56 protein-coding genes and 1 tRNA gene (1 of these 57 cut by a window edge) are annotated in these 56,152 nt (G+C 71.0%); 31 read left to right on the forward strand and 26 right to left on the reverse strand.

Annotated elements, in window-relative coordinates; genetic code table 11:
- Positions 1-178 precede the first annotated feature (178 nt).
- The 3 genes from OU416_RS16980 to OU416_RS16990 are packed head-to-tail and all read left to right on the forward strand — an operon-like array spanning position 179 to position 4,966.
- Positions 179-1,951 (forward strand): glycoside hydrolase family 3 protein, encoded by a 1,773-nt coding sequence (locus OU416_RS16980; RefSeq protein WP_270927957.1) that lies wholly within the window; start codon positions 179-181, stop codon positions 1,949-1,951.
- A gap of 36 nt (positions 1,952-1,987) precedes the next feature.
- Positions 1,988-3,217 (forward strand): exo-beta-N-acetylmuramidase NamZ family protein, encoded by a 1,230-nt coding sequence (locus OU416_RS16985; RefSeq protein ID WP_270928246.1) that lies wholly within the window; start codon positions 1,988-1,990, stop codon positions 3,215-3,217.
- Between the two features lie 12 nt (positions 3,218-3,229).
- On the forward strand, positions 3,230-4,966 hold the full coding sequence (locus tag OU416_RS16990) for a serine hydrolase domain-containing protein (protein ID WP_270927958.1): 1,737 nt from the start codon (positions 3,230-3,232) through the stop codon (positions 4,964-4,966).
- A gap of 8 nt (positions 4,967-4,974) precedes the next feature.
- Here the strand turns inward: OU416_RS16990 and OU416_RS16995 are convergent, their stop codons facing one another.
- Positions 4,975-5,826 carry an MBL fold metallo-hydrolase gene (locus OU416_RS16995; RefSeq protein WP_270927959.1) on the reverse strand — a complete coding sequence of 284 codons (852 nt, stop codon included), beginning with the start codon at positions 5,824-5,826 and terminating at the stop codon, positions 4,975-4,977.
- A gap of 63 nt (positions 5,827-5,889) precedes the next feature.
- Here OU416_RS16995 and OU416_RS17000 point away from each other — a divergent pair, with 63 nt between their 5' ends.
- The 5 genes from OU416_RS17000 (at position 5,890) to OU416_RS17020 (ending at position 9,428) form a co-directional block, all read left to right on the forward strand.
- Complete coding sequence (locus OU416_RS17000; protein ID WP_270927960.1) at positions 5,890-6,303, forward strand: MarR family winged helix-turn-helix transcriptional regulator; 414 nt, start codon at positions 5,890-5,892, stop codon at positions 6,301-6,303.
- 62 nt (positions 6,304-6,365) lie between these two features.
- Positions 6,366-6,761: a RidA family protein gene (locus OU416_RS17005; RefSeq protein ID WP_270927961.1), complete on the forward strand. Its 396-nt coding sequence runs from the start codon at positions 6,366-6,368 to the stop codon at positions 6,759-6,761.
- A 71-nt stretch (positions 6,762-6,832) separates the two neighbouring features.
- Complete coding sequence (locus OU416_RS17010) at positions 6,833-7,225, forward strand: PPOX class F420-dependent oxidoreductase (protein WP_270927962.1); 393 nt, start codon at positions 6,833-6,835, stop codon at positions 7,223-7,225.
- Positions 7,226-7,596: 371 nt separating this feature from the next.
- On the forward strand, positions 7,597-8,517 hold the full coding sequence (locus OU416_RS17015; RefSeq protein WP_270927963.1) for a MurR/RpiR family transcriptional regulator: 921 nt from the start codon (positions 7,597-7,599) through the stop codon (positions 8,515-8,517).
- The gene (locus OU416_RS17020) at positions 8,517-9,428 is read left to right on the forward strand and encodes an N-acetylmuramic acid 6-phosphate etherase (RefSeq protein WP_372907186.1); all 912 of its coding nucleotides are present in this window, start codon (positions 8,517-8,519) and stop codon (positions 9,426-9,428) included. The genes OU416_RS17015 and OU416_RS17020 overlap by 1 nt, the downstream gene beginning before the upstream one ends.
- On the opposite strand, the gene OU416_RS17025 is transcribed toward OU416_RS17020, so the two are convergent.
- The 4 genes from OU416_RS17025 to OU416_RS17040 form a co-directional block, all read right to left on the reverse strand.
- Positions 9,418-9,933, reverse strand: coding sequence for a cysteine dioxygenase family protein (locus tag OU416_RS17025; RefSeq protein WP_270927965.1), 516 nt, complete (start codon positions 9,931-9,933; stop codon positions 9,418-9,420). The two genes, OU416_RS17020 and OU416_RS17025, sit on opposite strands and share 11 nt — an antisense overlap.
- Before the next feature lie 78 nt (positions 9,934-10,011).
- Positions 10,012-10,917 carry a LysR family transcriptional regulator gene (locus OU416_RS17030; RefSeq protein ID WP_270927966.1) on the reverse strand — a complete coding sequence of 302 codons (906 nt, stop codon included), beginning with the start codon at positions 10,915-10,917 and terminating at the stop codon, positions 10,012-10,014.
- Between the two features lie 62 nt (positions 10,918-10,979).
- A complete protein-coding gene (locus tag OU416_RS17035; RefSeq protein WP_270927967.1) occupies positions 10,980-11,915 on the reverse strand; it encodes a nucleoside hydrolase in 936 nt (311 codons plus the stop codon).
- A gap of 34 nt (positions 11,916-11,949) precedes the next feature.
- A complete protein-coding gene (locus tag OU416_RS17040; RefSeq protein WP_270927968.1) occupies positions 11,950-12,696 on the reverse strand; it encodes a Fic family protein in 747 nt (248 codons plus the stop codon).
- Between the two features lie 216 nt (positions 12,697-12,912).
- Between OU416_RS17040 and acs the strand changes: the two genes are divergently transcribed.
- From acs to OU416_RS17055, 3 genes are all read left to right on the forward strand, one after another.
- Positions 12,913-14,895, forward strand: coding sequence for an acetate--CoA ligase (gene acs / locus OU416_RS17045; protein WP_270927969.1), 1,983 nt, complete (start codon positions 12,913-12,915; stop codon positions 14,893-14,895).
- A 237-nt stretch (positions 14,896-15,132) separates the two neighbouring features.
- On the forward strand, positions 15,133-16,359 hold the full coding sequence (gene nhaA / locus OU416_RS17050) for a Na+/H+ antiporter NhaA (protein ID WP_270927970.1): 1,227 nt from the start codon (positions 15,133-15,135) through the stop codon (positions 16,357-16,359).
- Positions 16,360-16,488: 129 nt separating this feature from the next.
- The gene (locus tag OU416_RS17055) at positions 16,489-16,992 is read left to right on the forward strand and encodes a phage holin family protein (protein ID WP_270927971.1); all 504 of its coding nucleotides are present in this window, start codon (positions 16,489-16,491) and stop codon (positions 16,990-16,992) included.
- A gap of 125 nt (positions 16,993-17,117) precedes the next feature.
- Here the strand turns inward: OU416_RS17055 and OU416_RS17060 are convergent, their stop codons facing one another.
- The 4 genes from OU416_RS17060 to nth all read right to left on the reverse strand — a co-directional run bounded on the left by OU416_RS17060 (position 17,118) and on the right by nth (position 20,724).
- Positions 17,118-18,302: a MarP family serine protease gene (locus OU416_RS17060; RefSeq protein WP_270927972.1), complete on the reverse strand. Its 1,185-nt coding sequence runs from the start codon at positions 18,300-18,302 to the stop codon at positions 17,118-17,120.
- 270 nt (positions 18,303-18,572) lie between these two features.
- Positions 18,573-19,274 carry an NUDIX hydrolase gene (locus tag OU416_RS17065; protein WP_270927973.1) on the reverse strand — a complete coding sequence of 234 codons (702 nt, stop codon included), beginning with the start codon at positions 19,272-19,274 and terminating at the stop codon, positions 18,573-18,575.
- Positions 19,271-19,906, reverse strand: coding sequence for a TlpA family protein disulfide reductase (locus OU416_RS17070; RefSeq protein WP_270927974.1), 636 nt, complete (start codon positions 19,904-19,906; stop codon positions 19,271-19,273). The genes OU416_RS17065 and OU416_RS17070 overlap by 4 nt, the downstream gene beginning before the upstream one ends.
- Complete coding sequence (gene nth, locus OU416_RS17075) at positions 19,903-20,724, reverse strand: endonuclease III (RefSeq protein WP_372907185.1); 822 nt, start codon at positions 20,722-20,724, stop codon at positions 19,903-19,905. The genes OU416_RS17070 and nth overlap by 4 nt, the downstream gene beginning before the upstream one ends.
- A gap of 116 nt (positions 20,725-20,840) precedes the next feature.
- Between nth and OU416_RS17080 the strand changes: the two genes are divergently transcribed.
- From OU416_RS17080 to OU416_RS17095, 4 genes are all read left to right on the forward strand, one after another.
- Entirely contained in the window at positions 20,841-21,095 is a 255-nt protein-coding gene (locus OU416_RS17080) for a hypothetical protein (RefSeq protein ID WP_093156579.1), read from the forward strand.
- A 93-nt stretch (positions 21,096-21,188) separates the two neighbouring features.
- Entirely contained in the window at positions 21,189-21,863 is a 675-nt protein-coding gene (locus OU416_RS17085; RefSeq protein ID WP_093156348.1) for a Crp/Fnr family transcriptional regulator, read from the forward strand.
- A gap of 169 nt (positions 21,864-22,032) precedes the next feature.
- Positions 22,033-22,314, forward strand: a complete 282-nt coding sequence (locus tag OU416_RS17090; RefSeq protein WP_270927975.1) for a hypothetical protein — start codon at positions 22,033-22,035, stop codon at positions 22,312-22,314.
- Positions 22,315-22,721: 407 nt separating this feature from the next.
- Positions 22,722-23,954, forward strand: coding sequence for an MFS transporter (locus OU416_RS17095; RefSeq protein ID WP_270927976.1), 1,233 nt, complete (start codon positions 22,722-22,724; stop codon positions 23,952-23,954).
- A 109-nt stretch (positions 23,955-24,063) separates the two neighbouring features.
- Here the strand turns inward: OU416_RS17095 and OU416_RS17100 are convergent, their stop codons facing one another.
- Both OU416_RS17100 and OU416_RS17105 read right to left on the reverse strand, forming a co-directional pair.
- Positions 24,064-24,852, reverse strand: coding sequence for an MBL fold metallo-hydrolase (locus tag OU416_RS17100; protein WP_270927977.1), 789 nt, complete (start codon positions 24,850-24,852; stop codon positions 24,064-24,066).
- Positions 24,849-25,679, reverse strand: coding sequence for an NUDIX hydrolase (locus tag OU416_RS17105; protein WP_372907184.1), 831 nt, complete (start codon positions 25,677-25,679; stop codon positions 24,849-24,851). Before OU416_RS17105 ends, OU416_RS17100 begins: the two co-directional genes overlap by 4 nt.
- Before the next feature lie 263 nt (positions 25,680-25,942).
- On the opposite strand from OU416_RS17105, the gene OU416_RS17110 reads away from it, so the two are divergent.
- The gene (locus tag OU416_RS17110; RefSeq protein WP_270927978.1) at positions 25,943-26,830 is read left to right on the forward strand and encodes a Gfo/Idh/MocA family protein; all 888 of its coding nucleotides are present in this window, start codon (positions 25,943-25,945) and stop codon (positions 26,828-26,830) included.
- 88 nt (positions 26,831-26,918) lie between these two features.
- On the opposite strand, the gene OU416_RS17115 is transcribed toward OU416_RS17110, so the two are convergent.
- From OU416_RS17115 to OU416_RS17135, 5 genes are all read right to left on the reverse strand, one after another.
- A complete protein-coding gene (locus OU416_RS17115; RefSeq protein ID WP_270927979.1) occupies positions 26,919-28,055 on the reverse strand; it encodes a hypothetical protein in 1,137 nt (378 codons plus the stop codon).
- A gap of 28 nt (positions 28,056-28,083) precedes the next feature.
- Positions 28,084-28,662, reverse strand: coding sequence for a hypothetical protein (locus OU416_RS17120; protein ID WP_270927980.1), 579 nt, complete (start codon positions 28,660-28,662; stop codon positions 28,084-28,086).
- Positions 28,663-29,023: 361 nt separating this feature from the next.
- Positions 29,024-29,482 (reverse strand): RidA family protein, encoded by a 459-nt coding sequence (locus tag OU416_RS17125; RefSeq protein ID WP_270927981.1) that lies wholly within the window; start codon positions 29,480-29,482, stop codon positions 29,024-29,026.
- A 1-nt stretch (position 29,483) separates the two neighbouring features.
- On the reverse strand, positions 29,484-29,642 hold the full coding sequence (locus OU416_RS17130) for a DUF4177 domain-containing protein (RefSeq protein WP_093157991.1): 159 nt from the start codon (positions 29,640-29,642) through the stop codon (positions 29,484-29,486).
- 99 nt (positions 29,643-29,741) lie between these two features.
- Positions 29,742-30,068, reverse strand: a complete 327-nt coding sequence (locus OU416_RS17135; RefSeq protein ID WP_270927982.1) for a rhodanese-like domain-containing protein — start codon at positions 30,066-30,068, stop codon at positions 29,742-29,744.
- An 88-nt stretch (positions 30,069-30,156) separates the two neighbouring features.
- Between OU416_RS17135 and OU416_RS17140 the strand changes: the two genes are divergently transcribed.
- The 3 genes from OU416_RS17140 to OU416_RS17150 all read left to right on the forward strand — a co-directional run bounded on the left by OU416_RS17140 (position 30,157) and on the right by OU416_RS17150 (position 32,946).
- Positions 30,157-30,744: a TetR/AcrR family transcriptional regulator gene (locus OU416_RS17140; RefSeq protein ID WP_270927983.1), complete on the forward strand. Its 588-nt coding sequence runs from the start codon at positions 30,157-30,159 to the stop codon at positions 30,742-30,744.
- A gap of 64 nt (positions 30,745-30,808) precedes the next feature.
- Positions 30,809-31,810: an ArsA-related P-loop ATPase gene (locus OU416_RS17145; protein ID WP_270927984.1), complete on the forward strand. Its 1,002-nt coding sequence runs from the start codon at positions 30,809-30,811 to the stop codon at positions 31,808-31,810.
- Positions 31,807-32,946 (forward strand): ArsA family ATPase, encoded by a 1,140-nt coding sequence (locus OU416_RS17150; protein ID WP_270927985.1) that lies wholly within the window; start codon positions 31,807-31,809, stop codon positions 32,944-32,946. The genes OU416_RS17145 and OU416_RS17150 overlap by 4 nt, the downstream gene beginning before the upstream one ends.
- Before the next feature lie 57 nt (positions 32,947-33,003).
- Here OU416_RS17150 and OU416_RS17155 read toward each other — a convergent pair whose 3' ends face one another.
- Entirely contained in the window at positions 33,004-33,303 is a 300-nt protein-coding gene (locus tag OU416_RS17155; RefSeq protein WP_093157998.1) for a WhiB family transcriptional regulator, read from the reverse strand.
- A gap of 244 nt (positions 33,304-33,547) precedes the next feature.
- Between OU416_RS17155 and OU416_RS17160 the strand changes: the two genes are divergently transcribed.
- Positions 33,548-35,953, forward strand: a complete 2,406-nt coding sequence (locus tag OU416_RS17160) for a transglycosylase domain-containing protein (RefSeq protein WP_270927986.1) — start codon at positions 33,548-33,550, stop codon at positions 35,951-35,953.
- A gap of 182 nt (positions 35,954-36,135) precedes the next feature.
- Positions 36,136-36,921, forward strand: a complete 786-nt coding sequence (locus OU416_RS17165; protein ID WP_270927987.1) for a siderophore-interacting protein — start codon at positions 36,136-36,138, stop codon at positions 36,919-36,921.
- 59 nt (positions 36,922-36,980) lie between these two features.
- Here the strand turns inward: OU416_RS17165 and OU416_RS17170 are convergent, their stop codons facing one another.
- The gene (locus OU416_RS17170; RefSeq protein WP_270927988.1) at positions 36,981-37,451 is read right to left on the reverse strand and encodes a GatB/YqeY domain-containing protein; all 471 of its coding nucleotides are present in this window, start codon (positions 37,449-37,451) and stop codon (positions 36,981-36,983) included.
- Between the two features lie 69 nt (positions 37,452-37,520).
- Between OU416_RS17170 and OU416_RS17175 the strand changes: the two genes are divergently transcribed.
- Both OU416_RS17175 and OU416_RS17180 read left to right on the forward strand, forming a co-directional pair.
- A complete protein-coding gene (locus OU416_RS17175) occupies positions 37,521-38,483 on the forward strand; it encodes a metallophosphoesterase (RefSeq protein WP_270927989.1) in 963 nt (320 codons plus the stop codon).
- A 52-nt stretch (positions 38,484-38,535) separates the two neighbouring features.
- A tRNA-Pro gene (locus tag OU416_RS17180) sits at positions 38,536-38,609 on the forward strand.
- A 210-nt stretch (positions 38,610-38,819) separates the two neighbouring features.
- On the opposite strand, the gene OU416_RS17185 is transcribed toward OU416_RS17180, so the two are convergent.
- Positions 38,820-39,701, reverse strand: a complete 882-nt coding sequence (locus OU416_RS17185) for a LysR family transcriptional regulator (RefSeq protein ID WP_270927990.1) — start codon at positions 39,699-39,701, stop codon at positions 38,820-38,822.
- A gap of 120 nt (positions 39,702-39,821) precedes the next feature.
- On the opposite strand from OU416_RS17185, the gene OU416_RS17190 reads away from it, so the two are divergent.
- From OU416_RS17190 to OU416_RS17210, 5 genes are all read left to right on the forward strand, one after another.
- Positions 39,822-40,949: an epoxide hydrolase family protein gene (locus OU416_RS17190; protein WP_270927991.1), complete on the forward strand. Its 1,128-nt coding sequence runs from the start codon at positions 39,822-39,824 to the stop codon at positions 40,947-40,949.
- Between the two features lie 165 nt (positions 40,950-41,114).
- Complete coding sequence (locus tag OU416_RS17195) at positions 41,115-41,540, forward strand: VOC family protein (RefSeq protein ID WP_270927992.1); 426 nt, start codon at positions 41,115-41,117, stop codon at positions 41,538-41,540.
- Positions 41,541-41,550: 10 nt separating this feature from the next.
- A complete protein-coding gene (locus OU416_RS17200; protein WP_270927993.1) occupies positions 41,551-42,117 on the forward strand; it encodes a TetR/AcrR family transcriptional regulator in 567 nt (188 codons plus the stop codon).
- A 155-nt stretch (positions 42,118-42,272) separates the two neighbouring features.
- On the forward strand, positions 42,273-42,584 hold the full coding sequence (locus OU416_RS17205; RefSeq protein WP_270927994.1) for an ArsR/SmtB family transcription factor: 312 nt from the start codon (positions 42,273-42,275) through the stop codon (positions 42,582-42,584).
- Between the two features lie 72 nt (positions 42,585-42,656).
- Positions 42,657-43,841, forward strand: coding sequence for an MFS transporter (locus OU416_RS17210; RefSeq protein ID WP_270927995.1), 1,185 nt, complete (start codon positions 42,657-42,659; stop codon positions 43,839-43,841).
- Positions 43,842-43,874: 33 nt separating this feature from the next.
- Here OU416_RS17210 and OU416_RS17215 read toward each other — a convergent pair whose 3' ends face one another.
- Positions 43,875-44,753 (reverse strand): hypothetical protein, encoded by an 879-nt coding sequence (locus tag OU416_RS17215; protein WP_270927996.1) that lies wholly within the window; start codon positions 44,751-44,753, stop codon positions 43,875-43,877.
- An 81-nt stretch (positions 44,754-44,834) separates the two neighbouring features.
- On the opposite strand from OU416_RS17215, the gene OU416_RS17220 reads away from it, so the two are divergent.
- Together OU416_RS17220 and OU416_RS17225 are read left to right on the forward strand one after the other, a co-directional pair.
- Positions 44,835-45,452 carry a TetR/AcrR family transcriptional regulator gene (locus tag OU416_RS17220; protein WP_270927997.1) on the forward strand — a complete coding sequence of 206 codons (618 nt, stop codon included), beginning with the start codon at positions 44,835-44,837 and terminating at the stop codon, positions 45,450-45,452.
- A 49-nt stretch (positions 45,453-45,501) separates the two neighbouring features.
- Complete coding sequence (locus tag OU416_RS17225) at positions 45,502-45,984, forward strand: DUF1203 domain-containing protein (protein WP_270927998.1); 483 nt, start codon at positions 45,502-45,504, stop codon at positions 45,982-45,984.
- Between the two features lie 4 nt (positions 45,985-45,988).
- On the opposite strand, the gene OU416_RS17230 is transcribed toward OU416_RS17225, so the two are convergent.
- The 5 genes from OU416_RS17230 to OU416_RS17250 form a co-directional block, all read right to left on the reverse strand.
- On the reverse strand, positions 45,989-46,978 hold the full coding sequence (locus OU416_RS17230; protein ID WP_270927999.1) for an acetylxylan esterase: 990 nt from the start codon (positions 46,976-46,978) through the stop codon (positions 45,989-45,991).
- A gap of 37 nt (positions 46,979-47,015) precedes the next feature.
- Positions 47,016-49,871, reverse strand: coding sequence for a polysaccharide lyase family 8 super-sandwich domain-containing protein (locus OU416_RS17235; protein ID WP_270928000.1), 2,856 nt, complete (start codon positions 49,869-49,871; stop codon positions 47,016-47,018).
- Between the two features lie 97 nt (positions 49,872-49,968).
- Positions 49,969-51,270, reverse strand: coding sequence for an extracellular solute-binding protein (locus tag OU416_RS17240; RefSeq protein ID WP_270928001.1), 1,302 nt, complete (start codon positions 51,268-51,270; stop codon positions 49,969-49,971).
- 57 nt (positions 51,271-51,327) lie between these two features.
- Positions 51,328-52,221 carry a carbohydrate ABC transporter permease gene (locus OU416_RS17245; RefSeq protein ID WP_270928002.1) on the reverse strand — a complete coding sequence of 298 codons (894 nt, stop codon included), beginning with the start codon at positions 52,219-52,221 and terminating at the stop codon, positions 51,328-51,330.
- Complete coding sequence (locus tag OU416_RS17250; protein ID WP_270928003.1) at positions 52,218-53,147, reverse strand: carbohydrate ABC transporter permease; 930 nt, start codon at positions 53,145-53,147, stop codon at positions 52,218-52,220. The genes OU416_RS17245 and OU416_RS17250 overlap by 4 nt, the downstream gene beginning before the upstream one ends.
- Positions 53,148-53,457: 310 nt before the next feature.
- On the opposite strand from OU416_RS17250, the gene OU416_RS17255 reads away from it, so the two are divergent.
- Complete coding sequence (locus OU416_RS17255) at positions 53,458-55,758, forward strand: FAD-dependent oxidoreductase (RefSeq protein WP_270928004.1); 2,301 nt, start codon at positions 53,458-53,460, stop codon at positions 55,756-55,758.
- Positions 55,759-55,774: 16 nt separating this feature from the next.
- Here OU416_RS17255 and OU416_RS17260 read toward each other — a convergent pair whose 3' ends face one another.
- A protein-coding gene (locus OU416_RS17260) for an IclR family transcriptional regulator (RefSeq protein ID WP_270928005.1) crosses the window boundary here: on the reverse strand, positions 55,775-56,152 show its 3' portion. The gene runs 411 nt beyond the window's last position; the window shows 378 of its 789 coding nt (coding positions 412-789); the start codon falls outside the window, past its right edge; its stop codon occupies positions 55,775-55,777.

The raw sequence follows: 56,152 nt of genomic DNA on the forward strand, positions 1-56,152 counted from the left end.
CGGCGCCGCACGTCCGCCCCCGGTTCCGCCGCGCGGAGCAGTCTCCGCGGTGGCATCTTTCGCCCACGCCGACCGGCAGCGTTGACCGGCCGTGGTGGTGTGAGTAACTTCCGAAATCGTCCGATTTCGTGGTGAACTCTTACCGCCTGGCGAAGATCTGCCCCGCAGGGAGGCGACTGTGTCCCCGAAGCCCCGAACGCGCCGAGCCGCGATCGCGCTCAGCGCCCTGGCCGCAGGAGCGGTGGCGCTCACCGCCACCGGCGGCGCCAGCACGCCGCAGCGCCCCGCCGAGCTCCTCCAGGAGATGACGCTGGAGGAGAAGGTCGGGCAGCTCTTCGTCACCTACGCCTACGGCCGCACCGCCGACACCCCGCACCCCAAGAACAAGGAGGAGTTCGGCGTCGACACCCCGGCCCAGGTGGTGCAGAAGTACCACCTCGGCGGCGTCATCCACTTCGCGTGGACCGACAGCCTCTACGACCCGAAGCAGATCGCCGAGCTGTCCAACGGGCTGCAGAACGCCGCGGTCAACTCCGGTTCCAAGGTGCCGCTGCTGATCTCCACCGACCAGGAGCAGGGCCAGGTCACCCGCATCCACGAGCCCGCCACCCAGTTCCCCGGGAACATGGCGCTCGGCTCCGGCCGCAGCCCCGAGGACGCCGAGCGCGCCGCCGCGATCACCGGGCGGGAACTGCGCGCGATGGGGCTGAACCAGAACTTCGCGCCCAGCGGTGACGTCAACGTCAACCCGGCGAACCCGGTGATCGGGGTGCGCTCCTTCTCCTCCGACCCGGCGCTGGCCGCGCAGCTCACCGCGGCGCAGATCCGCGGCTACGAGGACTCCGCCGGTCCCGGCGAGACGGTGTCGGCCTCGGTCAAGCACTTCCCCGGGCACGGCGACACCAACCAGGACAGCCACACCGCGCTGCCGGTGATCGAGCACGACCGCCAGCAGTGGGAGCAGCTCGACGCGCCGCCGTTCAAGGAGGCCATCGCCACCGGGACCGACGCGGTGATGAGCGCCCACATCGTGGTGCCGAAGCTGGACGACTCCGGCGAGCCCTCGACGCTGTCGCCGAAGGTGCTCACCGGGATGCTCCGCGAGGAGCTCGGGTTCAAGGGCGTGATCATCACCGACTCGCTGCAGATGGACGGCGTGCGGGAGAAGCACCCGAACGCCGAGATCCCGGTGCTGGCGCTCAAGGCGGGTGCCGACATGCTGCTCATGCCGAACGACCTGCAGGTCGCCATCGACGGCGTGCTCAACGCGGTGCGCAGCGGCGAGCTCAGCGAGCAGCGGATCGACCAGAGCGTGGAGCGCGTGCTGGCGCTGAAGTCCGGTCGCGGTGTGCTGGAGAACCCGTTCGTCGACGTGTCCAAAGTGGACCAGATCGTTGGTAGCAAGGAGCACCTGGCCGAGGCGCAGGCCATCACCGACCGCACCACCACGCTGCTGCGCAACGACGGCGTCCTGCCGCTCAAGCCGCCGGCCAAGATGTTCGTGACCGGCGCGGGCGACGACGCGACCGCGGCGCTGGCCGAGCAGATCGGGGCGCGCGGGCCGCAGACCTCGGCGCTGGCCACGGGCCTGAAGCCGACGAAGGAGCAGATCGACCAGGCCGTCGAGCAGGCTCGGCAGAACGACGTCACCGTCGTGCTCACCAACGCCGCCTGGAGCGAGGCCAACGCCGGGCAGCTCGACCTGGTCCGCGCCCTGCAGCAGACCGGGAAGCCGGTCATCGCGGTCGCCGCCCGCGACCCCTACGACGCGGCGCGCGCCGACGCACCCGCCTGGCTCGCCACCTACTCGGACAAGCCGGTGGCGATGGAGTCGCTGACCAAGGTGCTCTTCGGCGAGATCGCTCCGGTCGGCAAGCTCCCGGTTCCGGTGCCGGACCCGAACAAGCCCGGCACCGACGCGTACCCGTACGGCCACGGATTGGGCTGGTGACGACAGGTGGCTGAGTTCCAGTTCTCCCGGCGCGGCATGCTGACCGCGGCTGCGCTGGCCGTGCCCGCGGTCGGGATCGCGGCGAGCTCCGCCTGCGCCGCGCCGCAGCAGTCCACCGACCTCGGGTTCGTGGTCCGCACCGGGGCGGACGTGCTCGCCGGGCGGAACTGGGACGACGTCAAGGGCCGCCGGATCGGGGTGGTGACCAACCCGACCGGCGTGCTCTCGTCGCTGGAGCACCTCGTCGACGCCGTGCACGCCAGCGGTTCGGTCGACATCGCCGCGGTCTTCGGGCCCGAGCACGGATTCCGCGGCACGTCCCAGGCGGGCGGGTCCGAGGGCGACTACCGCGACCCGCGCACCGGGCTGCCGGTGTACGACGCGTACGGGGCCGACGCGGCGAAGCTGGCCGGGATGTTCCGCAAGGCGGGCGTCGAGCAGGTGGTCTTCGACATCGCCGACGTGGGCGCCCGCTTCTACACCTACATCTGGACGATGTACACCGCGATGCAGGCCGCGCAGCAGGTCGGGGCGTCGTTCCTGGTGCTGGACCGGCCGAACCCGCTCGGCGGCCAGGTCGCCGGGCCGCAGCTGGACCCGCGGTTCGCCTCCGGCGTCGGGTTGCTGCCGATCGTGCAGCAGCACGGGATGACCGTCGGCGAGCTGGCCCGGATGTTCAACCGCGTCCACCTCCCCGAACCGCTGCCGCAGCTCGAGGTGGTGCGGGTCGAGGGCTGGAAGGGGCGCGCCGCGGACACCGGGCTGCCGTGGGTGCCGCCCAGCCCGAACATGCCGACTCCGGACACCGCCGCGCTGTACCCCGGCACCGGGTTGTTCGAGGGCACCGTGCTCTCCGAAGGCCGGGGCACCACCAGGCCGTTCGAGATCATCGGGGCGCCGGGCATCGACTGGCGGTGGGCGGAGGAGCTCAACACCGCCGGGCTGCCCGGAGTCCGGTTCCGCGAGACCTACTTCGTGCCGACCTTCTCCAAGCACGCCGAGGTCACCTGCGGCGGTGTGCAGGTGCACCGGCTCGGCGAGGTCGACGCGATCCGGACCGCGGTGACCATGCTCGTCACGGCGCGGCGCCTGTACCCGCAGGTGTTCGGCTGGCGACCGGACAACATGATCGACAAGCTGTCCGGCTCCGACCGGCTGCGCACGATGGTCGACCGCGGCGCCGGCACCGACGAGATCGTCGATTCCTGGCAGGACGAGGTCGAGGACTTCCGACGACAACGCGAACCGGATCTGCTTTACCGCTGAGGGGGAAACGCGATGGGCAGGACGATCTTGGCTGCGGTGGCTCTGCTGTCGGTCACCGCGCTGGCCGGCTCGGCGACGGCATCACCGGGCAACGCCAACGGCCACTTCGACCGCCCGCAACGGGGATTCGCTCCCAGCGAGACCGTGCTGCGCGACGGTTCTCCGGCCGATGTCGGGCTGGATCCCGCCCCGATCGACGCTGCGCTGCAGCAGATCGCGGCGTGGACGGAGAAGACGCCGGGCCGCGAGCACCCGATGTACGCGGGCGCCGTGAGCCTGCTGGTGCACGACGGGGTGGTGGTGCGGCGCGATGCCGTCGGGCACGAGGTGCGCTACTCCGACGGCGAGGGCACCGAGTTACCCGCCGACCAGCAGGAACCGATGCGGGCCGACACGATCTTCGACGTCGCCTCGATCAGCAAGCTGTTCACCTCGATCGCGGCGCTGCAGCTCGTCGACGACGGCGCGGTGCGGCTGGACGCGCCGGTCGCGGAGTACCTGCCGGAGTTCGGCGTCAACGGCAAGCAGGCGATCACCGTCGAGCAGCTGCTCACCCACACCTCCGGGTTGCAGGCCGAGGCGCAGCTGTGGAAGCTGCCCCCGGAGCAGCGGATCCCGTCGATCATGCAGCTCACGCCGGAGCACCCGCCCGGCACCAACTACACCTACTCCGACCCGAACATGATCACGCTCGGCGTGCTCGTCCAGCGCATCACCGGTGAACCGCTGGACCGGGTGGTGGCCGAGCGGATCACCGGGCCGCTGGGCATGCGGGACACCGGCTACAACCCGCCCGCGGCCGAGCTGCACCGAGTGGCGGCCACGGAGTTCCAGGCCGATCCGCCGCGCGGCATGGTGCGCGGCAAGGTGCACGACGAGAACGCCTGGTCGCTGGGCGGCGTCGCGGGCCAGGCCGGCGTCTTCTCCACCGCCGACGACCTGGCGACGCTGGGGCAGGCACTGCTCAACGGCGGCACCTACGCGGGCAACCGCATCCTCTCCGAGGACGGCGTGACCCGGATGCTGACCGACTTCAACGGCGATTTCCCCGGAAACGCGCACGGGTTGGGCTTCGAGCTCGACCAGCGCTGGTACATGGCCGGACTCAGCGCCCCGCACACCGCAGGGCACACCGGCTACACCGGGACCTCGCTGGTGATCGATCCGCTGTCGCGATCGGTCGCGGTGCTGCTCACCAACCGCGTGCACCCGTCGCGGGAGTGGGGCTCGAACAACCAGGCCAGGCAGGCGCTGGCGCAGGGCATGGCGCGGGCGCTGGCGGTGCGACCGGAGTTCGGCTCCGAGTCGTGGTCCGCCGACCGCCCGGGGACGTTGACCACCGATCCGCTCGGGCCGGTCAGCGGCCCGGTGCAGGTCACCTACAGCGCGTTCGTGGACGTCCAGCGGGACGCCGACGGCGTCGACCCGCTGCTGCTCGAATCCAGTGTGGACGGTACGACCTGGCAGCCGGTGGCGGTGCGGGCCGATGGCCCGGGAGCACCGGAGGGCGCCCAGGAGCAGCTGGCCGGGTCCGGGCACCGGAGCTGGTGGCAGGTGCGCGGTTCCGTCGCCGCGGAGCCGGGCGAGCAGGTGCGCTTGCGGTGGCGGTACGCGCCGGACGACCAGTACACCGGGCGCGGGGTGAACGTGGACGGCATCCTGGCCGCCGACCGCGACGCGACCCTGCTGGACGGCGAGCTCCAGGCAGACCGCCTGCACCCCGAGGGCTGGATCTCCACCGACCGCTGACGCCCCTGTCACGGCAGGGGCTGCCAGCGGGTGGTGCCGGAGTCGGTGATCGCGCGGCCGAACTGGACGTCGGCGAAGTGGATGCCGAAGCCGATGGTGCCCGGTTCCCGGAGGTCTTCCACCAGGTCCTGACGGGTGCGGATCGCCTCGGCGCGGTCGACGTCGGCCCAGACCGGCCAGGTCGGTTCGGCGATCTGCACCGCGCTGTGCAACGCGTCGCCGAAGGCGATCAGGCGCTGGTCGCCCGAGGTGAGCGCGTACGCCGCATGGCCGGGCGTGTGGCCGGAGGAGTTGCGCACGCGCACGCCCGGGAAGATCTCCTGCCCGTCGTGGACGGTTTCGACCTGCCGCTCCAGCGCGACCAGCATCTCGTCGGTGACGTCCTCGGCGTGCTCGTCGCGGAGCTTCCACTCCTGCTCCGCCAGCAGGAACCGCGCCGCCGGGAAGGCACCGTGGTGCGCCCAGCCGATGTGGTCGGTGTGCAGGTGGGTGATCGCGACCGCTTCGATCTCATCGGGAGCGCGCCCCAGCACCGCCAGGTTCTCCAGCAGGTCACCGCCGCGGGTCGCGCCGATGATCTGGTTGCCCGGGTCGTCGGGCCGGGCGGCCGGGCCGAATCCGGCGTCGATCAGCATCGCCCGCGAGCCGTGCTCGACGAGCAGTCCGCCGATGCTGGCGACCAGCTGCCCAGCGCCGTCGAGGTGTTGCGCGCGTTCGCGCCAGTCGTCTTCCGAGGTCTCCAGGAACCAGCCGCGCGGCTTGAGGCCGACGACGCCGTCCGGGACGTAGCTGATCCGCAGGTCGCCGAGCTCGATCGACCGGATGCCCGCTGCTGTGCTCCACCGCTGTTCCGCAATCATGGCGATTAACTTACAACTAGAACTATTCTAATTGCAACATCTCTAACTTGGTAGGATGCTCGCATGGACCGGTCCGCGGAAACCCGCGAGCTCTGCAGCCTGATCAGCGAGCTCGCGCACGACATCGAGGAGCACGTGCGGCGCTGCGTCGCGGACAGCGAGCTCACGGCGTCCCAGGCGATCGCCCTGCGCGAGCTGGCCGAACCGCTGAGCATGCGCGAACTCGCCAACCGGATGCACTGCGCGACCTCGAACGTGACCTTCGTGATCGACCGCCTGGAGAAGCAGGGCCTGGTCACCCGCCGCCCGCACCCCACCGACCGCCGCGCGAAGGAGATCGCGCTGACCGAGGAAGGCGCGCAGCAGCGGACGCGGATCATCGAGCGCTTCTCGGTCAACACCCCGCTGTCCGGGCTCGACGCGGACGAGCAGCAGAGCCTGCACGAGCTCCTGCGACGCGCCCTGTCCGCCCGCTGAGGAATTCCCCGCACCCGGATGCGTTCTCAAGATCGAGAACCGTCTTCCGGAAGGAACACCGCGTGTCCCACCAGATCATCAACCCGGCGACCCTGCACGACCCGGTCCGCTTCGGCTACAGCCACGTCGCCGACACCTCCACCGGACTGGTGTTCATCGCAGGCCAGTACGCCTCCGACGGCAACGGCGAGGTGACCTCGAACGACTTCGCCGAGCAGGTCGAGCAGTCGCTGGCCAACCTGCGCACCGCGCTCGCCGCCGCCGACCTGGACTTCGGCCACGTCGTGCAGCTGCGCACCTACGTCGTCGACCACGACCTCGACAAGCTCGCCGTGATCGGCAGGCTCATCGGCGAGATCTGGGGCGATCAGCCGCCCACCCAGACGCTCACCGGCGTGGCCGCGCTGGCGCTGCCGGGCATGCTCTTCGAGATCGACGCCGTCGCCGCGCGGCCCTGACATCGAGTCGCGGGCTCCACGACCGGCGGGCAGGGTCGGACGCGAACCGCAACGCCTCGGAAGGAGTCGAGATGTCGGGGATTCCGCAGGACCGGGAGGACATCCTGAGCAAGCGGGCCTTCGGGCACGTGGCCACCATCGGCCCGAACGGTGAACCGCAGTCCAGCCCGGTGTGGATCGACTGGGACGGCCGGTACCTGAAGTTCAGCCAGACCAAGACTCGGCAGAAGTACCGGAACCTGAAGCGCGAACCGCGCATCTCCGTCTCGGTGCACGACCCGGACCAGCCCTACCGCTACGTCGAGGTGCGCGGCCGGGTCGCCAAGGTCGAGGACGACCAGGACAACCGGTTCATCGACAAGATGGCCAAGAAGTACCTCGACGAGGACCGGTACCCGTGGCCCAAGCCGGGCGACGAGCGCGTGATCGTCTACGTCGAACCGGAGCACACCACCAAGCAGTGACCGCCCGCGGTGTCAATTTCGCACGAAATTGACCGTCACCCGGGTGAACGTCAATTTCGCACGAAATTGACGCGGCCCCGGGTGACGGAGCTGGTCGGGGACGTTGGGGTGGCGCCACGACCGGGTCGCTGCCGAGCCCGGTCGGCATGTCGCGCGCCGCCGTTCCTCCCGGGTGCGCGGGAGCTCTGAGCGCGGCGGTCCGGGCTGGTGCTCAGGGGCGATGACGGTCCGGTTCGGGAAAACCTACCTATTACCCCTTTCGGAGTAGTTGCCGGCGGATGCAACCTGGGTAGGAAGTTGCCCCGTCTTCCCGGTGGAAACCCGGAAGAGGGCCATTGACCGCCAGAAGCAACGGTTAGTAAGTTTCCCACATGGCCACTGACGACACGTCCCGCGAATCGGGCGAGGCGAGCCCCCTCGTCAAGATTCGCTCCTTGCTGCCCGGACTGGCCCGAGCGGAGCAGCGAGTGGCCAACATCGTGCTGGCCGACCCGGCGTCGATCTCGCGGCGCAGCATCACCGAGGTCGCCGAAGCGGCGGGCACCAGCGAGACCACGGTCACCCGGTTCTGCAAGGCCATCGGCGTGGGCGGCTATCCCGACCTGCGCATCGCGCTGGCCGCCGACACCGCGCGCACCTCCACCCGCGACCGCGAGCTCGGCAGCGACATCGCCCCGGACGACGACCTCGGCCAGATCATCGAGAAGGTCGGCTACGCGGACGCGAAGGCCGTCGAGGAGACCGCCGACCAGCTGGACGCCGCGGTGCTGCAACCGCTCGTCGAGGACGTCGCGCAGGCCCGCCGCATCGACGTCTACGGCGTCGGTGCCAGCGCGTTCGTCGCGCTCGACCTCCAGCAGAAGCTGCACCGCATCGGCCTGACCTGCTTCGCGTGGTCGGACACGCACAACGCGCTCACCTCGGCGGCGGTGCTGCGCGAGGGGGACGTGGCCATCGGCATCTCGCACACCGGTGCGACCGCCGAGACGGTCGAGGCGCTGCGCGAGGCGCGGCGGCGGGGCGCGACGACGGCGGCGCTGACCAACTTCGCCCGCTCGCCGATCACCGAGGTCGCCGACCACGTGCTGACCACGGCGGTCCGCGAGACCACCTACCGATCGGGGGCCATGGCCAGCCGGATCGGCCAGCTCACCGTGATCGACTGCTTGTTCATCGGCGTCGCGCAGCGCCACCTGGACCAAGCCCGGGCGGCGCTGGAGGCCACGTACGAAGCGGTGGGCGGCCACCGCCTCGAAAGCCGACCGGACCGCCGGCGGCAGAAGGAGGCGTGATGAGCCAGGACCGCGCAGTGCGGGTGGATGCTCCGACCGAGCGCAACAACCCGCGGACGCGGGACATAGATCTGCTGCCGACGCTGGACATCCTGCACGTGCTCAACGGCGAGGACCGCACCGTCCCGGTGGCGGTCGGCCGGGTCCTGCCCGAGCTGGCGCGCGCGGTGGACATGGCGGTCGCCGCGCTGCGCGCGGGCGGCCGCGTGCACTACGTGGGCGCGGGGACGTCGGGCCGGCTCGCCGTGCTCGACGCGGCGGAGCTGATCCCGACCTTCAACGTGCCCCCGGACTGGATCGTCGCGCACCAGGCGGGCGGTCCCGACGCCTTCCGGCGAGCCGTGGAGAACGCGGAGGACGACGTCGCCTCCGGTGCCGCCGAGATCCGCGAGAGCGCTTCGCCGGACGACCTGGTGGTCGGCCTGGCGGCGTCCGGGCGCACCCCGTTCGTGCTGGCCGCGCTGGACGCCGCGCAGAAGCTCGGGGCGAAGACCGCGCTGGTCACCTCGAACCCGGACGTCGGGCCGGTGCCCGCGGACGTGGTGATCGCGGTGGACACCGGCCCCGAGCCGATCAGCGGCTCCACCCGGATGAAGGCGGGCACCGCGCAGAAGCTGGTGCTCACCTCGTTCTCCACCGCGGTGATGATCCGGATGGGCCGCACCTACTCGAACCTGATGGTCAGCATGCTCGCCACCAACGCGAAGCTGCGCGGCCGCACGATCGGCATCCTGCAGGAGGCGACCAGCGCCTCCGAGGAGATCTGCGAAGCGGCGCTGACGGCCTCCGGCGGAGACCTGAAGACGGCGCTGGTGCACCTGCTGACCGGCGCCGACGTCGAGAGCTCGGCGGCAGCGCTGGCGGTGGCCGACGGCCAGGTCAGGGAGGCCCTCCGGGCCCTCACGCAGTAGCGCCGAGCTCGTAGCAGCGGCGGACGCTGGAGCCCAGGACGGCGATGTCCGCTCCGTAGACGTGGATCGAGATCGCCTTCACCGACCCCGCGTTGCGGACCAGGTGGATGTCCCCCGGCGGCGCGAAACCGCACACCTCTCCGGGGTGGTTGGTGGTCTCCTCCGCCGGGGCCAGGCGGTCGTCGCGCAGGACGTAGCGCTGCTCGTGCTCCACGCCTTCGCGCACTCCCGTGACGCACCAGGAGATGTGGTCGTGCACCGGCGTCTGCTGGCCGGGCAGCCACACGAGGGCGACGACCGAGAAGCTGCCGTCGGGTTCCACGTGCAGCACGTGCTGCCGGTAGTGGTCGGGGTCGCCGACGCACTGCGCCGGGCTCAGCAGGCCGGGCGCGGTGAGGAAGGGCCGCAGCGCGTCCTCGACCAGTTCGGCGGTCTGCGCCGCGGGCAGCCCGCGCCGCACCTGCTCGCGAATGGTTCCAACCAGTTCGATCAGCTGCGAGGTCATGCGAATCACCTTGCCCGGCGGGCAATCCGCACGTCGACGGCAGAAAACTTGGCCGCTCCCAAAGCTTTGCTTGGACATTCACGGGCGAGTCGCTGCGCCCACCTGGCGGAACGTCTCCAGCATCAGCGCGGTGGCCGGGATGCGGTGGTGGTCGCGCAGCACGTACGCCGACACCCGGCGGTCGTCGAGCTTGCGCACGCGGCGGCTGATCACCTCCGGGTGCCGCAGGAACGACAGCACCAGACCGGGCATCAGCGCGATCCCGATGCCCGCCGCGACCAGGCCCTGCACCGCGAGGTTGTCGTCGGTGGTGAAGGCGATGTCCGGTTCGAAACCGACCGCGCGGCACTCCTGCACGAAGTGGTCGCGGCAGCGGGTGCACCCCGCGATCCACCGCTCACCGGCGAGATCGGCCAGCTCCACCGACGGGCGCTCGGCCAGCCGGTGCCCGCTGGGCAGCACGACCACCACCGGATCGTCCAGCACCGCCACGCCGAGCAGGTCGCCGTCGTCCAGCTGGTCGGCCGCTCCCGGGTAGGTGAACGCCAGCGCGACGTCGCACTCGCCGCGCCGCAAGGTCTCCACCGAATCAGGTGGCTCCGCCTCGATGAGCTGGATGCGCAGGTCCGGGTGGCGGCGGGCGATGCGCGCCGCCACCGCGGGCACGATCGTGGCGCTGGCGCTGGGGAACGCGCAGATCCGGATGTGCCCGGCGCGCAGCTGCCGGATCGCGGTGATCTGGTTCTGCGCGGCGGCGAGGTCGCGCAGCGCGGAACCCGCGTGCCTGGCCAGCACCTCGCCGGCCGCGGTCAACCGCAGCGATCGCCCCGACCTGGCGAACAGCGGCGTGCCGACGGCTCGTTCCAGGGCTCGCATCTGCTGGCTGACCGCGGGCTGGCTGTAGCCGAGCTCGCGCGCCGCACCGGCGTACGAACCGGCGCGGACCACGGCGTGGAACATCCGGATGTACCGCGGGTCCACCATCTTGAAAAGATCTCACGTTCGCCTCGGCGGCGGCAGTGCTGATCCGGGGCCCGCGCAGCCGGTCAGGCCGGGAGGGTGGCGGCGACGTTGCGGTAGGCGTCGGTGACCAGGCTCCAGAAGCCCTCGGTGTTCAGCTCCGTCGGGACGATCGCGTTGTGGGCGTCGGCCGGGGCCGCGAAGTCGGTGACCGTCATGCCGGAGGTGAACCGGCCCTGCGTCTCGACGTCGACGCGAGCCGGGACCGACTCGAACAGGCCGGGGTCGATCACGTACGCCACCGCGCACGCGTCGTGGATCGCCGGGCCCTTCTCCTGGTAGCTGACGTGGCTGCCGTAGAAGTCCAGGCACGGCGTGAGCAGCTCCGCGTCCAGCCTGCCGAGGTCGGCGAACCCCGCGCGCACCTCGGCGCTCGCGCGCGCCTGGTGGGTGAGGTCGAGGCCGATCATGACCGTCCGCCACGGCGCGCCGAAGGCCACCGCGGCGGCTTCCGGATCGGCGACGATGTTGAACTCGGCGGCCGGATTCGTGTTCCCACGGGTGAAAGAGCCACCCATGATGACGAATTCCTTCACCCACTCGGTAATTCGTGGTTCCTTGCGCAGGGCCAGCGCGATGTTGGTCAGCGGCCCGACCGCGGTCAGGCTGATCTCGCCCGGCGAGGCGGCCAGGGCGTCGATGATGAAGTCGACCGCGTGCTGCCCGCTGAGCTCGGACTTCGGCGCGGGCAGCACCGCGCCGCCGAGCCCGGAGTTGCCGTGCACCTCCCCGGCCGTCCGCGGCTCGCGCACCAGCGGCCGCCCGGCACCGCGCGCCACCGGCGCGTCCATGCCGTAGAAGTCCCGCAGCCGCAGGGCGTTGTCGGTGGTGTGCTCCAGCTCGACGTTGCCGCCGACGGTGGTCACGCCGACGACTTCCAGCGCCGGACTGCCGTGCGCCAGGCCCAGCGCCAGCGCATCGTCGATGCCCGGATCGCAGTCGATCAGGATCTTCTTCGCCACGTCTTCCTCCGGCCGTGCTCGACCTGCTCGGTGGTCAGCCTTCCTGGACCGCGTCGGCGATCGACTTCGCCTCGCGGGCGCCCGCTTCGAGCGCCTTGCAGCAGTGCACGATCCACGCCGCGACCTGGTCCGGGTCGCCGGTCGCGAAGCCCAGCGCCAGCTCGGCGTACTCCTCCTGCCGCCGGAAGTACGCCACCTCCGGCACGACCAGGCCCTTCGGGTCCAGACCGCTGCCGATCACGCTCAGCCGCGCGGCCGCGCGCGCGATCACCCCGTCGGCCAGGCCGAAGGGCTGGAGCGCGAGCAGTTCGCCGTGCACGACCGCGGACAGCACCGGCCCCGGGCCCTGCGCCTTCGGGTCGGTGATGATCTCGGCGAGCAGGTCCAGCCGCTCGGCGATCTCCGGGTCCGCCTGCGGGCGGCCGAGCTGGTCCGGGTCGTCGACCAGGTCCGCGGCGGCGAGCACGTGCATCCGCGCCAGCGCCTGCCGCGGCGCGCGCTGCCAGGTGGGCAGCAGTCCGCCCATCCCCTCGGCGATCCGCAGCGAACCGGCCAGCAGCGGGTCGGTGACCTCCCCGGACTCGGGGATCTCCGCCGCGCCGCCCGCGATCGCCGCGGACGCGCGCGCGGCGCGCACCGACGCCTCCGCCGCGGTGGTCGGCCAGCCGCGGCGGTTGGCCGGGTGCCGGTGGACCTCGTCGATGGCCGCGCGGGCGGCGGCCACGGCGTCGGCCACCCCGTCCAGCTCGACCAGCGGTGCCAGCGATGGCTTGTCGTTCACGCCCGCTGACGCTACCGGCCGGCCGTGCCCCCGCCGCCGGGGCCGGATGCGACGTGTGCCACAGTGAATCGTCCGACAGCCCTGCGTGACGCAGTGATTTCGGACCGTACGCCTGATTGGTCTGTACCAATAGCGCTAACCCTCTGTTGCAGTGAGCCCGATCGCATTACGGTGCGGTTAGCACTGGCTACCCCACGACCACGGAGGTTCTCGGCGATGAGCCAGCCCGACGGGCAGAACAACGAGCTCAGCAACCTGCTGAACGAGAGCAGGACGTTCCCGCCCTCGGCGGAGTTCGCGGCGCAGGCGAACGCCACCGCGGATCTCTACGCGCACGCGGATGCCGATCGGGACGCGTTCTGGGCCGAGCAGGCGGAGAAGCTGCACTGGGACACCAAGTGGGACCAGGTCCTGGACTGGTCCGGCGCGCCGTTCGCGAAGTGGTTCGTGGGCGGCAAGCTCAACGTGGCCTACAACTGCGTGGACCGGCACGTCGAGGCCGGCAACGGCGACCGGGTCGCGATCCACTGGGAGGGCGAGCCCGGCGACTCCCGCGAGATCACCTACGCCGAGCTGCAGCGCGAGGTCTCGCGCACCGCCAACGCGCTCGCCGCGCTCGGCATCGGTGCCGGTGACCGGGTCGCGATCTACCTGCCGATGCTGCCCGAAGCGGTGTTCGCGATGCTGGCCTGCGCCCGCCTCGGCGCGATGCACAGCGTGGTCTTCGGCGGGTTCTCCTCGGAGGCGCTGCGCACCCGCATCAACGACGCCGAGGCGAAGGTGGTGATCACCGCCGACGGCCAGTACCGGCGCGGCAAGGCGATGCCGCTGAAGGCCAACGTGGACGCCGCCGTCGAGGAGACGCCGAGCATCGAGCACGTCGTGGTGGTCAAGCGCACCGGCGGCGAGGTCGCCTGGAACGACGCGCGGGACAAGTGGTGGGACGACGTGCTGGAGGGCCAGCCCGACACCCACACGCCCGAGGCCTTCGACGCCGAGCAGCCGCTGTTCATCCTCTACACCTCCGGCACCACCGGCCGCCCGAAGGGCATCCTGCACACCTCCGGCGGCTACCTGACCCAGGCCGCCTACACGCACAGCAACGTCTTCGACCTCAAGCCGGAGTCGGACGTCTACTGGTGCACCGCCGACATCGGCTGGGTCACCGGGCACACCTACATCGTCTACGGGCCGCTGGCCAACGGCGCCACGCAGGTGATCTACGAGGGCACCCCGAACTCGCCGCACGAGGGCAGGCACTGGGAGGTCGTGCAGAAGTACGGCGTCACGATCTACTACACCGCGCCGACCACGATCCGGACGTTCATGAAGTGGGGCGCCGACATCCCCGCCAAGTACGACCTGTCCAGCCTCCGGCTGCTGGGCAGCGTGGGCGAGCCGATCAACCCCGAGGCCTGGATCTGGTACCGCAAGAACATCGGCGGCGACCGCACGCCGATCGTGGACACCTGGTGGCAGACCGAGACCGGCGCGATCATGATCTCGCCGCTGCCCGGCGCGACCGCCACCAAGCCCGGCTCCGCGCAGCGACCGCTGCCGGGGATCTCGGCGAAGGTGGTCAACGAGGCCGGCGAGGAGGTTCCCAACGGCGGCGGCGGGCTGCTGGTGCTGGACAAGCCGTGGCCGTCGATGCTGCGCGGCATCTGGGGCGACGACGCCCGCTACCGCGAGACCTACTGGTCGAAGTTCGCCGACCTCGGCTACTACTTCGCCGGTGACGGCGCCAAGTACGACGACGACGGCGACATCTGGCTGCTGGGCCGGGTCGACGACGTCATGAACGTCTCCGGGCACCGGATCTCCACCACCGAGGTCGAGTCCGCGCTGGTCTCGCACCCGAACGTCGCCGAGGCCGCCGTCGTCGGCGCGTCCGACCCGACCACCGGCCAGGGCATCGTGGCCTTCGTGATCCTGCGCGGCGGCGTCGACGACGCGGCCTCCGGGGAAGCGGCGCTCAAGGAGCTGCGCGAGCACGTCTCCAGCGAGATCGGGCCGATCGCCAAGCCGCGCCAGATCATGATCGTGCCGGAGCTGCCCAAGACCCGCTCGGGCAAGATCATGCGGCGACTGCTGCGCGACGTCGCGGAGAACCGCGAGGTCGGCGACGTCACCACGCTGGCCGACTCCAGCGTCATGGACCTCATCTCGAAGGGCCTGAAGACCGGCAGCGACGACTGACCGGCACCACGAGCAGGGGCGTCCTCCCGTCCGGAGGGCGCCCCTGCTGCTGTCAACAGGAACGTGAAGTTCCCGTCAGGTCACCTCGGCAGAACCCTCCTGACCTGCGGATATGACAGGCCGGGACGGTTTCGCACAGCAACCATCCGCGGGTCGGATGTTAGGATTTCGGCAAAGGTGTGCCGGGAAGTCTGGTCGGCGTCCGTAGTCCGTGCTATCCGCGATCGGAGCCGTTGCGTGTCGAAAGCCGACCACAGCCAATCCCAGCCGTCCTCAGCCAAGAACTTCGACTTCGGCACCTACCTGCGCACTGAGACCGTCGGCGGGATGGTCCTGCTCGCCGCCACCGCGCTGGCGCTGATCATGGCCAACTCGCCGCTGTCGGAGTTCTACCGGGCCATCCGCGACTTCGAGCTGGGGCCGGAGGCGTTGCACCTCAGCCTGAGCATCGGCGAGTGGGCCAAGGACGGCCTGCTGGCGATCTTCTTCTTCGTCGCGGGCCTGGAGCTCAAGCGCGAACTCGTGGTCGGCGAGCTGTCCAACCGCAAGAGCGCGATGCTCCCGGTGATCGCCGCGCTCGGCGGCATGATCGTGCCCGCCGTGCTCGCCTTCGCCATCGGCCACGGCGCTCCCGGGGCGCACGCGGCCTGGGCGATCCCGGTCGCCACCGACATCGCCTTCGCGCTGGGCGTGCTGTCGCTGACCGGGTCCTGGATGCCCACCGCCGCGCGGGTGTTCCTGCTCAGCCTCGCCGTGGTCGACGACCTCGGCGCGATCATCGTGATCGCCGTGCTGTTCACCGACGGCCTGAGCGTGCTGGCCCTGCTGGCCGCCGTCCTGCTGTGCGTCCTGTACTGGTACCTGCAGCGCAAGCGCGTCACCACGCCGTTCATCTACGTGCCGCTGGCCGTGGCGGTCTGGGTCGCGGTGCACACCAGCGGCATCCACGCCACCATCGCCGGTGTCGCCCTCGGCCTGCTCACCCGCGTCCGCCGCGACTCCGACGAGGACGCCTCGCCGTCGGAGCGGCTGGAGCACCGCTTGCAGCCCTGGTCGGCCGGGCTGGTCGTGCCGGTGTTCGCGTTCTTCGCCGCCGGCGTGCCGGTGGACGGCGACGCGCTGACGGCCATCGGCGAGGACCGGGTCGCGATCGCGGTCATCATCGGCCTGGTCGTCGGCAAGCTGATCGGCATCTTCGGCAGCTCGTTCCTCGCGGTGAAGCTGGGCATCGGGGCGAAGCCGGACTCGGTGCGGTGGAGCGACATGGCGGCGCTGGCGATGCTCGGCGGTGTCGGCTTCACGGTGAGCCTGCTGATCGCGGACCTGTCGCTGGAGGGCGCGGCGGCCGAGCGAGCCAAGGCCGCGGTGCTGATCGCCTCCGCGATCGCCTCGCTGATCGCCGCCGCGATCCTGCTCCGCCGGGGCCGCAAGCAGAAGAACGCCGAGGCGGAGGCCGATTCCTGATCCACCCGGCGAGGCCCCTCGGCGAGCTCCGGCTCCCGGGGGGCCTCGCTGCTGGTCGGGCCGGGCGGAAGTCACTCACGGGTAACGCACCGCGAGTCGCTCGGTCGCCCGCTGATCGCGCGTGGCACGATGGAGCACGTGAACAGCGCCCAGAACAGCACCAACGGCAGCCGTGACGGTGCGGGGTGGACCGCGGTCACGTCCATCCCGCTGTCCGAAGAGGGCACTGCTCCTGATGGGCAGTCCATCGGCGCGTTGGTCCGCGATGCCACGACGCACCTGTCCACTCTGGTCAGGTCCGAGGTGGAGCTGGCCAAGACCGAGCTCGCCGGCGAGATGAAGAAGGCCGTCAAGGGCAGCGTCTACTTCATCCTCGCGCTGGCCGTGCTCGGCTTCAGCATGTTCTTCCTGTTCTTCACGCTGGCCGAGGGGCTGGCCCAGCTCGGCCTGTGGCGGTGGGCGGCCTTCGGCATCGTGTTCCTGCTGATGCTGGTGGTGGCGGGCCTGATGGCCTTCCTCGGCTACCTCCGGGTCCGCAAGATCAGGCCCCCGAAGCGCACCATCGAGTCGCTCAAGGAAACCTCCCAGCTGGCCAAGCGCCACAAGGAGGACGAGCCGACCTCCGCGGCCTAGCGGCTTCCCGAGGATCGTTCACCACTGCGCCGGGCCTGACACCGCTGTGTCGGCCCGGCGAAAGTTTGTGCAGCTCGTGTGCCGTGAGTGCTTTGTGGGGCTATGGCACCACAAACCACTCACGGTCAGCTGGTGCAGGTGCCGGTGGAGACCGGGGTGGTCAGGCGCGGAGCCGCCGCCACCTCGTCGGCCACCTCCGCCGCGGTGAGCACGAAACCCGTCTCCGGATCGTCGACCGCCGCGCCGAAGACCACGCCGACCACGTTGCCGTTCGGGTCGATCAGCGGCCCGCCGGAGTTCCCGCTCTGCACCTTGCCGCGCACCGTGTACACGTCGCGGACCACCGTCTGCGCCTCGTAGATGTCCGGCCCGCGCAGCCTGATCCGCTCCCGGATGCGGCCTTCGGACGCCGTGTACGGGCCGTCCAGCGGGTAGCCCAGGGCGATCACGTCGCTGCCCGGCGTCGCCTCGCCGTTGACGAAGGTCATCGCGTCGGCGTCCAGGTCCGGCACCGACAGCACCGCGAGGTCCACGTCCGGCTTGTACAGGACGACCTCGGCGTCGAACTGGCCGCGGCCGATCTCGATCGCCACCCGGTCGGTGCCCGCGACCACGTGCGCGTTGGTCATCACCCGGTGCGGCGCGATCACGAAACCGGTGCCCTCGAGGGCCCGCGCGCAGGACGTAGCGCGGCCGCGGACCTTCACCACGCTGGCCCGCGAATCGCGCACCACCGGGCTGTTGGCCAGCGCCGGGTCCGGTGGCGCTATCTCGGCCACCGGTGTCTGCGAGAACGGCTCCAAGGCCTGCGGGAATCCGGACACCCCGAGCATCTCGCGCAGATCGTTCGGCAGTTGCCGCGCCGAGTCGGGCATCACCGAGTTGACCGCGCTGAGCACCTGCGACCGGCTGATCGCGGAGGCCAGGCCGGGCAGCGCGGACGCCGAGGTGAACGGCAGCGCGACCAGCCACGCCACCACCAGCACCGCGAGGAACTGCAGCACCGAGCCCAGCGCGTTGTCCAGGCCGGTCAGCCGGCGGGAGGTGATCCGGTCGCGCAGCTCGCGCCCGGCCCACATGCCGAAGGTCTCGCCGAAGGCGACCAGCAGCACCACGATGCCGACGCCGAAGCCGAGCCGGGCGACCGGGCTGTCCAGCCGGTCCAGCAGCAGCGGCGCCAGCTTCAAGCCGACCACAGCGCCGATGAACACGCCGAGGAAGGCGAAGAACGCCGTGACCAGGCCGCTCCGCGCACCCGACACTGCGGCGAGCAGTGCCAGCAGCACCACCAGCAGGTCGACCCAGTTCACCCGCTCACCCCTCCACCCGGCGATCAGACCGCACTACGGTCTCACAGACCCTGCTAGTGGTTGCTTTGCTCGGGTGGTCGCTTGGCGGAACCTGAGTGCTTCCCCGGACTGCGGGTGCCCCTCCTGATGTATGACCAATACACGGCGGAGGGGCCGTCCTCGCCAGGAAACCGCTCAGAACCCGCCCGTGGTCACCCTGCATGCGCACCCCAAGCGGCTGCCGCCGCTCACCAAGGCGCGGACGGCTGCGCCGACAGGCTCTCAGACCGGTCAAGTTCGCCCGAAGCCGATGTCCTCGGCCTCCTCCGCGGCCCGCCAGGCCTCGTCCAGCTCCCGGACGTCGGCGCGGTCCCAGCGGCGCGCCCAGCCCGCCAGGTCGAGCAGCCCGGACAGCAGCCCGGCGGTGAAACCCCACACCAACATGCCGGGCACCAGGAACGCCGGGCCCGCGTGCCGCCCGGTCAGCTCGACCCGCAGCCGGTTCGCCGGATCGGTCAGCCAGGAGATCGGCACCCGCGCCACCGCCGCGGTCTCCCCCGGATCGACCGGCGAGACCGGCGAGGGCTCCACCCAGTGCGCGAGCACCGGGGTCACCCGGAAGCCGCTGTGCGGGACGTGCAGCTCGGGCAGCGCCACCAGCGGGCGGACGCCCTCCGGTCGCAGCCCCACCTCCTCGACGGCTTCGCGGAGCGCGGCGTCGACCGGCCCGCGATCGACATCGTCGAGCGAGCCGCCGGGGAAGGCAACCTGGCCCGGGTGCGAGTTCAGCCCGTCGGCGCGGCGCAGCAGCAGCACGTCGGGGCCCGCCGCGCCTTCGCCGAAGAGCACCAGGACCGCGGCGGGCCGGGCCTCGGCGGGCGGGTTCTCCCGCGGCCAGCCGAACTGCCCCGGGTCCAGCTCGGCGGCGCGCTCGATCAGCGGCCGCAACCATCCGGGCAGTTCAGCCGGGTCGACCAGCAGCTTCGAGGTCACCTCGCCCCCAGGGTGCGCTCGACGGCGGCCCGGACCTCGTCCGGCGTCTCGAACGCGACCGGCGGGTCGATGCGGCGGACCTCGCCGGAGCCGGTCACCACGTAGCTGATCGGGAGCACGTTGGGCGTCTTGAGCGCGGCCCGGATGCGGTTGTCGCCGTCATGCACGTTGGGGAAGTGAACGCCGAGTTCGGCCAGCAGGTCAAGACCATCGCCGGGATCGCTCTGCACCTGCACCCCGAGGACGCGGATCGCCCCCGGCTGCTCGGCGTAGGCCTGGAGCGCGGGCAGCTCGGTGCGGCACGGCCCGCACCAGGTCGCCCACACGTTCACCAGCGTCGGTTCACCGGCCACGGCCGCCCCGACGTCGACCGCCTTCCCATCCGCCTGGCAGCTGCCGGTGACCCCGGCCAGCTGGGCGGGAGCGCCCTCCCCGGTCGGGCAGGGTTCGAGCGCGGCGGCGGCCCGCTGCGCCGGGTCGACCGGCTTGGCCGCAGGTGGCGGGGCCGGTGCGGTCGTGGTGTCCGCCCGCTGCTCGGCGTCGCGCGGCCAGAGCGCGACCACGCCCAGCACCGCGAGCACCACGACGACGATCGTCCAGCGGATCTCGGTCCGGTAGGCGCTCAGCTTCACGCCACCGGCTCCTTGGCCGCGGCCTGCTCGATGGTGCTCTCCGGGACCTCGTCGACCACCCCGGCCAGCTCCAGCAGCCGCGGCGTCTCCGGGCCGCGCACCAGCTTGGCCGCGACGGCCGGTTCGGTCGGGCCGAGGCCGTACGACGGGCAGTCCTTGGCCAGCAGGCAGGCACCGCAGGCGGGCTTGCGGGCGTGGCAGACGCGGCGGCCGTGGAAGATCACCCGGTGCGAGAGCATCGTCCACTCCTTGCGCGGGATGAGCTCACCGATGGCGTGCTCGACCTTGACCGGGTCCTCCTCCTCGGTCCAGCCCCAGCGGCGGACCAGCCTGCCGAAGTGGGTGTCCACCGTGATGCCCGGCACGTCGAAGGCGTTGCCCAGGATCACGTTGGCCGTCTTGCGGCCGATGCCGGGCAGCTTCACCAGCTGCGCGAGCTTCGCGGGCACCTCGCCGTCGTACTGCTCCACCAGCGCCGCGCCCAGCCCCATCAGCGATGCCGCCTTGTTCCGGAAGAAGCCGGTGGAGCGGATCATCTCCTCCAGCTCGGTGCGGTCGGCGCCCGCGTAGGCGGCGGCCGTCGGGTACTTCGCGAACAGCGCCGGGGTGACCTCGTTGACGCGCTTGTCGGTGCACTGGGCGGACAGGATGGTCGCGACCGCGAGTTCCAGCGGCGTGTCGAAGTCCAGTTCGCAGTGCGCGTCCGGATAGGCTTCGGTGAGGGTTCGCAGCATCCGGCGAGCCCGCCTCACCAGGCCCAGCCGGGTTTCACCGCCCGCGCGGGACTTGGTCTTCTTGGTTCGAGCCAGATCCGACACCCCACCAGACTACGGATCCGGCTCGGCGCGGACGGTGGCCGTACCGAACTCACCCACCCGGCAACCCGACCCCGGTTGCACCCTGCTCGACGGCATGCGTGAGGATGTAAATCATGGTGGCTGCCTGGTTCGTCATCGTCGTGCCCGTCGTGATCATGTTCTTCGCGCTCTTCATGGAGCGCGTGGAAGCACGGCTGCGGCACGTGGCGGTGCAGGAGAACGAGGTGGAAGAGCTGCTGGAGAACGCCCGCCCCGACGAGGTGCGGGCACTGTTCCGGCAAGGTATTGGACGAGCGCTGGAGCTGTTCCAGCTTCGCAGAGTGGGACGCGCCGGTAGGCTGCGTACTCGCCGTTCGCGCGACCAGTCTTAGAATTGCTGGTAGTGATCGGCGGCACATCGCCGGACTCGCGCACGCGGGCCTGGCACCACAGCAAGCCGCCGCGTCTCAACATGGAGGGACGAGGTGGACGAGACCCTGGCCCGGGCCGGCATCTTCCAAGGAGTGGAGCCGGCCGCGGCGGAGGCCCTGGCACAGTCGCTGGAACCGGTTGAGTTCCCGCGCGGGCACGTGATCTTCGCCGAGGGCGAGCCGGGTGACCGGCTCTACATCATTCAGTCCGGCAAGGTGAAGCTCGGGCGCAAGTCCCCCGACGGCAGGGAGAACCTGCTGGCGATCATGGGACCGTCGGACATGTTCGGCGAGCTGTCCATCTTCGACCCCGGTCCGCGGACGTCGACGGCGACCACGGTCACCGAGGTCCGCGCGCTGAGCATGGACCGCTCCGCGCTGCGGCAGTGGATCGGCACCCGTCCGGAGATCGCCGAGCAGCTGCTCCGCGTGGTGGCCCGCCGCTTGCGGCGCACCAACGGCATGCTGGCGGACCTGATCTTCACCGACGTGCCGGGCCGCGTGGCCAAGGCGCTGCTGCAGCTCGCGCAGCGCTTCGGCAGCCAGGAGGCGGGCCTGCTGCGGGTCACCCACGACCTGACGCAGGAGGAGATCGCGCAGTACGTCGGTGCTTCCCGGGAGACCGTGAACAAGGCGCTGGCGGACTTCGCGCACCGCGGTTGGCTGCGGCTCGAGGGCAAGAGCGTGCTCATCCTCGACCCGGAGCGGCTCGCTCGCCGCGCCCGCTGATCGAAGCCGCAACGCGCGCGAACTGACGCGCGTCGGCCGACGGTTCCGGGAACTTTCCCGGATCCTTCAGTCGACGCGCGCTTTTGCGCGCCCGGAAGTCGGTGATTCTGCCGTCCCGCGACGTCCGCTCCTGATATGAACTGGGGCAACCGGAACTAGGGGGCGGGACGTGCACTGGATCGGATTCATCGCATCGCTCGGGCTGTTAGTGGGGCTCGGGGTGGTCGTGGTGCTGCTCGTGCTCGTGGCGCGGTCGGGGGGTGCGCAGAAGGCGAACGCCGGGAAGCGCGTCCGGACGGGCGGTGGTGCGAGCTACAGCAGCGACTGGAGCACCTACAGCGACAGCCACAGCGGTTGGGGCGGTGGAGGCGACTCCGGCTGTAGCAGCGGCGGCGGCGACTCAGGCAGCAGCAGCGGCGGCGACTCGGGCGGCGGCGGAGGCTGCGACTGAGGTCGGCCTGGACGTGTGAAGAGGCTGGGCGCCACCCCCGACGCGGCGCTCCAGCCTCTTCACATGTGCGTGGTTAATCCCCCGACGACCAACCACGCTCCCCCGATCCTCCGGCGCTTCGGCCCCGAATCCTCGACACCGGAGGAAAGCTCCGTACCTTCGACGATGCTGGACGACCGGTGCCGCCAGCAAGGCCCCTCTCACTTTCCAGGACGCAGCCAGCCAGCACCGGGTTGCAGAGTTCACCCGTTCCGGCTAGCCCCTCAGCAAGTGTGCCGCGTCCGCGCACCCTGCGAACTGGGCCGAAAGTCCCCTCTTGCCCCAGGTCGGCGCTGGTCGCCGCCGCGTGAGCCGAATTACCCGCGATCAGGTTGGTACTGGCGTACCAGTATCTGGATACTGGTCGCGTGTCCCAATCCGCGTCCCTCGCCGACTACCGCACCGCGCTGACCGCACCTGGCGCCCGCGGACCGGTCATCACCTCGCTGCTCGGCCGGCTGCCGATCGCCATGGTCGGCCTCGCCCTGATGCTCTACGTGCAGCGCGAGACCGGCTCGTTCGCCGCCGCCGGGCTGGTCTCGGCCGGTGCGCTGATCGGCGTCGCCTGCGGATCGGTCGCGCAGGGCCGGATCATGGACCGGGTCGGGCCGACGAAGGTGCTCTACGTGATGTCCGCGGTGTTCGCGGCCCTGGTGACCGTCGAGGTGCTGGTCATCGAGGCGCACGCCCCGGTGGCGCTGATGACCGGGCTCGCGTTCCTGGTCGGGCTCAGCGAGCCGATGGTGGGACCGGCCTCCCGCGCCCTGTGGTCGCAGCTGCTGCCGCCCGGCCCGGCTCGCAACGCGGCGTACTCCTACGAAGCGATCAGCATGGAGACGTTCTTCATCCTGGGGCCGGGGCTGGCCGGGCTGATGGTCGCGATGCCGTGGCCCGGCACCGGGGTCGTCGTCGGCGCGGCGTGCATGGTGCTGGGCAGCGTCGGCTTCGCCTCGACGCGCGCCGCCCGCGCCCAACGTCCGGAGCCCAAGCAGGGCGGCACCAGCCTGCTCGGTGCGATCGCCAGCCCGGGCATGCGGACGGTGGCGCTGGCCGCGCTGGGCTTCGGCACCCTGATCGGGTTCATCGAGGTCGGCGTGCCTGCCGCGGCCGTCGAAGCCGGCTACCCGACCGCCGGCGGTCTGCTGCTGAGCGTGCTCTCGATCAGCTCGGTGATCGTGGGTGTCCTCTACGGGCTGCGCCCCTGGCCGCGCCCGATGCACCTGCGCCTGCCCGCGCTGCTGTTCGGCTTCGCCGGGCTGCTCGCGCTGCTGGCCCTGCCCAGCTCGCTGTGGGGCCTGTGCATCGCGCTGCTGGTGGTCGGCAGCCTGATCACCCCGCAGTCCACGGCGCACTCGATGGCGATCGAGATCGCCGCGCCGGAGGGCACCGCGACCGAGGCGTTCGGCTGGGTGGTCACCTCGGTGACGCTCGGCGCGGCCATCGGCCAGTCGGTCAGCGGCCAGCTGGTCGAGCTCAGCGGCCCGGCCGCGTCCTTCCTGGCCGCGAGCGCGGTGGGCATCGCCGTCGCGGCGGTGCTCTGGCTGCGCCGCCGGACCCTCCTGACGACGACCCGCGACGACGTCTCCCTGGCCGGGGTCTGACACCTCTGCGCAGGTCAAGGCCCGTGAGTGGTTTGTGGTGCTATGGCCCCACAAAGCACTCACGGCCCAGGTGAAACCCTCCTCCTCAGGACTCCTGAAGCCAGGTCAGCTATCCGGACTCCTGGAGATAGGTGAGCTGCGCGCGGACCGTGAGGTCGGCGGCCGGCCAGACCGCTCGGTCCACGTCCGCGTAGACCAGCTCCACCACCTGGCGCGGGGTGGCGTCGGGGCCGAGATCGGCGAGGGCCGCGCGTACCTGGTCCAGGCGCTGCGTGCGGTGCTGCAGGTAGTGCATCGCGATCGCCCGGACGTCGGGCAGGTCGGGGCCGTGGCCGGGGAGCACCCGCACGCCCTCCGGGAGGTCGGCCAGGCGGCGCAGCGAGTCGAGGTAGGAGCCCAGGTGGCCGTCCGGGTGGGCGACCACCGTCGTGCCGCGGCCGAGGACGCTGTCGCCGGTGAACACCGCCGGTTCGTCGTGCTCGACCGCGAAGCAGACCGAGTCCGCCGTGTGGCCCGCCGTGGCGAGCACGCGCAGTTCCAGCCCGCCCGACTCGATGACCTCGCCGTCCCGGAGCGGCTCCGCCCCTCGGCACAGCGCCGGGTCCAGAGCGCGCACCGGAGCGCCGGTGAGCTCCACGAACCGCTCGACGCCGTCGGTGTGGTCGCCGTGGTGGTGGGTCAGCAGCACCAGCGACACCGGGCCGTGGTCGGCGACCCGCCGCAGGTGTTCGGCGTCCTCCGGGCCGGGGTCGATCACCACCCGGCCGACCGCGTCCGGCTCGCCCACCACCCAGGTGTTGGTGCCTTCCAGCGTCATCGGCGACGGGTTGTGCGCCAGCAGCACCGAGGCGTACCGGGTGACCGGGCGCAGGGTGGCGTAGGCGGGGTGCTCGGTCACTTCGCCTCCTCGAACCCGGGCTCGCCGGGCAGCAGCACGTGCCAGCGCCCGTCGCGCTGGACCAGCTTCGGGATGATCTTCGCCAGGGTCCGCTCGGCTTCCAGCGCGGAGCCCACGTCCGCGTGCTCGGCGAGTTCCTCCAGCGTGACGCGGGTCGGCGGGAGCAGGTGGCAGCGGCCGTCGGCGAAGTCCGCCAGCGCCTGCCGCGGTGTCGACCAGTACGCCTCGACCGCCTCGGAGGTGCTCCCGTCGGCCTGCTGGCCGGTGGGCATCGCGGCGAGGAAGAAGCGCGTGTCGTAGCGGCGCGGTTCGCCTTCCGGCGTGACCCAGTTCGACCAGGGGCGGAGCAGGTCCGCGCGCAGCACCAGGTCCTCGCGGGCCAGGAATTCCGCCAGCGACAGATCCCGCGCGACCAGCGCCGCTCGTGCTGCGGCGTGGTGGCCGGTGTCGCCGACCAGGCTCGTCTCGTCCGGGCCGGCGAGCAGCACGCCGGACTCCTCGAACGTCTCGCGCACGGCCGCGCACACCAGCGACCGCGCGACTTCCGGTGCGCAGCCGAAGCGCTGCGCCCACCAGTCCGGCTCGGGCCCGTGCCAGGACACCGAGACGTCGGCGTCGCGCGGATCGACCCCGCCACCGGGGAAGACGGTCATCCCGGCGGCGAACGCCATCGCCTTCACCCGCTTCTGCAGGAAGACCTCGAGACCCGCGGAGCCGTCCCGGACCAGCATCACGGTCGCCGCGTCCTTCGGCGCGACCGCACGGCCGCCGGGCGCTTCAGGCACGAATCCCGTTGGCAGGGACCGATCTCCAGGGTCTAACACCATGCCGGTCACAGTACCGCCCCTCCGCGATCTTCAGCGGTGGTTGCGATCTGGGGCGATCTCGCGTTTTTGGGGTTTCTCGTGGCTGGGTCGCGTCACGGTCCCCTGAGGTGCGGTTGGGTGGGAGTCGGGACTCGGACTCAAGGTGCGACGAGGTCGTCCTGAGCGGGTTTGTGCGCCAGTTTTGCCCTTGATAACTGGCCGGAGCCCTGAGAGTGCACCCCCGACTGCCGCAAGCGCACCGGGGCATCGGCACCATTGGCGGCATGGACGAAGCACTGCGGGTCGGCGTGATCGGAGCAGGACCTTGGGCGCACCGGGTGCACGCACCCGGGTTGCAAGCGCACCGGGGAACGCGGCTGGCGTCGGTGTGGGCGCGGCGGCCCGAAGCCGCCGAAGCCCTCGCCCAGGAGCACGGGGCGGAAGCGGCCGGCAGCTTCGACGAGCTGCTCGGATCCGTCGACGCGGTCGCCTTCGCGGTGCCGCCCGCGGTGCAGGCCGAACTGGCGCCGCTCGCGGCTCGCGCGGGCAAGCACCTGATCCTGGAGAAGCCGCTCGCCGACGACCTGGCCGGAGCGGAAGCGATCGTCGACGCGGTGACCGGGTCCGGCGTGGCGGGGCTGCTGATGCTGACCCGCCGGTTCGACCCGGGAGTGCAGAGGTGGCTGGCCGACCTGCCGGACCTCGGCAGCTTCCAGGGCGCGACCGGCCGCTGGCTGGCGGGAGGCCTGCTGGCAGGCGACTACGCGGCATCGGAGTGGCGCCAGCAGGACGACGGCGCGCTGATCGACGCCGGTCCGCACGCGATCGACCTGCTCGACGCGGCGCTCGGCGACATCGAGCAGGTGCACTTCGCCAACCGCGGCGCGGACGGGCTCTGGCAGCTGGTGTTCGGCCACGAAGGCGGCACGACCAGCACGCTGACCCTCTCGCTGCGGATGCCGGTGCAGCCGTCGCTGGTGGACTTCGCGGTGTACGGCGAGCTCGGCTGCTCCCCGCTGACGGGTCGCCGCACGGCGGCCCTCGACTGCTACGCGCAGCTGCTCGACAACCTGCTGGTGATGATCCGCGAGAAGCGCGTTGAGCACCCCTGCGGCGTGCACCGGGGCCTGCACCTGCAGCGCGTCATCACCGCCATCCTCAAGGCCCGCTGAGCGGCCGGTCAATTTCGTACGAAATTGACGTTCACCCCGGGTGGTGGTCAATTTCGTACGAAATTGACCACCACTCCGGCGAGGTGGGTCAGGAGCGCTGCTGCTGGGGCGCGTAGGCCTGGTTGTTGGCCGGGGCCGCGCCGATCGGCGGGAAGCCGCCCGTGCCGCCCGGCATGGTCGACGTCCAGCCCTCCTCGCCGTTCGCGTTCTGGCGGCGCGGCGGCGGGGTGGACCGGTCCTGCTCGCGCTGGGCCAGCTCCTCGTGCAGCTTGCGCAGGAGGTTGCGCTCCCGGTCGGTCAGCTTCGCGTCGACCGCCGCGGGCACGCGCATCCCCTGCCCCTCGGCTACCGCCTCGGCGCTGCGCGCGAGCGCCGGCTCCGCCGGAGCTTCCTCGCGCTGCGGCTCCGCCTCGCGCTGCGGCTCGACGCTGTGCCGCCGCTCGCTCTGCTCGCTGCGCGGCTCCGCGGCGGGCGCCGCTGGCGCGGCAGCCGGTACCTCGCGCTGCTCGACCACCGGACGCTGCTCAGCCGCTGGGCGCTGCTCGACCACCGGGCGCTGTTCGACCGCTGGGCGCTGCTCGACGGCCGGGCGCTCCGGCGCCTGCTGCTCGGCCGGGGCCGCGTCCAGGTGCACGCGGTGGGCCGCGGCGAGGGCTTCGCGGTGGTACTCCGGCAGCTCGGCGCCGCTGTCGAAGACCTCGACCGAGCAGTTGAGGCCGGACCGGCGCAGGGCCTCCAGCAGCTGGTAGGCGATGGCCGCGGTGGAGCCGTCCGCGCCGACCTCGGCGAGCAGGACGCGGCGCGGCACAGCGCCGTAGCTGACGCCTGCCGGCGTGCTCCGGGCCGCGCACCACAGGCCGCGCAGGCCGGGGAGGCGGGCGGCGATCGGGGCCAGCGCGGCGACCAGGTCCGCGTCCACCCGGCCCGGGTCGCCGAAGCGGTGTTCGCCCACCTGCACCGCGTCCACCGCGGTGAGCCGGTCGGCGAGGGCCTGGGTGGAGCGGGTTTCTTCGAGCACGCGCCGCAGGTGGTGCTGCTCGGCGGTGGTGACCTGGATGCGGCCCGCGATCAGGCAGCCGGAGAGGTACTCCGCCGCGGCGGCCGGGAGCCCGGCGCCCAGCAGTTCGCGGGCCGAGTTGATCCCGTCGTCGTCCACCCGTCCGGCCATGGCCAGCAAGAGGTTGTGCAGCCGGTCCTCCGGTCCGGCTCCCTCAGCCACGTGCACCACGTTGCCTCCTTCGGATGTCTGCCGCTCAACCACGACGACCGGCGAGTTCTTCGGCTCCCGCGCAGACCAGCGCCGATTCGGCGAGCGCCGCGCGGTGGTAGGCGGTCGGTTCCTGCTCCGGTGGGAGCACTTCGACTCGGGGTTCGGGTTCGCCGAGCGCCCGCAGGACGCGCTGGATCTCCCCGGTCAGGCCGACGACGTCGGCGGATGCGGTCACCAGCAGCACGAGCTTCGCGGCACCGCCGCCGGTGCTCCGCCAGCTGTTGCGCACCTCCCGGACGCCCGGTCGGCCGCGCAGCGTGGCGCCGAGCACGAGCAGCGCCGAGTCGGCGACCGGGTTGCCCGGGCTCTCGGTGGTGAACGCGTGCTGCGGGGTGGCGCTGGGATCCGCGGGGAGAACCGCGTTGACCATCGCGGGGTCGGCGCCCAGCGGGAGCAGCGCTTCGGCCAGCAACCGGTGCTCGGCGTCTTCGAGGCCGATCCGCTCGCGCACGAGCGTGCCCGGGAGCAGCTGCGCGATCACGTCCGCCGCGTCACCGGCGAGCCAGTCGCGAAAGCGCCACAGGTGCCGATCGGGCAACCGGTCGGCGAGTCGAAGCAGCAATTCGTGGCACCGCAACTCGTTCTCACGCACCGCCAACGTCGGCCCCCTCCAGCCTCGTCTCCGTCGATGCGGGTGTCGCCCGCCGCCCCCCGGCTCTGGTTACACCCGTCCAGGTGAACCTTGGTCGCGTCGGCTCGAGCAATCAAGCCCTTGACCGACCGTTTCGCCACTCACTGGAATTGATCTTCCCCTGATTGGGCTAACCGGTTCTGGCGAACTCAATCACGAGATGATCGCAGCGTACTGGTCGCGGTGGCCAGTTCGCGGCCCAGCCGCCGAAAAACAGTCGTGGATCACCCGACGTGTCGAGAGCAAAACGCGGCGTCACCCGGAAAGGGCGACGCCGCGAACAGCGAATCGGTCATTCGACCTCGACGACCAGTTCCACCTCGACCGGAACGCCCAGCGGGAGCTCGGCCACGCCCACCGCCGAGCGGGCGTGCTTGCCCGCGTCGCCGAAGATCTCGCCGAGCACCTCGGAAGCACCGTTGACCACCGCGGGCTGTCCGGTGAAGCCCTCGGCCGAGGCGACGAACCCGACGACCTTGACGATCCGGACCACCGAGTCCAGCCCGACCAGGCCGTCCACCGCCGCGAGCGCGTTGAGCGCGCAGATCCGGGCGTACTGCTTGGCCTCGTCACCGCTGATCTCCGCGCCGACCTTGCCGGTCGCCGCGACCGCGCCCGCCACGATCGGGACCTGGCCGGCGGTGAAGACCAGCGAGCCGCTGCGCACCGCGGGCACGTAGTCGGCCACCGGGGCCACCACCTCCGGCAGCGGGATGCCCAGCTCGGCCAGGCGATCCGTCCAGCGCCCCATGTCAGGCCTCCTTCGGCCGCTTGAGGTAGGCCACCATCTGCTCGCCGGTCGGGCCGGGCAGCACGGAGACCAGCTCCCAGCCGTCCTCACCCCACTGGTCGAGGATCTGCTTGGTCGCGTGGATCAACAACGGCACGGTCGCGTACTCCCACTTCTGCATGCGGGCAGCTTATGAGACACGTCGAGGCAGCTGCGGTCGCGGAGGGGACTCGTGAGCACTTCGGGGTTCTGCAGCACCCCGAAACGCTCACGACTCGTGCTAGGCGGCCTGGACGGGCAGTCCCGCCTCGACCCAGTCCTGGATGCCCTCCCGGTACTTGCGGACGTCGGTGTAGCCGAGCCGCTCCAGCTTCACCGCGACCTCCTGGCTGTTCCCGCAGGCCGGGTTCGAGCAGTAGACGGCGATCGTCGCGCCCTTGTCGGGCAGCACGTCGGCCGCCTTCGCCGCGACTTGGCCCGCGGTCAGCTCGACGGCCCCCGGCAGGTGCTGCTGGGCGTAGTACGACCCGCCGAGCGCGTCCACGACCGTCACCGTCCCGGCATCGATCCGCGCCTTGAGCTCGTCCCGGCTGATCAGCTCCGTCATCTTTCCTCCTCGCGCCATACGGACCGTGGTCCGTTTACGTCGGGAACGCTACCGGACCGTGGTCCGGTTGTCGAGTAGGATCGACGCCATGGCCGAGGAGCTGCACCGCATCGCGAACCGACCGCCGCAGGAACGAGCCGATGCCGCGCGCAACCGGCAGCGCGTCCTGACCGCCGCCGCCGGGCTGTTCGCCGAACACGGCGTGGACGGCGTGACCATGGATGCCGTCGCCCAGGCCGCCGGAGTCGGCAAGGGAACCGTGTTCCGCCGCTTCGGCGACAAGTCCGGGCTGGTCGCGGCGCTGCTCGACGAGCGGGAGCGCGAACTCCAGGAAGCCGTGCTGTCCGGGCCACCACCGCTCGGCCCGGAGGCACCGGACAAGGAGCGCGTGCTGGCCTTCCTCCGCGCCTACGTCGACTACCTGGCCGAACACCTGGAGCTGATCCGCCTCTCGGAGACCGCCGCGCCGGGTGCCCGGTACCGCATCGGCGCCTACCGCTTCTGGCACCGGCACCTGGCGATCCACTGCGCCGGGGCGGCCGATCCCGACCACCTCGCGCACGCGCTGCTGGCCTCGGTCGACGCGGACCTCAACACGGCGCTGCGCGAGGCGGGCTACAGCTGGGCACGACTGCGCGCAGGCGTCTGCGAGCTGGCCGAGCGCGTCCTGCCGTGAGCTCAGCGCCACCGCACGGCACGACCCGGAGACATTTCGCGAGTCCGGGACCTACGCTGATCGCGTGACCGACTGGAACGGGGAACTGAATCACGCCCGATTGCACGTGGTCAGCGGCAAAGGCGGTACCGGGAAGACCACCGTCGCCGCCGCGCTCGCGCTCGCCCTCGCGACCGGCGGTCACAAGGTGCTGCTGATCGAGGTCGAGGGCCGCCAGGGCATCGCGCAGCTCTTCGACACCGCACCGCTGCCCTACTCCGAGGAGTGGATCGCCGCGGCACCCGGCGGCGGCGAGCTCCGCGCGCTGGCCATCGACGCCGAGGCCGCGCTGCTGGAGTACCTGTCGATGTTCTACAACCTCGGCTTCGCCGGGCGCACGCTGCGCAAGATGGGTGCCATCGAGTTCGCCACCACCCTCGCGCCGGGCCTGCGCGACGTGCTGTTCACCGGGAAGATCAAGGAGTGCGTCGGCCGCACCGACGAGCACGGCCGCTACGTCTACGACGCGGTGGTGGTCGACGCGCCGCCGACCGGGCGGGTGGTCAAGTTCCTGGACGTCACCCGGGCGATGGCCGATCTGGCCAAGGTCGGCCCGATCCGCGACCACAGCGACGGCGTGGTGCGGCTGCTGCACTCCAGCAGCACGGCCGTGCACCTGGTGACGCTGCTGGAGGAGCTGCCGGTGCGGGAAACCCTGGACGCCGTGGCCGAGCTCGACGCCGCCGATCTGCGCCCCGGCGGCGTGCTGTGCAACCGGGTCCGCCCCAACCGGCTGCCCGCCCGCGCCACCGCCGCTGCCGCCGAAGGCCGGGTCGACGCCGAGCAGGTGCGCGCCGGGCTGGACGCCGCAGGCCTGCGCGTGGACGACGACGAGCTCGACGGGCTGGTGCACGAGACGATCGAGCACGCGATCCGGGTGCGCGCCGAGGACAACGCGCGCGAGCAGCTCGGCGAGACCGACCTGCCCACCGTCTCGCTGCCCGACCTGACCGCCGGGATCGACGTCGCCGAGCTCTACGAGCTGGCCGAGATACTCACCGAACACGGCATCCGGAGCCCCCGATGAGCCAACCGCTGCGGCCCGCGCAGGTCGACGTCGACGCCCTGCTGGACGATCCGAACACCCACGTCATCGTCTGCTGCGGATCCGGTGGCGTGGGCAAGACGACCACCGCCGCGGCGCTCGCCGTGCGCGCGGCCGAGCGCGGCCGCAAGACCGCGGTGCTCACCATCGACCCGGCGCGGCGGCTCGCCCAGGCGCTCGGGTTGCGGGAGCTCGGCAACCAGCCGAAGCAGGTGGTGGTGGAGGGCTTCGAACCGGCGGGCGACCTCAACGCGATGATGCTGGACATGCGCCGCACCTTCGACGACATGGTGCTCGCGCACGCCGGGCGGGAACGCGCCGAGCAGATCCTGAACAACCCCTTCTACCAGACCATCTCCACGTCCTTCTCCGGCACGCAGGAGTACATGGCGATGGAGAAGCTGGGGCAGCTGTCGGCCTCCGGGCAGTGGGACCTGATCGTGGTGGACACCCCGCCGAGCCGGTCCGCGCTGGACTTCCTGGACGCCCCGCAGCGGCTGTCCACCGTGCTGGACGGGCGGCTGATCAAGATGCTGTCCAGCCCGGCGCGGGTCGGCGGCAAGGGTCTGCGCAAGATCGTCGGGGCCGGGTTCGGGATCTTCGCCAAGGCCGTCTCGACGATCATCGGCGGGCAGCTGCTGGCCGACGCGGCCCGGTTCGTGCAGGCCTTCGACTCCACCTTCGGCGGGTTCCGGGAGCGCGCCGAGCAGACCTACCGGCTGCTGCGCTCGCCGGGCACGGCGTTCCTGGTGGTGGCCGCGCCCGAACCGGACGCGCTGCGGGAGGCCGCCTACTTCGTGGAGCGGCTGGCCGGCGAGCAGATGCCGCTGGCCGGCCTGGTGGCCAACCGGACGCACCCGGTCTTCGCCGGGCTGGCCGGAGCTCGCGCGACCGCGGTCGCCGAGGAGATCGAGGCGGGCGGTTCGGCGCCGATGGCCTCCGCCGCGCTCCGGGTGCACGCCGACCGGGTGGCGATCGCCGAGCGGGAAAAGCGGATGCTGGCCCGGTTCACCCGAGCTCATCCGGAAGTCGCATTGGTCGGAGTTCCCGCACTTCCGTCCGATGTGCACGATTTGGCGGGATTGCGCGAGATCGGCAGGCGACTGGCCGGTGAATAGCGGGTTACGGGGCCGGACAATCCGCGGCGCGAATTGCCCGGCCCCGACCCGAATGGACTAGCTCACCTGGTACTCGTCGAAATCGACGTATTCCTGGCGAGCCGCCTCAAGCAATTCCCGCCAGTTGCGGACGTCGGGCCGACGGCGCAGCAGCGCACGCCGCTCCCGCTCCGTCATTCCACCCCACACGCCGAATTCGATCTTGTTGTCGAGCGCCTCGCTGAGGCACTCGGTACGGACCGGGCAGCCGAAGCAGACCATTCGCGCCTTGCGCTGCTCGGCTCCGCGGACGAACAATTGGTCCGGATTCTGGTCACGGCAAGCGGCGTTGACCCGCCAGTCCCCCTGCTCGAACATAGAGTTCCCCCAGCTCCTCACTGGATCGTCGGCGACCGTATTTCGTCCGGAGCCCCCCGGCACCGGATGCTGCGGCGTACGCTTCCCCGCAGCAGTGCTGTCGCTGGACGTAGACGGACTGTAGAGCCCCTCGGTTCCACAACCAACCAAGGGTTGTCGCTCCGTTATCTTTCGAACTCATCACATCGGGCGGATTTTGCCCGTGACACTCCGTCACGAACCGGTTCCGATTTAGGCTGGCGAAGTGCGTGTCCGGGACGGCCTGTTGAAGCTTTTCGGTCTGTGTGTGCTGGCTGGCGTACTGGTCGCCGGATTGTTGTTCCCGGCAACGGGATCACTCGGCGTGGTCTCCAACCGCGCCAGCGATGCGGTGAACAGCATCTCGGCGGACCTGATGACCAAGGAACCCCCGCTTGTGACGACCGTCACAGATCGGGACGGCAGGCCGATCGCGTACCTGTTCGACCAGAACCGGACGCCGGCCGCTCCGGACCAGATCGCCGACACCATGAAGGCCGCCATCGTGGCCATCGAGGACCGGCGGTTCTTCGACCACCAGGGCGTCGACTGGGCGGGCACGGTGCGCGCCGCGGTGACCAACCAGGTGTCCGGCGAGATCGCCCAGGGCGGTTCCACCCTCACCCAGCAGTACGTGAAGAACTACCTGGTGCACGTGGTCGCCGGCGGTGACCCGGTCAAGCAGCACAAGGCCATCGAGCAGACCCCGGCCCGCAAGCTGCGCGAGATCCGGATCGCCCTGCAGCTGGAGAAGCAGCTGTCCAAGGAGGAGATCCTCACCCGCTACCTCAACGTGGTGCCCTACGGGAACCAGGCCTACGGCATCGCGGCCGCCTCCCGCACCTACTTCAACACCACGCCGGACCGGCTGACCATCGCGCAGGCGGCGCTGCTGGCGGGCATGGTCAACAGCCCCAGCGCGCTGAACCCGGAGAACAACCCCGCCGAGGCGCTGGGCCGCCGCAACCTGGTGATCAAGGCGATGGAGGACCAGCAGCGGATCACCCCGGAGGCCGCCGAGGAAGCGCGCAACTCGCCGCTCGACCTGGCCCGGCCGCTGCAGGGCATCCCCAACGGCTGCATCGGCGCCGGGCCGTCCGACGGCTTCTTCTGCAAGTACGTCATCGACTACCTGGAACGCGCCGGGTTCACCGAGGAGCAGCTCAAGACCGGCGGCTACACGATCCGCACCACGCTGGACAAGCGGGCCACCGACGCCGCCAAGGCCGCTGCCGAGAAGGGCGTGCCGAAGACGACCAAGGGAATCGCCAACGTCATGAGCGTGGTGGAACCCGGCAAGGAGAAGCACCGGGTGCGGGCGCTGGTGGCCAACCGGGACTTCGGCCTCGACGCCTCGCAGGGGCAGACCGCCTACGCGCTGCCCAGCGGCGTGATCAAGTTCGGCGCCGGGTCGATCTACAAGGTGTTCACCGCGGCCGCCGCGCTGGAGAAGGGGATGGGCATCTACAACACCATCCAGTCCCCCGGCTCCTACACCTCGTCGGTCTACAAGAACGGCACCGCGCCCTACACGGTGGGCAACGCCGACGGCGTGCGGCCGGGCCCCCGGACCCTGCAGATGGCCTTGGCCACCTCGCCGAACACCGCGTTCGTCGCGCTGCAGGAGCGCGCCGGGCTGGAGCAGACGGTGGACATGGCCGTGCGGCTCGGGATGCGGCAGACGCTGCAGAACTACACCGCGGCCGGTGATCCGGTGGCCGCCAGCGGCTCGAAGGTCTCGCAGGCCGAGCACGTCAAGGAGCACAACATCGGCGCGTTCACCCTCGGGTACGCGCCGACCAGCCCGCTGGAGCTCAGCAACGTCGCCGCCACGATCATGAGCGGCGGCACGTGGTGCCCGCCGACGCCGATCGAGCAGATCCTGGACCGCAACGGCAACCCGGTGTCGATCACCGAGGACCCGTGCGAGCAGGCCGTCGACGAAGGTCTCGCGAACGCGATGGCGGTCGGCATGAGCAAGGACGACCAGCAGGGCGGCACCGCGGCCGCGGCGGCGCGGGCGGCGGGCTGGACCCGTCCGCTGGCGGCCAAGACCGGGACCACCGAGGCGCACCAGTCGGCAGGCTTCCTCGGCGCCACGCCGCAGTTCGCCGGCGCGGTGCTGACCTTCAGCGACGGCACCTCGCCGCAGGGCATCTGCGACAGCGATCCGCCGCGGCTCTGCGGGGTCAACGGCGGCAACATCTACGGCGGCAAGGTGCCTGCGCGGACCTTCTTCGACGCGATGACCGTCATCCACGAGGGCGCACCGGTCGGGCAGCTGCCGCCGACGACCAAGCGGTACGAGACCGGCGGCGACGAGTTCCAGGTGCCCAACGTGGTCGGCCTTACCTCGCAGCGGGCCGGCGAGGAGCTGGAGAAGGCGGGCTACAAGGCCCAGGAGCGCTCGGTGAACAGCCCGCGCAAGCGGGGCACGGTGGTCAGCCAGACGCCGCGCGGCTTCGCGCTGCCGGGCGAGACCGTGACGATCTCGGTGAGCACCGGCTACGTCCCGCCGCCCTCGCCGGAGCGGCCACCGCCCGAGCCGTCGCGGCCGCCGGAGCGACCACCCGAACGGCCGCCGGAGCACCCGGCTCCGCCCGGCATCCCGCCGGACATCTTCCCACCGTGACCGACCGGTGCGGGCGCTTCCGATCCGGAGGCGCCCGCACTGCTGTTTTGGCTGGTCAACGCCCGTGAGCGCTTTGTGGTGCTATAGCCCCCTGAAGTACTCACGGCAGTTGACCAGCGGAAACGGAGCGCCAGGGCGGAGCCGGGGACGGCGGTGCGGTGCGGGTTCCTAGACTCGGTGACGTGACGAACACGCAGGTGAGCACCAGGCGCGCGCGATCCCGGTACCGGCTGTTGGAGGTGCGGGCCGCGGAGCGGATCACCCCGCGGATGGTGCGGGTCGTGCTCGGCGGCGAGGAGCTCGCCGACTTCGTCAGCAACGGCAGCGACCAGCGGATCAAGCTGTGCCTGCCGCAGCCCGGCCAGCCGATGCCGCTGGGCCGCACCCGCGCCGAGGTCTTCGCGCTGCCCCGCGAGCAGCAGCCCCGGCAGCGCACCTACACCGTCCGCCGGTTCGACCTGCAGCGGAAGGAGCTGGCGATCGACTTCGTGGTGCACGACCACGACGGCCCGGGCAGCAGCTGGGCGGCGCAGGCGGCGCCGGGCGACCAGATCGTGACGGTCGGCCCGAGCCCCGCGTACCAACCGCAGGCCGACGCGGCCCCGCTGGTGCTGGTCGGGGACGAAACGGCGCTGCCAGCGATGTCGGCGATCCTGGAGGAGCTGCCCGCCGAGGCGGAGGTCCAGGTCTTCGCCGAGGTCGCCGACAGCGCCGAGGAGCAGCGGATCGACTCGGCGGCCCGGGTCGAGTGGCACTGGCTGCACCGCAACGGCACCCCGGCGGAGGACAGCACGCTGCTCGTCGACGCGGTGCGCGCCGCGGACCTCGGCCCGAACCCGCACGTGTGGATCGGCGCGGAAGCCGAGGTCGTGCACGAACTCCGCGAGCACTGCCAGCGAGAACTCGGTCTGGAACGCCGCCGCCTCTACGCCCTCGCCTACTGGCGCCGCAACGCCGCAGCCGACTGATCCCGCGATTTCAATGGAAATCGGACGTCTGATCTCCATTGAAATCGCGCAGCCGGAGGTCAGCCGGCGAGCTGGGCCTTGACCAGGGCTGCGACCTTGCCGCCTTCGGCGCGGCCCGCGGCCTTGGCGTTGGCCGCCTTCATGACCTGGCCCATCTGCTTCATGCCCGGGCGCTCGCCGAGCTCCGCCTCGACCTCGCCGATGGCCTCGGCGACCAGCTGCGCCAGCTCGTCGTCGCCCAGCGGCTTCGGCAGGTAGCGGCGCAGGATCTCCGCCTCGCGCTCCTCCGCACCGGCCTGCTCCGCGCGCCCGGCACCGCGGAACGCCTCGGCTGCCTCGTCGCGCTTCTTGGCCTCCTTGCTCACCACGCGCAGCACCTCCTCGTCGGAGAGCTCGCGCGCCTGCTTGCCGGCCACCTCCTCCTTGCCGACCGCGGCCAGCGTCATCCGCAGCACGCCGGTGACGACGGTGTCGCGTTCCTTCATCGCGGCGGAGAGGTCCGCCCGCAGCTTGTCCTTGAGCTCGGCCATGTGTTGATTATCGCGCTGAGCGCACACGCGGTCCGCCGCGGGCACGCGTGTCGTCGTAGGGTTGGTGAGGTGAACAAGTTCGGGCGATTTCTGCTCAGCGCGAGCGCTCTCGGCGCCGCGACGGTCACCTACTCGGCCGCGATCGAACGGCGGCACTGGACGCTGCGGCAGGTCTCGCTGCCGGTGCTCGACGAGGGCACCGCCCCGCTGCGGGTGCTGCACATCTCCGACCTGCACATGACGCCGAACCAGCGGTCCAAGCAGCGGTGGGTGTCCGAGCTGGTGGACCTCGACCCGGACCTGGTGGTCAACACCGGTGACAACCTCGCGCACCCGCAGGCGGTGCCCGCGGCGCTGCGCGCGATGGGGCCGCTGCTGGACCGGCCCGGCGTGTTCGTCTTCGGCAGCAACGACTACTTCGGGCCGACGGCGAAGAACCCGGCCCGCTACCTGCTGCCCTCGGCGAAGACCAAGCGCATCCACGGCGAGCCGCTGCCGTGGCGGGACCTGCGCGCGGCGATGGCCGAGCGCGGCTGGCTGGACGCCACGCACCGGCGCCACGAGATCGAGGTCGCCGGCGTCCGCATCCACATCGCCGGCCTGGACGACCCGCACCTGCACGCCGACCGCTACGACCTGATCTCCGGCCCGCTGCCCGAAGGCGTGCAGCTGCGCCTCGGCGTGACGCACTCCCCCGAGCCCCGCGTGCTGGACAGCTTCGCCGAGGACGGCTACGACCTCGTGCTGGCCGGGCACACCCACGGCGGTCAGCTGCGGCTGCCGGGCTACGGCGCGCTGGTGACCAACTGCGACCTCGACCGGGCCCGGGCCCGCGGCGCGTCCACCTGGGGCGAGCGGATGCACCTGCACGTCTCGGCCGGGCTGGGCACCTCGCCGTACGCCCCGGTGCGCTTCGCGTGTCCGCCGGAGGCGACCTTGCTGACCCTGCTGCCCCGCTCCGAAACATCGGCGCTGAGCAGCGAAAACAGCGCTAAGAGGACCCCCTTCGGAACCGGCGAGAGCGTCCGGTAAGCTATCTTCAGCGGTTGGGGCGAGCACCCGAGATGCTCCTCCGCTGAAAGATCGGGGTGTGGCGCAGCTTGGGAGCGCGCTTCGTTCGGGTCGAAGAGGTCGTGGGTTCAAATCCCGCCACCCCGACAGGTGAAAGGGCCTGGTCAGGACTTCGCAAGAGGTTCCGACCAGGCCCTTTCGCTCACCGGAGGCATTCCGCACGGATCAGGACGCCGCCGCCGATCAGGAGCAGGACGACCCCTGCGCCCGCTGACCACCAGCAGGAAATCCTCGACACCAACAGTCGTTCGAACCGGCTGCGCGGTGCCGCGATCGATCTCTCGGCGATCTCCTCCACTACAGGCTGATGGGCCCGTGCTCGTCGACGGTTTCGGCGAAGGCGCGGATGAGGTCGGTTTCGGCGGCGGTGCGCCAGACGAGGGCCCAGCGGGTGAGCGGCGCGTCGTGGAAGGGGATGAAGGCGATGTCGGTCCGCTGGAGGCGACGCGCGCTCGCGTGCACGGGTGAGATCGCCTCGCCGGTGGCGAGGATCGGGATCATCTGCTCGAAAGTCGTGGCGTGCGGCCCGATAGGGATGGGTTCGCCGCTGGGAGTCGTGGCGGGAATGATCGCTTCGCGCCAGTAGGCGGGGCGGACACCGCCGATGACGGTCCTCCCGGCGAGATCTTCGACGGAGACGGACTGTCGGCGGGCCAGCGGATGTTCGGCCGACGTCGCCAGCACGACCGGCTCGGTGCACAGGAGCGGACCCACGGTGAGGTCGGGTTCGCGCACCGGGAGCCACAGCATCGCGACGTCGATCTCTCCGGTGCGCAGTGGGCCGAAGGGATCTCCGAACCCGGTGTAGCGGACCTGCACGTCGCATCCGGGCCGGTGCTCGCCGAACGCGTCGAAGACCGACCCGAGATCCGGGATGGTCCAGCTCATCGTGCCGAACCGGAGCACGTCGGTCCTGCCCCGAGCGGCACGCTTGGCGCGGGCCAGGCTCTGGTGGAGGTCGCGGTGGACGACCCGCAGGTCGTCGATCAGCTCCTCGCCCAGCGGCGTCAGCGCGACCACGCGGTTGGTCCGCTCGAAAAGCGCGGCGCCGATGGCGCGTTCCTGGGCCTTGACGATCTGGCTGACCCGGGCCTGGGTCAGGTGCAGGCGCTCGGCCGTGCGGCCGAAGTGCAGCTCTTCCGCCAGGGCCAGCAGAACTTCGATGTCGCGCAGCTCCACGGCCGCCCCTCCGTCGCCATAAACCTTGCTTATCGCACGTTATTCGATCGGCCGTTGTCCCGGGCCAGGTCGGTGAACAGGATCGACGCAATCCACACCGATACCGGGAGAAGCAGCCCCATGCCAGAGATCACGCCGTTCAAGATCGACATCCCGCAGGGCGCCTTGGACGACCTGCGGGATCGGCTTCGCCGCACCCGCTGGACCACCGAGCTCCCGGCCGATCAGGTCGCGGCCCTGCCCGCGGGCGGTCCGGTTCCGCCGGGCTGGCAGTACGGCGTCCCGCTGTCCTACGTGCGCGACCTGGTCGAACGCTGGCGCGATTCCTACGACTGGCGCGCGTGGGAGGACCGGCTGAACGCGCACCCGCACTTCACCACCGAGATCGACGGGCAGAACATCCACTTCGTGCACGTCCGCTCGGCCGCCCCGGACGCGACGCCGCTGATCCTCACCCACGGCTGGCCGAACACGCACGTGGAGTACCTCGACCTGATCGAGCCGCTGTCGAACCGGTTCCACCTGGTCATCCCCGACCTGCCCGGCTTCGGTTTCTCCGGCCCCACCACCGGGACCGGCTGGGACGCCCGCCGCACCGCGCGGGCCTGGGCTGAGCTGATGCGCCGGCTCGGCTACGAGCGGTACGGCGCCCACGGCAACGATGCGGGCGCGATCGTCTCCCCGCTGCTCGGCCAGGTCGATCCCGACCACGTCATCGGCGTGCACGTCAACCAGATCTTCTCCTTCCCCTCCGGCGACCCCGCCGAGCTGGCAGCCCTGTCCGCCGAGGAGCGGGAGTACCTGGAGTTCGTGCAGACCTTCACCGAGCACGCCATCCACGACCGCGCCCAGCAGGCGCAGCCGCAGACGCTCGCGCACGCGCTGGCCGATTCGCCCGCCGGTCAGCTCGCCTGGATCGGGCAGCTGCTCGGCTCCGTCGACCCCGAGGTGGTGCTGACCAACGCCACGATCTACTGGCTCACCAACACCGCAGCCTCCTCGGCCCGGTTCTACTTCGAGAACCACCGCGCCGAGCGGAATCCGGAACCCACCACCGCGCCGATCGGGCTGGCCGGGTTCGCCTGGGACATGAAGTCGATCCGCACGCTGGCCGAACGCGACCACGCCAACATCGCGTCCTGGTCGCAGTTCGACCGCGGCAGCCACTGGGCCGCCCACGACGCCCCCAACCTGCTCGCCGCCGACATCGCGCAGTTCTTCGCCGCGCTCGCGGGCAAGCCCGCGTAGGCCCCCGCCCCGGAGGGCCCTGGCTGACTTCCGGCCAAGGCCCTTCTCCAGGCGCGTTCGGTCAGGAAGGTTCGGGCTGCTGCTCGGATGGCCGGTGGGTTGAACCGGTGGCATCTCTCTCCGACCCTTGCCAGCCATATCGGTACATCATGTACCGTTATGGCTATGACTACGACACCCACCGAATGGCCGTCCGGGCTCGACGTCGCACAGGTCCGGGTGGCCCGGCCCACCGACCGGCTCGCCGAAGTCGAGCAGTTCTACACCGAGGTCATCGGACTGCCGGTGATCTACCGGTTCGAGAACCACGCCGGTTACGACGGCGTGATGCTCGGCCTGCCCGGCACGGGCTACCACCTGGAGTTCACCTCGCACGCCGACGGCAGCCCGTGTCCGGCGCCGACCGCGGACAACCTGCTGGTCCTGTACTTCCACGGCGACGCCCGGATGTACGACGTGGTCGAGCGACTGGCCGAGTCCGGGCACGAACCGGTCCCGGCGGAGAACCCGTACTGGGCCGGTGTCGGCGCCCTGACCTTCGAAGACCCGGACGGCTGGCGGGTCGTCCTGGCGCCCAAACCGGTCTTCTAGAGTCCGGCGCATGGCCCGCACCAGAGAAGCCCGGATCGACGACGCCGTCCTGACCGCCGCGGTCGATCTGCTCAGCGACGTCGGCTACCGGCAGCTGACCATGGGCGCGGTGGCCGCCAGGGCAGGTGTCCACCGGCCCGCGGTGTACCGCCGGTGGCCGTCCAAACCCCACTTGGTCGTCGACGCGGTAGCGAGCCAGATGGGCCTGACCCCCACACCCGACACCGGAGACCTGCGCAGCGACCTCGTCACCGGCATGTCGACGCTGGTGCGCGCGCTGTCGGGAACACCGCTGGGCCATGCGCTGCCCGGGCTGATCGCCGACCTCGCCTCGGACGCCGACCTGGCCACCGAGTTCCGCCGCCGCGTCTTCGACGCGCGCCGCGAAACGACCGCCAACACCTTGCGCTCGGCGATCCAGCGGGGCGAGATCCAGCCCGACACCGACGTGGACTTCGTCCTCGACGCCCTGGCCGCACCCCTGTACTACAGCGTGCTGTTCGGGCACCGACCACTCACCGACCGCCTCGCCGAACAGGCCGTCGACCTCGCCCTGGCGGCCATCCGCGTGCGATGACACGCCCCGGCGCCGAGAAGAAGGATCTTGATCGGCCAGGGCCACCGTCTACGAGCACCCTCGGGGCGCGTGGCCGGCGCCACAGGCCGGTTGACACCCTCCCACGTATCGAGAAATATAGATATGACTTCGTGCGGCGGACCGGGAGGAGGGCCATGGACACCTTGGCGATGCTCAAGGCGCTGGCCAACCCGACCCGGTTGCAGATCCTGCAGTGGCTGAAGAACCCGGCGGAGCACTTCGACGAGACCCTCTACCTGGAGAGGGGCTTGGGATTCCACGTCGGGGTGTGCGTCGCTGACATCCAGGCGCGGGCCGGGCTCTCCCAGTCCGCGGTGTCGAGCTACCTGCAGACGCTGAAGGACTCCGGCCTGCTGGAGTCCGAGCGAGTCGGCAAGTGGACCTTCTACCGGCGCAACGAGCGCGCGGTCGAAGAGCTCGCCGAGTACGTCCGCGAAGAACTCTGACCCGGAGCTCGACCCAGGACCGCGTCCATCGCGCGTTTTCGCATCTACAAACCTCGATATTTAGGCAAATTCATGCGCACAACCTCGTCAGCCGTGCTGGCACTCGCCGTGGGCGTGTTCAGCATCATCACCACCGAACTGGGCATCGTCGGCGTGCTGCCGCAGGTCGCGGCCAGGCTGGACGTCAGCACGTCCACCGCCGGGCTGCTCGTGGGCTCCTTCGCCTTCGCCGTGGCCCTGTCCGGCCCCTTCTTGACCCTCGCGGCATCCCGCATCGACCGCCGGGTGGTGCTGGCGACGACCATGGGCGTCTTCGCCATCTCGAACGCCGTCTACGCGCTCAGCACGCAGTTCGAGCTGACGCTCGCCTTCCGGATCGTCCCGGCCCTCCTGCACCCGGTCTTCTTCTCCGTCGCGCTGGTGGCGGCGAGCCGGTTCGGGCGGGGGGCGGATGCGACCCGCGCGACCGCGCAGGTTTTCGCGGGCATCACCGCCGGTTTCGCCTTCGGGGTGCCGCTGACCTCCTACCTGGCGGACCACATCTCGCTGCCGGCGGCGTTCTGGTTCGGCGCGGCCGTCAACCTGCTCGGGCTCATCGGCATCCTGGTGTTCCTGCCCGCGATGCCACCCGGCGAACGGCTCTCCTACGGGCGGCAGGTCGCCGTGCTGCGCGATGGCCGGATCTGGCTGACGATCCTGTCGATCGTCCTCGTGTTCGCGGCGCAGTTCTCCGTCTACGGCTACTTCGCCGAGTACCTCGGCACCGTCACCGGCATGGACGGCACCTGGATCAGCGCGATGCTCCTGGTGTTCGGCATCACGATGATCTTCGGCAACTTCGCCTTCGCCGCGCTGCTGCGGCGCGGCGTCGCCCGCACCGTGCCGCTCTTCCTGCTGCTGTCCGTCGTCGGCTACGCGCTGGTCTTCGCCTTCGGCGCGCAGTTCGCGCCGATGATCGCGGTCGTCGTGCTCTGGGCGGCCGTGCACTCCGGCGGGCTGATCGTGAGCCAGAGCTGGCTGAGCCGGGACACCGCGGACGCACCGGAGTTCGGCAACAGCCTGTTCGTCTCCTTCTCCAACCTCGGGATCACGGTGGGCACGACCGTCGGCGGATGGGCGCTCGCCGCCCTGCCCACCCGCGCGCTCCCCTGGACCGGAATCGGCTTCGCCCTGGCCGCGCTCGCACTCGTGCTGCTGCGCCTGGCGCTGGACCGCCGGGCCAGTGCCAGGCCGACCGCGGTTGCCGCCCGCCAGTAGTGCGCCGGCCCGGGAGGGGCGACACCTCCTCCGTCATCCCTCCCGGGCCGGTGTGCGCTGCCGGTCGGGTTCGGGCGGTGCGCTCAGCGCGGCGAGCACGGCCTGGAGGGCGAGGGCCACCGGCCCGATCGGCGACAGATCGGCCCCGGCTCCGAACGCGATCGCACCGGCCCACGACACCGCGAGGGCCGCCACCAGCACGGCGAGGTAGCGGAGGAGGAACCGGCAGGCCGCCGAAGAGGTCCGCAACGACCACGCCATGGTCACCGCGACGGTGCCGAACAGCACGCAGCTGAACAGCCACATCGCGTACAGCGTGAGCTTGGGGCCTGCCGCGATGCCGCTCGCCAGCAGCTCGGCCGGCCAGGACATCAAGGTGCCTTCGACGATGTGGAAGATCGCGTTGAAGGCGGCGTTGATCAGCGCGATCCACAGCAGCACCAGCCGTCCGCGGCTGCGGTGGGCCCGAGCCGTCGGCCAGCCTGGGGATCGGGCCGGGCGGGCCAGCCAGGCCAGGACCGCCACGGCCGCCGGCAACGCCCACTCCGGGACCGAAAGCGGCCCGTGCGCCACCCAAAGCCCGGTCACCGCGTAGAGCACGGCTTGGGATCCGTTCAGCAGCGCGAGAATGCCGAGCGCTGGCCTGGCCACGGTCGCCGACCGGTTCCGCAGCAGCACGAAAGCGACGGGATAGGTCCAGAAGATCGCCGTCATGCCGTGCCACATCATCCGCAGCGCCTGCTGGGACTCGGCGGTGGCGTCGCTTGCCATCAGGGCATCGATGACCGGGGCGGCCTGCACGAATGCGTGCAGCACCGCGGCCACCGCCGCCAGGGCCGCGGCGGCCCATAGCGCCCACGTCCGCGGAAGGGGCGCCGCCTCGCTCGAATCCGTCTTCAGCGGGTTGTTCATGCCACCTCTCCGACCAGCAATGCGGAATCCTTAGTTCCGGAACCAATGGTTTCGATACTCATGGTCTCGTATGATGCACGCATGCCTACTCGGGATCAAGCTCGAAACCAGGGGGGTCGACCCCGGGACAGCCGCGTCGACGACGCCATCGCCTCCGCCGTTCTGGAGCTGCTGAGCGAGGTGGGATACGCGCGGCTCACGATCGCCGAGGTGGCCGCACGAGCCGGCGTGGGCAAGGCGGCGATCTACCGGCGCCACGCCACCAAACAAGAGATGATCTTCGACGTTCTCGTGCAGGGCCAGTTCCTGGCCGTGGCACCCGACAACGGATCGCTCCGCGCCGACCTGGCCGCCGTGCTGGCCGACATCGCGGACGACATGGCCGCTCCGCCACCGGGAACGCTTCCCGGTCTGCTGGCCGACATCCACGCCGACCCCGTGCTGCTCGACCGGTTCGACGAGAAGTACCTGGGAGCCCAGCGCCGGACGCTCGCGGAGATCCTGGACCGCGCGGCCGCACGCGGCGAGATCGCCACCCGGCCCGACCCGACGGCCCTCAACGCCCTGCTGGTCGGCCCCGTCTTCGCCTGGCTGTTCCTGCTGTCCGAATCCCCCGACCGGCTCCCCGCGCTCACCTCCGCGCTCCTCGACGCGGCACTCGCCCTCACCGGGTCTTCCACTGGACGCTCGGCCACGTGACGGCGGTTTCCCGCCAGCTTCCGCGCCGTCCGGGAACGACGATCGAGTCATGACATTCCGCGTGCTGCCCATCGAAACCGGCGTGCTGGAGGAGCTCCGCAAGTCCGACGACGCCGGGCGCGAACCCCAGATCCACATCGAGGAAGACGAATACGGCGAGCCGCTGCGGTGCTGCTTGCGGCGGAGCAAGCCGGGCGAGCGGCTCGCGCTGGTCTCCTACGCGCCGCTGCGGCGCTGGGCCCGGGACAACGACGCCGAACCCGGGCCGTACGAAGAGGTCGGGCCGGTCTTCATCCACGCCGAGGCCTGCGACGGGCCGGAGAACCCGGAGTGGCCGGAAGCGCTGCGCGGCAGCCGCCGGGTGCTCCGCGCCTACAACGGAAACGGCGAGATCCTCGGCGGCAGCCTGCTCGACGGGCGGACCGAGCTCTCCGAGCGCACCGCCGACGACCTGCTGCGGGACCCGGAGGTCGCGCTGGTGCACGTGCGGGCCGTCGAGTTCGGCTGCTTCCTGTTCGAAGTTCGGCGCTGACCGATCAGGCTGGGTGCCGCACCTGCCGCCGCACCCAGTCGAGTTGAGCACGCTGCTGGAACATTGCGCCGCCCTCGTGCCCGTTGAACGGATACACCTCGATGTCCTTGGGCCCGCCGTACGCGTTGTGCGCGGCGAACACCGTCGACGGAGGGCAGACCTGGTCCATCAGGGCGGCCGAGAACAGGGCGGGGGCACGGCCGAGGGCGGCGAAGGTCACCCCGTCGAAGTAGGACAGGGTGCGAAACACCTGCTCCTCCACGCCGCGGCGCATCCGCAGGTAGTCCCCGACCTCACCGTACGGGCGGGCGTCGGTGAGGGTGATCGCGCGGCCGAAGTGGCACAGGAACGGCACATCGACGCAGACGGCCGCGAGGTCCGGCACGAGTCCGGACACGGCGAGGGTGATGCCACCGCCCTGGCTGGCGCCGAGCGCGACCGTGCGGGAGGCGTCCGCGAGCGGATGGGAGCGAGCCGCCTCGACGGCGCGGACGGCGTCGGTGAAGACCCTGCGGTAGTAGTACGTTTCGGGATCCTCGATGCCGCGGGTCATGACCCCGGTGTGCGCGGGCACGATGCCCATCGGATCGGGGGTGTCGCCGACGTTGCCGCCGGTGCCCTGGTTGCCGCCGCCCTGGCCGCGGACGTCCATGACGAAGTGCGCGTATCCGGCGAGCGGCCACAGGCTCCAGCAGTGCGGCAGCCCCCGGCCGCTGTTGTAGCCCTGGAACTGCACGATCAGCGGCAGCGGCCCCTCGGCCCCCGCCGGGACGGTGAACCAGCCCTTGATCGGGTGGCCGCCGAACCCGGCGAAGGTCACATCCCAGGTCCGCGCCCCCGCCAGGCCGGTCTCCACCGGCTCGAACACGGCAGCCAGGTCGTGTGCCCGGGTTTCGGCGAGGGTCTTCTCCCAGAAGGAGTCGAAGTCCTCGGGTACGGGTATCTCCGGCCGGTAGCCGCGCAGTTGGTCGAGCGGCAGGTCGAACTGAGGCATGGCGGTTCTCCTCCAGAGGGCCGAGCGTCAACTCCGATCAGGCGAGCAGGAGCCGGGCGGTCCGCGTTCCGCCGTTGGTCGCCGCGAGCGTCGCCGTCAGCGTTGTCCTCGCACCGGTGGTCACCTCGAGCTCGGGATCGCGGGTGAGGACCCGCGAGGTGTGCCGGTCGAGCGTGATGCGGATCGGTTGCTGGGCGCGAGTCGGGTCGGCGACCGAGAGGGAGATCGCATTGCCGAAGAGTTCCACGATGACGGCGACCGGAGCGTTGACGGTGATTCCGGCGACGCTCTCCGGCTCGAAGAAGGCGGCCATGACCCGGTCACGACCGAGCTCGCGGACCGCCTGGACCCGTGCGGAGTTCGCCGCGATCTCGATGGCGCGATCCGCCGCTGCCCGTCGGGTGCGCTGTGCCGACGCTCCCGGGAGGACCATGTAGGCGTAGGTCTCGTCACGCGGCTCTACCCCGTGCTCCACGCTCAGGGTCAGGTATCGCCTGGTCACCGGGTCGGTCGTGCCCGGCGCGGTGCCGGAGTCGATTCCGCGCCAGGTGCCGGTGCGCGCCTGGCGGGTCGCGCGCAGCGGCGCGCCGCCGGGGAAGACGTAGCCCCCGACTCCGTCGAGGTGTGCCCACTCGGCACCGGTGAACTCCTGCGACCAGCCGAGGTCCGAAGGCTGGGGGTGGCCGTCGACGATGAGCGCGTTGGTGCCCGCGGCGTGCAGGTTGCGGTTCTCGATCGTCGTCACCACGGGGAAGCGGTCGCTTTCCCCGTCGTCGGATGCCTGGTAGACCTCGACCTCGAAGACGCGGGCCACGTTGGTGGTGGACCCCGACGCCCTGCTGATCGACAGCCGGACCTGGTCGCCCACGACGTCGAGATCCGTCACCTCGACCTTGTGCGCGACATTGCCGACGATGTCCGCGACCCGCACCCAGCCGTCCGCCGTGCGGACCTCGACGGTGAAGTCCTTCAGGGTCGATGTCTCGTCGTGGTTGGTCGCCGCGTAGCCGCTGTACACGCTGATGCTCGCCAGGGCCGCCATCCGGTCGAGGCTCACCACGAGCCAGGGAGCCGGGTCGTCGGTGGCGGACAGCCATCGGCTGTCGTCGGCGAACCTGCCGTCGACGGCCTTGGCTCCTTCGGTTCCCGCGCGCAGCACGGAGGACACCTCGACATCCGCGCCGCGCGCCAGGTCGGTGCCGGTCCGGACGGTGCCGCCGCCGGTGATGCCCGCGCCGAGAGCCACCACCCGATCGTCCAGGCAGAACCACGTCTTGCGCCCCCGGACCTGGGACGCCCTCGGCGCGATGATGCCTTGCAGGTCCATGCCGACGACGCCGCAGCTGCCGCCGGAGGCGACCGCGCCACCGACCCAGGACGTGCCGGGGCGGGCTCCGCTGCCGACCGTGACGTCCAGCGGTGTCGTGTCGACGGTGGTTCCCGGCAGGCGGTACGGGTCGACCGTGGGCCAGAACGCGTCGGTGAACTGCCCGGCGTCGGCGTCGTACAGGTACGTCATGCCGGAACCGGTGTGCCAGCCGTGCTTGTTCTGCGACAGGATCCCCTCGTAGTAGCCGATGCGCCTGCTCGACATCGAGATCGCGCACGCCCAGTCCGAGCGCCGGTGGACCGCCCGGTCCATGACGGGGAACTGCCGGTGCTCCTCCCGCTCGGCGATCGCCGGAACGGCCGGATCGTCCATGACCTGGGCGAGCATCGTCACCCGCGCGGGCCCTCGGCCCCAGCGGATCGAGGACGGCGGGGAAGGCAGCGCGGTGTCTCGGGCCACCCAGCCCTTGACCAGGCCCTTCCAGCGCAGGGCCTGCTCGGGGCCAGCGGCTTGGGCCAGGCGGAGGATGTGCTCCATCGTGGCGTAGCCGGCGATGCGGTCGGTCTCCAGCTGCAGGGAGATCGCCCGACCGCGGACGAAGTCCATCATCTTCCCGTCGTGCACGACCGGGGCGAAGGAATCCTCGATCACTCCGAAGAACTCCTCCCGACGGGGGTCCGTGATCGCCCACGGGGTGTCGGCGAGCATTTGGAACTGCCGGGCCATGCCGCCGAGCAGAACGATTCCGTAGGAGCCCGTGTAGGCGAAGACGCCGTGCTGGATGAAGGAGCCGTCGGCGTAGAAGCCGTCGGCCTCGAAGCCGGGGCCTCCCGTCGTTCGCGGCAACAGCGTGGCCAGCGTGGAACGGCCCATCAGCAGGCGGTCTTCGTTGTCGTCGAGCATGCCGTCGAGCATGGCGATCTCGCACAGGTCCGACCGGTTCGCGCCCACCGAGACGAGGCCCTTCTGCACCTTGTGGTGCGTCGGGTCCGGGACGAAGTCACGCACCGCCGCGATGTAGTCGTCACGATCGCCGGTCGGCAGCGCGTCGCCGAGCAGGAGGCACGTCCACAGCAGCGGGCGCGGCGAGCCGATCTCCCAGAACCACCAGGTCTTCAGGGCGGCCTCGGGCGCACCGGCGTGGTAGGAGAGGTCGTGGGCGGTGCGCAGGCCGGACAGCACGTCCGACCGCGTGCCCGGATCCGCGTAGCGGGCCAGCCCCGGTGTCGCGCAGGCCAGCGCGAGATCACGGAGCCTGTCGTACGTGGTCCGGGTGTTGGCCGGGTCGAGGGGCAGGTCCTCGAAGACCCGGTCTCTGCCCGCCCGGCGGTCGATCTTCGCCGCGACCTCGTCCGCCCAGGCGTCGAGCTCAGCGACGTAGCGGGCGACCACCGGGTGAGCCGCATCGAAGGCCCCACCGGTGAGGAGGTCCCGCGCCCGCTGCCGCAGGCCCGCGAAGTCGGCGGGCGATGCCGCGGCAGGCGATGCCGCGGCGGGCAGCGCTGCCAGGCTGCTTGCCAGGACACCGCCCCCAACCCCGCTGAGGAACGTGCGTCGTCTCATCGTCCTCGGATCTCCTGTCTGGTTCACGGCTGCCTGCGATCCACGCGTTCACTCCGTGGATGACCGACGGCCTCGGCGCGCTCGGGGGGATGGGAGGTCAGCGCTTGATGAGCGCGGCGACCTCCTCGCCTGCCTGCTTCATCGCGTCCTTGGGCTTCGAGGTGCCGACCAGGACGGCCTGGACCTGCTTGGCCACGGCCTCCTCGATCTGAGCGTTCTGCGCGAACTGCCAGAACGGGCTGCCGGTCGCCGTCCTGGTGATCTTCGCGGTCCACTCGGTGGTGAACTCGTCGTCGGCGACCTTCGGGTCGGCCAGGCCCGCGGTGGTGGACGGCGGCATGGCGTTCGACGCGAAGTAGTCGGCCGTCGTGGCCGGGTCGGTGGTGGTGTGCAGCGCGAATTCGGTCGCGGCGTCCTGCCCCTCGCCCTTGACGATCGCGATCACGCCGCCCCACAGCAGCGCCTGCGGGGTGTCGCCGGGGCGCAGCACCGGACGCGGCATCGGCTGCATCGCGTCGGCCAGCGCCTTGTCCTCGGACTGGGCCGCGGTCACGCCCTTGCCGACGATGGCGTCGTCGTAGAAAGCGGCCTTGCCCTGCCCGAACAGCGCGCGCGCGTCGAAGCGGTCCACGTCCGCGGCGATCAGCTTCGCGTCGTGCAGCTTCTTGTACCAGGTGACCGCGTCTACGGAAGCGTCGTCGCCGATGGTCACCTTCTCGCCGTCCAGGAGCTTGCAGCCGAAGGTCTGCATCCACGGGAAGATGTCCTTGAGCTGGGCGACCTTGGTGGCCGCGGCGTAGGGCACGACACCGCCGCCGATCCCCTTCAGCTCCCGCAGCGCGCCCTCGAACTCCTCGATCGTGGTGGGGTGTTGCTTGATCCCGGCCTTCTGCAGGAGTGCGGAGTTGGCGATCACGCCGATCGAGCCGGTGTTCCACGGCAGGCCGTACTGCGTGCCGTCGTACTCGCCGCTGCCCCGCGCCACATCCGTGTAGCCGCCCTTCGCGGCCACGGAGCCCAGGTCGGCCAGCTTGCCCATCTGCGCCACCGCGGCGAGCCAGGAGATGTCGAGGTGCACCGCGCCGGTCGTCTCCCCGCCGCTCAGCTTGAGGGTGAGCTGGCTCAGGTACTCGTTGTACGGGTACGAGACCGCGCGGATCTTCGACTTCTGGTCCTCCTCCCACGCCGCGATGATCTTCTCGAGGGCGGGCTTGGCGGCCTCCTCGTTGAGCGACCAGGAGGTGAAGTCGAAGTTCTTGGCCTTCGTGTCGCCTCCGTTGGAGGAGGTGTTGGCGCCGGACGGTACGCAGGCTCCCAGCACGCCGGCGCCGGCTACGCCGAGCGCGCCGATGCCGAACATGCGCAGTGCGCCGCGCCGGCTGATGCCAGAGGTGGTCATGGTGTCTCCATGGGCGAGTGGACGGAAGGGGGCGTCGGGCGGATCCCGCGGGCTCGGCTACTTGACCGAGCCGGCGGTCATGCCGCCGACGAGATAGCGCTGCAGGAACATGAAGGCGACGACCACCGGGACGGACACGACGAGCGAGGCCGCCATCAGCTGGGGCCAGGCGGTCTGGAATTCACCGATGTAGGTGGAGACGAGGCCGGGCGGCAGGGTCTGCTTCTCCTTGCCGGCCAGCGTCAGGGCGAAGATGAAGTCGTTCCAGCCGCGGACGAAGGCGAACAGACCGGCGGCGATCATCCCGGGCGCGGCCAGCGGCGCCACGATGGAGTGCAGGGTGCGCCAACGGGACGCGCCGTCGATGGACGCGGCCTCCAGGAGGGCGTCCGGGACGGTGTCGAAGATCCCCTTCAGCATCCAGACGCACAGCGGCATCGTGAACGTGGTGAAGGACAGCACCAGGGCGGTGTAGGTGTTCAGCAGGCCGAAGCTGGAGAAGACGGCGTACAGCGTCACCAGGAGCAGCGCCTGCGGGAACATCTGGGAGGCCAGCACCAGGTGCATCAGCGAACGGCGCCCGCGGTAGCGGAACTTGGAGAACGAGTAGCCCATGTAGGTGGCGACGACCACGCTCAGCACGGCGGTGATCGAGGCCACGACGAGGGAGTTGATCAGGTAGTCGATCAGCTGGTCGTTCTCGGCGAGGGCGGTGAAGTTGCTGAAGGTGAGGTCGGTGGGTATCAGCTTCGGCGGGAACTGGAACGTCGACTCGGGGCTGCTCAGGGCGGTGGCGAGGAGCCAGTAGACCGGCAGCAGGCCGAAGGCGCCGATGACGACGACCGCGGTCCAGGCGGCGATCCGCGAGCGTACGAGATCCTTGCGCATCCGGCGTCGCGAGGTGCGCCCGGTGTGCCTGGCGGACGGCGGGGCGGAGGTCGTGGAGGTCATCGGGCGTCGCCCTTCCGCTCGGTGATCCTGAGGTAGACGGCGACGAGGACGAGCAGGAGCAGCATCCACAGCCCGCCCAGCGCGGTCGCCCGGCCGATGTCGAAGCCCTTGAACGCGGTCTGGTACACGGCGGTCGCGAAGGTCTCGGTGGAACCGGCCGGGCCGCCGCCCGTGAGCACGTAGATGGTGTCGAAGTGCTGGAAGTTCCAGATGAACTCCAGGAGCAGCACGATCGAGGCGACCCCGCGAACCTGCGGCCAGGTGACGGCGAAGAAGCGGCGGATGGCGCCCGCCCCGTCTATCGAGGTCGCTTCGTGCAGCTCCCTGGGCACGGTCTGCAGACCGGCCAGGAGCATCACCATCATCCAGGGGAAGCTGGCCCACGTCTTGGTGGTGATCACGGCGAGCATGGCGGTGGCCGGCTGGCCGAGCCAGGTGACGGACTCCTCGATGATCCCGGCCTTCACGAGGATGCCGTTCAGGACGCCGTAGTTGGCGTTGAAGATCCACATCCACAGGAAGGAGACGACCACGCCCGGGATCACCCACGGGAACAGGAACAGGCCGCGCATGAAGCCGCTGCCCTTGAGGCCCGAGTTGAGCGCGAGGGCGAGGGCGAAGCCGAGCACGAACGGGACGAGGGTCGCACCGACGGTGAAGATCAGCGTCTGCTGGAGGATCGTGAGGAAGTCGCCGTCGAGCCAGTGGGTGAAGTTGTCCAGGCCGGCGAACTCCCGCCCGGGCAGCCGCAGATCCTGCTTGAAGAAGCCGGTGAACAGCGCCGACAGCAACGGGTAGACGATGATCGCCGCGAACAGAGCGAGCCCGGGTGCGGTCAGCAGCAGTGCGAACGCGCCGTTGGAGAGCCGTCCGCCGGTCCGCTCGCGGGGTGGAGCGTTCTTCCGCGGAGGTGCAGCCGTACTCATGGGTGTGTCCCTCTCGAACGGGGCGGGAGCGCCGGGGGCCCTGTGCGAACGCCGTCCATGCTTCAGTGAATTCAAGTTGCAGCATGCGGGATCGTTCTCCATATGGCGCGACGGCGTCAACCCTTCTCGTCGGCGAATCGCCGATTCCTGCCTGGAACCGGACTCCTGCTCGTGACGCCCGCGACTGCGCCGAACGTGCAGCTGATCCCCCATACGGAACAACAGTTTCATAATATGCATGTAATGTACGTTCACGGTCGCTCTGCTGTGGCGGAGGAGGATCCGAGTTTCACACCGAGGAGGCCGCACCGTGCGGGCAGAAGAGGTCCACTACGACATCGCCGTCATCGGCGGCGGCCTGGCGGGGACCTGCGCGGCCATCGCCGCGGCCCGGCTCGGACGCCGCGTCGCCTTGGTCAACAACCGGCCCGTCCTGGGCGGCAACGCCAGCAGCGAGGTCCGCGTCTGGGTCTGCGGAGCCACCGCCCACGGCGTGCACCGCTGGGCCCGCGAGAGCGGCATCATGGGCGAGCTCTACACCGAGAACCAGTACCGCAACCCCGAAGGCAACCCCTACTACTGGGACCACGTCGTCCTCGACGCCGTCCGCGCCGAACCGAACATCGACCTCTACCTCAACACCGACGTGCGCGAGGTCGACGCGAGCGGCCCCGACGACGCCCGCGAAGTGCACTCGTGCACCGGCTGGATGATGGGCTCCGAGCGCCGCATCACCTTCCGCGCACGCCAGTTCCTCGACTGCACCGGCGACGGCCTGCTCGGCCACCTCGCCGGCGCCCGCTACCGCATCGGCCGCGAGTCCCGCGCGGAGTTCGACGAGCCCTGGGCGCCGAGGGAAGCCGATGATGCGCTGCTCGGCTCGACGATCCTGTTCCACACCAAGGACACCGGCAGGCCGGTGAAGTTCGTCCCGCCCGCCTGCGCCAAGGATCTGTCGACCACTCCCATCCTGCGCAACCGCGTCCTGCGCACCGGCGACAACGGTTGCGACTACTGGTGGATCGAGTGGGGCGGCGAACTCGACACCGTCCACGACAACGAGCGCATCCGCGACGAGCTCCAGGCCGTGGTCATGGGCATCTGGGACCACATCAAGAACTCCGGCGAGTTTCCCGACGCGGCCGATCTCACCCTGGAATGGGTCGGTTCACTGCCCGGCAAGCGCGAGTACCGCCGCTTCCTCGGCGACCACGTCCTCACCCAGCGGGACATCCTTCAGCAGCGCGAGTTCGCCGACGGCGTCGCCTTCGGCGGCTGGTCCGTCGACCTCCATCCGGTGCAGGGCATGTACGCCGACGAGCCCGGCGCCCGCCAGCGCTACGCGGACGGCATCTTCCACATCCCGCTGCGCTGCCTCTACTCGGCGAACGTCACCAACATGCTGATGGCCGGGAGGAACATCTCCGCCACCCACATCGCCTTCGGCGCCACCCGTGTCATGGCCACCTGCGCCACGCTCGGCGAGGCCGCCGGAACCGCCGCCGCCCTGTGCGTCGCCGAGGGTCTCACCCCACGCGAACTGGCCACCGAACACGCGGAGTTGGTACGCCGGACTCTGCTGAGGCAGGACGCCTCGGTCATCGGCCTTGCCGACGACGACCCCGGCAACCTGGCGCGCACGGCCCGCGTCAGCGCCTCTTCCCACCTGAGCCGCCTGGCCGCCGAGCCCACGCCGGCCGCGCCCGGCGAGCCGTACCCCCTCACCCGCGACCTCGCGCTGCTGCTGCCGGTGGACCCCGCGCTCGACACGGTCGGCCTGCTCGTCCACGGCGCGCCCGGCGACGAGCCGAGCCGGCTCACCGTGGAACTGTGGAGCACGGGACGCCCCGAGAACGCGGTCCCCGCGGACCACCTGCTCACCACCACCGCCACCGTCCCGCCCGGCGGCCCGCACTGGATCACGGCCCACCTCGACCACCACCCGACGACCCCCCACAACGCCGTCCTCATCGTCCGCGCCTGCCCCGGCGCCGCGCTCGTCCTCCTCCCCGAACGCACCGACGGCGTCCTCGCGCTGCGCCGCAAGGCCGAGGGGGACGCGGGCGTCGACCACGACATCCCGGAGGAGGACGGCCAACTCGTCCTGGAATGGCAGGCCCGCGGCCTGCGCCGGCGGACCTTCGCGTTCCGCGCGACCCCGGACACCGCCGCATTCCTGCCCGAGCGAGCCGCAGGCGGGTTCCAACGCCCCTACGGAGGCCCGCAGATGTGGTCGTCCGAGCCCCTTCCCGACCCCGAACGAGCCGAGCAGTGGCTGTGCCTCGACTGGGCCGAGGAACAGCAGCTCACCGAAGCACGCCTGGTGTTCGACGACGACGTCGACGAATACCTCAACAACCTGCACCGCCACCGCACGCCGTTCGAGATCATGCCGGAGCTCGTCCGCGACTACCGCATCCAGAGCCGCGACCCCGACGGCACCTGGCGCACGCTCCTGACGGTGCAGGACAACCGCCGCCGCCACCGCGTCCACGCGCTGAAGGACGCGGACGGCGGGCCCGTGCGCACCGACGCGCTACGACTCGTGGTGAACGCGACGCACGGGGCGCGGCACGCGCACGTCACCGCGTTCAAGGCGTACGGCACATAGAGCTGTGCGCTGTGGTTCAGAGGGCGCCGAGTGCCTGGCTGATGGCGTCGGCGGCCTCGATGACCTCGCGGACGAGAGCGGGGCGCCGCCCTTCGCCCTCGGCGGGATCGCCGAGCAAGGAGGCCGGTCCCCACAGCGAGATGGCAGCGACGACATCCCCCGAGGCGTCGCGGACGGGCGCGGCGAGGGAGGCACGGCCCAGGGCGCGCTCCTCGGCCTCGATCGCGTAGCCGGTGCGGCGCACGATGTCGATCTCGGTGTCGAGGAGCTCGTGGCTGGTCGTCGTGAAGTCGGTGTGCGCGACGAGCGGTTCGGGCAGCAGCTCGCGACGCTCTTCGGGGCCGAGACCGGCGAGCAGGCACTTGCCGATGCCGGTGGCGTGCAGGGGGGCGGT

The organism is Saccharopolyspora indica (assembly GCF_027853965.1).
Lineage (GTDB): Bacteria > Actinomycetota > Actinomycetes > Mycobacteriales > Pseudonocardiaceae > Saccharopolyspora > Saccharopolyspora indica.

What these genes read in the sequence shown, in the direction of transcription:
- OU416_RS17150 (WP_270927985.1), top strand. Translation starts at nt 31,807, where the DNA reads ATGAGCCAACCGCTGCGGCCCGCGCAGGTCGACGTCGACGCCCTGCTG.
- OU416_RS17190 (WP_270927991.1), top strand. Translation starts at nt 39,822, where the DNA reads ATGCCAGAGATCACGCCGTTCAAGATCGACATCCCGCAGGGCGCCTTG.
- OU416_RS17105 (WP_372907184.1), bottom strand. Translation starts at nt 25,679, where the DNA reads ATGGTGTTAGACCCTGGAGATCGGTCCCTGCCAACGGGATTCGTGCCT.
- OU416_RS17230 (WP_270927999.1), bottom strand. Translation starts at nt 46,978, where the DNA reads ATGCCTCAGTTCGACCTGCCGCTCGACCAACTGCGCGGCTACCGGCCG.
- OU416_RS17125 (WP_270927981.1), bottom strand. Translation starts at nt 29,482, where the DNA reads ATGGGGCGCTGGACGGATCGCCTGGCCGAGCTGGGCATCCCGCTGCCG.
- OU416_RS17130 (WP_093157991.1), bottom strand. Translation starts at nt 29,642, where the DNA reads ATGCAGAAGTGGGAGTACGCGACCGTGCCGTTGTTGATCCACGCGACC.
- OU416_RS16995 (WP_270927959.1), bottom strand. Translation starts at nt 5,826, where the DNA reads ATGATTGCGGAACAGCGGTGGAGCACAGCAGCGGGCATCCGGTCGATC.
- OU416_RS17010 (WP_270927962.1), top strand. Translation starts at nt 6,833, where the DNA reads ATGTCGGGGATTCCGCAGGACCGGGAGGACATCCTGAGCAAGCGGGCC.
- OU416_RS17020 (WP_372907186.1), top strand. Translation starts at nt 8,517, where the DNA reads ATGAGCCAGGACCGCGCAGTGCGGGTGGATGCTCCGACCGAGCGCAAC.
- OU416_RS17000 (WP_270927960.1), top strand. Translation starts at nt 5,890, where the DNA reads ATGGACCGGTCCGCGGAAACCCGCGAGCTCTGCAGCCTGATCAGCGAG.
- OU416_RS17250 (WP_270928003.1), bottom strand. Translation starts at nt 53,147, where the DNA reads ATGAGTACGGCTGCACCTCCGCGGAAGAACGCTCCACCCCGCGAGCGG.
- OU416_RS17235 (WP_270928000.1), bottom strand. Translation starts at nt 49,871, where the DNA reads ATGAGACGACGCACGTTCCTCAGCGGGGTTGGGGGCGGTGTCCTGGCA.
- OU416_RS17155 (WP_093157998.1), bottom strand. Translation starts at nt 33,303, where the DNA reads ATGTTCGAGCAGGGGGACTGGCGGGTCAACGCCGCTTGCCGTGACCAG.
- OU416_RS17025 (WP_270927965.1), bottom strand. Translation starts at nt 9,933, where the DNA reads ATGACCTCGCAGCTGATCGAACTGGTTGGAACCATTCGCGAGCAGGTG.
- OU416_RS16990 (WP_270927958.1), top strand. Translation starts at nt 3,230, where the DNA reads ATGGGCAGGACGATCTTGGCTGCGGTGGCTCTGCTGTCGGTCACCGCG.
- OU416_RS16985 (WP_270928246.1), top strand. Translation starts at nt 1,988, where the DNA reads ATGCTGACCGCGGCTGCGCTGGCCGTGCCCGCGGTCGGGATCGCGGCG.
- OU416_RS17055 (WP_270927971.1), top strand. Translation starts at nt 16,489, where the DNA reads ATGGAGCACGTGAACAGCGCCCAGAACAGCACCAACGGCAGCCGTGAC.
- OU416_RS17205 (WP_270927994.1), top strand. Translation starts at nt 42,273, where the DNA reads ATGGACACCTTGGCGATGCTCAAGGCGCTGGCCAACCCGACCCGGTTG.
- OU416_RS17215 (WP_270927996.1), bottom strand. Translation starts at nt 44,753, where the DNA reads ATGAACAACCCGCTGAAGACGGATTCGAGCGAGGCGGCGCCCCTTCCG.
- OU416_RS17225 (WP_270927998.1), top strand. Translation starts at nt 45,502, where the DNA reads ATGACATTCCGCGTGCTGCCCATCGAAACCGGCGTGCTGGAGGAGCTC.
- OU416_RS17210 (WP_270927995.1), top strand. Translation starts at nt 42,657, where the DNA reads ATGCGCACAACCTCGTCAGCCGTGCTGGCACTCGCCGTGGGCGTGTTC.
- OU416_RS17240 (WP_270928001.1), bottom strand. Translation starts at nt 51,270, where the DNA reads ATGACCACCTCTGGCATCAGCCGGCGCGGCGCACTGCGCATGTTCGGC.
- OU416_RS17220 (WP_270927997.1), top strand. Translation starts at nt 44,835, where the DNA reads ATGCCTACTCGGGATCAAGCTCGAAACCAGGGGGGTCGACCCCGGGAC.
- acs (WP_270927969.1), top strand. Translation starts at nt 12,913, where the DNA reads ATGAGCCAGCCCGACGGGCAGAACAACGAGCTCAGCAACCTGCTGAAC.
- OU416_RS17140 (WP_270927983.1), top strand. Translation starts at nt 30,157, where the DNA reads ATGGCCGAGGAGCTGCACCGCATCGCGAACCGACCGCCGCAGGAACGA.
- OU416_RS17110 (WP_270927978.1), top strand. Translation starts at nt 25,943, where the DNA reads ATGGACGAAGCACTGCGGGTCGGCGTGATCGGAGCAGGACCTTGGGCG.
- OU416_RS17200 (WP_270927993.1), top strand. Translation starts at nt 41,551, where the DNA reads ATGGCCCGCACCAGAGAAGCCCGGATCGACGACGCCGTCCTGACCGCC.
- OU416_RS17015 (WP_270927963.1), top strand. Translation starts at nt 7,597, where the DNA reads ATGGCCACTGACGACACGTCCCGCGAATCGGGCGAGGCGAGCCCCCTC.
- OU416_RS17195 (WP_270927992.1), top strand. Translation starts at nt 41,115, where the DNA reads ATGACTACGACACCCACCGAATGGCCGTCCGGGCTCGACGTCGCACAG.
- OU416_RS17170 (WP_270927988.1), bottom strand. Translation starts at nt 37,451, where the DNA reads ATGGCCGAGCTCAAGGACAAGCTGCGGGCGGACCTCTCCGCCGCGATG.
- OU416_RS17245 (WP_270928002.1), bottom strand. Translation starts at nt 52,221, where the DNA reads ATGACCTCCACGACCTCCGCCCCGCCGTCCGCCAGGCACACCGGGCGC.
- OU416_RS17135 (WP_270927982.1), bottom strand. Translation starts at nt 30,068, where the DNA reads ATGACGGAGCTGATCAGCCGGGACGAGCTCAAGGCGCGGATCGATGCC.
- OU416_RS17030 (WP_270927966.1), bottom strand. Translation starts at nt 10,917, where the DNA reads ATGGTGGACCCGCGGTACATCCGGATGTTCCACGCCGTGGTCCGCGCC.